The following is a 53,433-nucleotide window of genomic DNA, read 5'->3' on the forward strand; positions in this document are numbered from 1 at the left end:
CCACCCCCCTGCCGGTTGCCGGGAAAGACCCCCAAGCACCCGCACCGCCACGCCCCGCAGGGAAGGAGGACCCTCCGCTAGAAGGAGGCGAGCCAGGCGGAAAAGGCTCTGCCCTTCAGATTGCACCACCCCCTGCCCCTTTAGGTCCCGAGAGGAAGCGTTCCCCCTCCTCCATCTCCACCTCCCGCTTGCCCCGTAGCCCCAGGAGGAAACCCATGCTCGTTCCTCCTGCCTATCCGGGAGACCCGGTCAAAGCCCCGGTCCAGGTGAGGAAAAGGGGGACATACCCCAGGGCCTGGACCCCTAACTCGGTTCGGGCAGGGAGTGAGGAGGAGGGCTTTCTAAGGGGGCTTTACGGCAAAGCCTAGCAGTTTTCCAGAAAAACTACCCCCCTCTTTCGCGAGGGGGGAAGTTGTTGTTTTAGCGTTGGTGGGCGGCGTAGGACTTGAACCTACGACCTCTCGCGTGTGAGGCGAGCCCAGAACCCCCGCAATCTTCCGTTTTCTCCCTTCTGGGCGCGGTTTTTTCCGTTGGTTCTTCCTGGAACTTACTCCAATAGCCGGTCATTTCCGGGTGGATAGACCGGCTGATAAACCGGCTGGGCGTAGAAGTGTTCTAGGAAACATTGAGGAGGCCGGGCGGCCTCGAGGTGGCCCCTCTCCGGGGGCTCCACGGCCCCCCTATGCCCCTCTGTACCCGTAAAACCCCGCACAAGGGCGTATCATGGAGGCATGGACCATTCCGAGGCTTGGCGTAGGTGGAACGCCTGGAACTATGTTCTCCGCGCCGTGGAGCAAATAGCGCCGGAAGCCTTGGAGGACCTGGCCAGGCTGGTGCCCTTATACCGCGAAGCCGCCCCTCACATGGACCGCCCCGGCTGGTACATCCACGACTGGGAATCCCTGGAGGAGGCCATAGAAACTCTGGAGGGCATACCCGGCTATGAAGAAGACTTCTCAGCGAAACTCAGGGACTTACGGGAAGCGCTTCTCACTTGGGGCCATAAGTGGAGCTTGCTACACCCTGAGCCCCTGGGGTGGGCCACGGAAAACCTTCGGTTGTGGGCCAAGGTCCCCGACTTTGCGGGCAAACCAATGTGGTACGCCAGCCCAATGGTGGACATTCCACCGCTACCCCCCTTCCGCCCACCGGAGTTTTCGCCCCCGGTATACGGGGCTGAGAAATCCTCCTGGCCCGAGATAGAGAAGGGCCTTCGCCAAGCCTTTGAGTCCTGGCTGGGCGAGTGCCGGGCCCTCTATGAGGAATGGGCCCTTCCCCACCGCGAACTGCAAAAGCATGCCCGGTGGTGGGTAGCCCACCGGGTGAAGGGGTGGAGCCTTCGCACCCTGACCAAGAGGGCGCGGCTGGAAGGACTGGTGGACAGGGAGGGGCGCGTCCTTCTTGAGGAAGCCGCCCCGAGCGCGATTGCCAAGGCCATTGCAAACCTGGATAGGACGCTGGGACTGGTGCCGGACTGAGCTTGTGCCATCCGGCACTTATGTTCACCTGAGCCACCCCGTTTTTAGGTGAACAACCTTTCCGCCACCCTGGGGGCATGAACGCTCCTGGAAGGGCAAGACTGGTCACGGTGGCGGAACTTAGAGGCTGTCGTAAAAGGGTGGTATTCTTGAGGGATGAGCTCTAGACGATCTTACCCCAGCGACCTCAGNTAGCTCCTGGAGGAGAGTGGGCTCAAGGCCTGGGGTAGCAGGATACGGCCCCAAACCGGTAGCCTTGAGGCATGGTGCCCCGGTACCAGACCCCGGAGATGGCGGCGCTTTGGTCCGAGGAAAGCCGTTACCGCATGTGGGCCTTGGTGGAAGCCTACGCCCTCGAGGCCTGGGAGGCCCTGGGCCAGGTGCCTAGGGGCCTTGCGGCAAGGCTTCTCCGGACCCTGGAGGAAAAACCCCTCACCGAAGCCTTCGCCCGGCGGGTGGCGGAGATAGAGGAAACCACCCGCCACGACCTGGTGGCCTTCACCCGGGCCCTGGTGGAGTGGACCGGGGACGAGGAGGTGGGGCGCTACCTCCACCTGGGCCTCACCAGCTCGGACATCGTGGACACGGCGCAAAACGCCCTCCTGGTGCGGGCTTTGGACCTCATCCTGGAGGAGCTTAAAGGGGTAGAGGAGGCCCTCAAGGCCCTCGCCCTCCGCTACAAGCACACCCCCGCCATCGCCCGCACCCACGGGGTCCACGCCGAGCCCACGAGCTTCGGCCTCCGCTTCCTCTCCTTCTACGCCGCCTTCCTCCGGGACGAGGCAAGGGTAAAAAGGGCTAGGGAAACCATAGGCGTGGCCATGCTCTCGGGTTCCGTGGGCAACTACGCCCACGTCCCCCCCGAGGTGGAGGCCCACGTGGCGAGGCGGCTTGGCCTTCAAGCGGAGCCCATCTCCACCCAGGTGGTCCCCCGGGACCGGCATGCGGAGGTCCTCGCCGCTTTGGCTATCCTCGGGGGCAACCTGGAAAGGGTGGCGGTGGAGCTCAGGCACCTCCAGCGCACGGAGGTCCTCGAGGCCCAAGAACCCTTCCGCGAGGGCCAGACGGGAAGCTCCTCCATGCCCCACAAGAAAAACCCCGTGGGCCTGGAAAACCTCACGGGGATGGCCCGGCTCCTCCGGGGCTACCTCGGACCCGCCCTGGAGAACATCGCCCTCTGGCACGAGCGGGACATCTCCCACTCCTCCGTGGAAAGGGTCATCCTCCCCGACGCCACCACCGCCCTCCACTACGCCTTAAGGCGGCTTAAGGGCATCCTGGAAGGGCTTAGGGTCTTTGAGGAGAACCTCAAGCGGAACCTGGACCTCACCCGGGGCCTCGTCTACTCGCAGCAGGTCCTAAACGCCCTCATCGCCGAAGGCCTCCCCCGGGAAAAGGCCTACGCCCTGGTCCAGCGAAACGCCCTCAAGAGTTGGGAAGAAGGACAAAGCTTCCTAAAGCTTCTGGAAGCCGACCCGGAAAACCCCATCAAGGGGGAGAGGCTAAGGGCGCTTTTTGACCCTCAGGCCTTCCTCCGCCACGTGGACGCCATCTACGCCCGTTTTGGGCTTTAAAATGAGGAAAAGGGCCTTTCGGCCATAAGGAGGGGCATGGAGAAGCTTTACGAGGGCAAGGCCAAGGTCCTCTACCCGGAAGGGGAGGACACCCTAAGGGTCTACTTCAAGGACGAGGCCACCGCCTTTAATGCGCAGAAGCGGGGGGTCATCCCCGGCAAGGGGGTGGTGAACAACAAGGTTTCCGCCGCCCTCTTCCGCCTCTTGGAGGAAAAGGGCGTCAAGACCCACTTCGTGGAGGAGCTCTCGGAGCGGGAGATGCGGGTGAAGCGGGTGAGGATCCTCCCCTTGGAGGTGATCCTCCGCTACAAGGCGGCGGGGAGCTTCGCCAAGCGCTACGGGCTAAAGGAGGGCACGCCCCTTAAGGCCCCCTTGGTGGAGTTCTCCCTCAAGAACGATGCCCTGGGGGACCCCTTGATCTGCGAGGACGCCGTCCTCGCCCTAGACCTCGCCTCCCCCGAGGCCCTAAAGGAGGTGAAGGCCACCACCTTGCGGGTGGGGGAGATCCTGAAGGCGTTCTTCGCGGAAAGGGGCCTGGAACTGGTGGACTTCAAGCTGGAGTTTGGGGAAAGGGAGGGGGAAATCCTCCTCGCCGACGAGATTAGCCCCGACACCATGCGCCTTTGGGACATGGCCACGGGAAAGCCCATGGACAAGGACCGCTTCCGCAAGGACCTGGGGGGCGTGGAAGAGGCGTACCAGGAGGTCCTAAGGCGGGTTTTGGGAGGGTAGATGCCAAGGTACCAGGCCACGCTCCTCATAGAGCTCAAGGACGGCATCCTGGACCCGCAGGGCCGGGCGGTGGAAGGGGTCTTGCGGGACCTCGGCCACCCGGTGGAGTCCGTGCGGGTGGGGAAGGTTTTGGAGATCGTCTTCTCGGCGGAAAACTTCCTCCAGGCGGAGGAAAAGGCCAAGCTCCTGGGAAGCCTCCTCGCCAACCCGGTGATGGAGGTCTACACCCTCGAGGCCCTCAAGGAACTATGAGGTGGGCCATCGTCCGCTTTCCCGGTTCTAACTGCGACGAGGACGCCCGCTTCGCCCTGGAGAAGGCGGGCATGCGGGCGGAGTTCGTCTGGCACACGGAAAGGGACCTGAGGGGCTATGACGGGGTCTTCCTCCCCGGGGGCTTTAGCTACGGGGACTACCTGAGGGCGGGGGCCCTGGCCGCCAAAAGCCCGGTGATGGAGGCGGTGCGCCGCTTCGCCGAGGAGGGGCGGTATGTGATGGGCGTCTGCAACGGCTTCCAGATCCTCACCGAGGCGGGCATCCTCCCCGGGGCCCTCCTCGCCAACCTCAACCTCCACTTCACCTGCAAGGAGGTGGGGGTGCGGGTGGAAAGGACCGACCTCCCCTTCACCCGCCGCTACGCCCAAGGCCAAGTCCTCCGCCTGCCCATCGCCCACGCCGAGGGGCGCTACTACGCCGACCCCGAAACCCTAAGGCGGCTGGAGGGCGAGGGCCGGGTGGTCTTCCGCTACGCCCCCCTGGCCGGGGAGAGGGACTATAACCCCAACGGGAGCCTGAACGACATCGCCGGCATCGTGAACGAGCGGGGCAACGTCCTCGGCATGATGCCCCACCCCGAGCGGGCCGTGGACCCCATTCTGGGAGGGGAGGACGGGCTTCCCCTCTTCCTGGGGCTTTTGGAAAAGGAGGTTCAGCGATGAAACCCAAGGCCATCACCTTTGACTTCTGGGGCACCCTCTTCACCGAGGGGGAGGCGTTTTTGGAAAAGGTCATGCCCGCCCGGTACGAGATCCTCCTGGACGCCCTTTCCGAGGCAGGGCACCCGGCGGAGGAAAGCGAGGTGCGGGAGGCCTACCGGCAGGCGGCCCTGGCCTTTGAGGAGGCCTGGAAGGCGGGGGAACACATGTCCGTGTACGACCGGGTGGCCCGGATCTTCGCCCTCCTCGGGGCACCCCACGACCCCGGGCTCATCGCCCTCACCGCAAGGAGGCTGGAGGAAACCTCCTTGCTCGCCGACCTCAAGCCCCTGCCCGGGGTGGAGGTCCTCAAGGCCCTGGCGGGGAAGTACCCCCTGGCCATCGTTTCCGATACGGGCATGACCCCGGGCCGCCTCCTGAGGGAGCACCTCAAGCGGCAGGGCCTGGACGTCTTCCAGGCCTATAGCTTCTCCGACGAAACGGGGTTCGTGAAGCCCAAGCCCGAGGCGTTTCAGGTGGCCCTCGAGGCCCTGGGGGTGGCCCCCGAGGAGGCCCTCCACGTGGGGGACCTGCCCCACACGGACATCAAGGGGGCCTTCGGCGCCGGCTACCCCTGGGCGGTGCAGTACGTGGGCCTGAGGGAGGTGAACGGGGAGGTGAAGCCCACGGCCAAGGTGAAGGACCACCGCGAGCTCCTCCCCCTCCTAGAGTGATGGAAGCCTTGGCCAAGGAAATCGGCATCCCGGAAGGGGAATACCGGGAGATCCTGAGGCGGCTTGGGCGGGAGCCCAACCGGGTGGAGCTCCTCCTTTTCAAGGTGATGTGGAGCGAGCACTGCGCCTACAAGAACTCCCGCCCCCTCCTGAAGGAACTGCCTAAGGAAGGGGAAGCGGTCCTGCAGGGCCCCGGGGAAAACGCCGGCGTGGTGCGCCTGGGGGAAGGGTGGGCGGTGGCCTTCAAGATAGAAAGCCACAACCACCCCTCCGCCGTGGAACCCTTCCAAGGGGCGGCCACCGGGGTGGGGGGGATCCTCCGGGACATCATGAGCATGGGGGCCCGGCCCATCGCCCTCCTGGACTCCCTGCGCTTTGGCCCCCCCGAGGGCCGTAGCCGCTACCTCTTCAAGGGGGTGGTTTCCGGCATCGCCTTCTACGGGAACGCCATCGGGGTCCCCACCGTGGGCGGGGACCTCTACTTCCACGAGGGCTACCGGGAAAACCCCCTGGTGAACGCCATGTGCCTGGGGCTTCTCAGGGAGGAGAACCTCAAGCGAAGCCGGGCCTCCCTGGGCCGGCCCCTCTACTACGCCGGGGCCAAGACGGGGCGGGACGGCATCGGGGGGGCGGCCTTCGCCAGCCGGGAGCTAAAGGAGGAGAAGGAGGAGGACCGCCCGGCGGTGCAGGTGGGGGACCCCTTCTTGGGGAAACTCCTCATGGAGGCCACCCTCGAGGCCATAGAGAAGGACCTGGTGGAAGGCGTCCAGGACATGGGGGCAGCGGGGCTCACCTCTAGCCTCGCCGAGCTCGCCCACAAGTCCGGCCTCGGGGTGGAGCTAGACCTAGACCTCGTCCCCACCCGGGAGGCGGGCATGGCCCCCGAGGAGCTCCTCCTTTCCGAAAGCCAAGAGCGCATGGTCCTGGTGCCCAAGGAGGGAAAAGAAAAGGAACTGGAGGAGGTCTTCCGCAGGTGGGGCCTGGACTGCGTGGCCGTGGCCCGGACCATCCCGGAAAGGGTCTTCCGGGTCCTCCATAGGGGAAAGGTGGTGGCGGAGGTGCCCACGGAGGCCCTGGCGGAAGCCCCCACCTACGTGCGCCTAGCCCAGGAAGACCCCGAGGTGCGGCGCCTCAGGGAAACCCCCATCCCCCCCCTCGAGGCGGACCCCAAGGAGGTCCTGGAAAGGCTCCTCGCCTCCCCCAACCTGGCGAGCCGGGAAGCGGTCTACGAGCGCTACGACCACCAGGTGGGCACCCGCACCGCCTTGGTGCCGGGCAAGGGGGACGCCGCCCTCCTCTGGATCAAGGGCACGCACCTGGGCATCGCCGCCAAGGTGGACCAAAACCCCCGGTATAGCCGCCTCCACCCCCGCCTCGGGGCCATGCACGCCCTGGCGGAGGCCTGCCGCAACGTTTCCGTGGTGGGGGCGAAGCCCCTCGCCTACACGGACGGCCTCAACCTGGGAAGCCCGGAAACCCCCGAGGGCTACTACGAGCTCAAGGAAACCATTGAAGGCCTAAAGGAGGCGAGCGCCGCCCTGGGTGTGCCCGTGGTGAGCGGCAACGTTTCCCTTTACAACGAGGCGGGCGGCAAACGCATCCCTCCCACGGCCATGGTGGGGGTGGTGGGGGTCTTGGACCTACGTCGCCGGGCGGAGATGGGCTTTAGGCGGCCCGGAGAGGTGGTGGTCCTCTTAGGGGAGGAAAGGGGGACGCTTGGGGCGAGCGAGGTCCTCTACCTCCTCACGGGCCTCGAGGCGGGCCACCCCCCCCTCCTGGACCTCGGGCGGGAGAAGGCCGTGCAGGAAGCCATCCGGGAGCTCATCGCCCTGGGCCTCACGGACACCGCCCACGACCTGGCGGAAGGGGGGCTCTTGGTGGCCCTGGCGGAGATGGCCTTCCCCTACGGCTTAGGGGCCACGGTGGAGGTGCGGGAAGCGGGCCTGGAGGCCCTCTTCGGCGAGGCGCCAAGCCGCATCCTCTTCACCGTGGCCAAGGACCGCCTTAAGGAGGCCACGGCCCGCCTGGAGGCCCAGGGCCTTCCCTACCGCATCCTGGGGGAAACCGGGGGGAAGACCCTCACGGTCCTCACCCCCAAGGGAGTGCTAGAGTGGGAGGTGGCCGAGCTTAAGGCCATCTGGCAACGCCCCTTGCGGGAGGTCCTGGATGGATAAGCCACGGGAGGAGTGCGGCGTCCTGGGCCTTTGGAGCGAAACCCCCCTGGACGTGGCGGGGCTTTTGCACCTGGGGCTCCTCGCCCTGCAGCATCGGGGCCAGGAGGCCGCCGGCATCGCCGTCACGGACGGGAAGGAGTTCTTGGTGGAAAAGGACCTGGGCCTCGTGAACCAGGTCTTCACCGAGGAGCGCCTGGGAAAGCTCCGCCTGCCCGGGGCCCGGCTCGGCCTCGCCCACACCCGCTACTCCACCACGGGCTCCAACCTCCGCTTCAACGCCCAACCCCTCACCGCCCGCACCGCCCACGGGGTCTTGGCCATCGCCCACAACGGCAACTTTGTAAACGCCAAGCCCCTCCGCGACCGCCTCCTCCAGGAGGGGGCCACCTTCCAGAGCACCTCGGACACCGAGGTCATGCTCCTCCTCCTGGCTAGGCTTTCCCACCTCTCCCTCCCCGAGGCGGCCCTCGAGGCCATGCGGCGCCTGGAAGGGGGGTACTCCATCCTCCTCATGGACCGCAAGACCCTCCTCGCCCTCAGGGACCCCCACGGGGTGCGGCCCCTCGCCATCGGCAAGGCCCCCTGGGGCTACGCCTTCGCCTCCGAGCCCCCGGCCCTCGCCCTCCTCGGGGCGGAGTACCTGCGGGACGTGCGGCCCGGGGAGGTGGTCTGGGTGGAGGAGGGGGAGCTAAGAAGCCTCCAAGGCCTTCCCCCAAACCCCACCCCTTGCGCCTTTGAATGGATCTACTTCGCCCGGCCCGATAGCCTCCTGGACGGCACCGAGGCCTACGCCGCCCGGGTGCGGATGGGCGAGGAGCTCTTCCGGGAAGCCCCGGCGGAGGCGGACATGGTGGTGCCCGTCCCCGACTCGGGGATTGGCGCCGCCATCGGCTACGCCCGGGCAAGCGGCCTCCCCCTGGAGTACGGGCTCTACAAGAACCCCTACGCCGGGCGCACCTTCATCCAGCCCACCCAGGAGCTTCGGGACCTAAAAACCCGGCTCAAGCTCTCCCCCACCTCGGCGGTGAAGGGCAAGCGGGTGGTGCTCATTGACGACTCCATCGTGCGGGGCACCACCAGCCGCCACATCGTGGCCCTCCTCAAGGAGGCGGGGGCCAAGGAGGTCCACTTCCGCGTCTCCAGCCCCCCCATCCGCTTCCCCTGCTACTACGGCATAGACACGGCGGCCCGCAAGGAGCTCATCGCCGCCCAGAAGAGCGTGGAGGAGATACGGGCCTACATCGGGGCCGACTCCCTGGCCTTCCTATCCGAGGAGGGGGTCAAGCGGGCCATCGGGGGGCCCGTCTGCCTCGCCTGCTTCAACGGCCGCTACCCGGCGGGCGTCCCCGAGGAGGGGGAAAAGCTCGCCTTGGAACTCCTCTAGCGCCGCCTCAGAAAGAAGCCCAGGAGGAAGCCCGAAACCAAGCCCACCAGCAAAAAGGCGAAGGCGAAGGCCCCGGTGGAGGCCAGGTGCCAGCCAAAAAACCAGTAACTGCACACGGCGTACCGCTCCACCTGGACCCGCACCAGCTCGGGCAGGTCGCGGCTCGTGGTGAAGTTGATGAGGAGGATGGTGAGGAGCAAGACGGCAAGGGCCAGGAGGGCCCCCCACTTCACGATGGTGAAGGCGTTCCCTTTCATGGCCTTAGCTTAGCAGGGAGGGAGGGCCTATAATCGCCCTATGGTGGGCACCAGCGTCCGCGACGAGACCCTCTTCCAGCTCATCGCCCTGGAGGAAAAAAGGCAGCGGGAGGGCCTAGAGCTCATCGCCAGCGAGAACTTCGTCTCCAAGCAGGTGCGGGAGGCGGTGGGAAGCGTCCTCACCAACAAGTACGCCGAGGGCTACCCCGGGGCCCGGTACTACGGGGGGTGCGAGGTCATTGACCAGGTGGAGTCCCTGGCCATAGAGCGGGCCAAGGCCCTCTTCGGGGCCCAATGGGCCAACGTCCAGCCCCACTCCGGCTCCCAGGCCAACATGGCGGTCTACATGGCCCTAATGGAGCCCGGGGACACCCTCTTGGGCATGGACCTGGCGGCCGGGGGGCACCTGACCCACGGGGCCAAGGTCAACTTCTCCGGAAGGCTCTACAAGGTGGTTTCCTACGGGGTGCGGCCCGACACCGAGCGCATAGACCTGGACGAGGTGCGCCGCCTGGCCCGGGAACACCGCCCCAAGGTGATCGTGGCTGGGGCCAGCGCCTACCCCCGCCTCTGGGACTTCCAGGCCTTCCGGGAAATCGCCGAGGAGGTGGGGGCCTACTTGGTGGTGGACATGGCCCACTTCGCCGGGCTGGTGGCGGCGGGGCTCCACCCCAACCCCGTCCCCTACGCCCACGTGGTGACCAGCACCACCCACAAGACCCTCCGGGGCCCTCGAGGGGGCCTGATCCTCTCCCAAGACCCCGAGTTGGGCAAAAAGATTGACAAGCTCATCTTCCCTGGGATCCAAGGAGGCCCCCTGGAGCACGTCATCGCCGGGAAGGCGGTGGCCTTCTTTGAGGCCATGCAGCCCGAGTTCAAGGAGTATAGCCGCCTCGTGGTGGAAAACGCCCAGCGCCTGGCGGCGGAGCTTGCCAAGAGGGGCTACCGCATCGTCACCGGGGGCACGGACAACCACCTCTTCCTGGTGGACCTCCGCCCCAAGGGCCTCACGGGCAAGGAGGCGGAGGAGCGCCTGGACGCCGTGGGCATCACCGTGAACAAGAACGCCATCCCCTTTGACCCCAAACCTCCCCGCATCACCTCGGGGATCCGCGTGGGCACCCCCGCCATCACCACCCGGGGCTTCACCCCGGAGGAGATGCCCCTGGTGGCAGAGCTCATGGACCGGGCCCTCACGGAAGGCCCCTCCGAAGCCCTTAGGGAGGCGGTGCGGGCCCTGGCCCTCGCCCACCCCATGCCCTGATGCTGGACCTCCTGGTGGTGGTCCCCCACCCCGACGACGAGAGCTTCGGGGCCGGGGGGGCGCTCCTTTTGGCCAAGGCGGCGGGGCTTCGGACGGGCATCCTCACCCTCACCCGGGGGGAGGCGGGGAGGACCTTAGGCCTCTGCCCCCCAGAGGCCCTTCCCCAGGTGCGCACGGAGGAGCTCTCCCGGGCGGCAAAGCTCCTCCGGGTGGACTTCCTCGAGGTCCTCTCCTTCCCCAACGGCCTGCCCCGGGAGGTGGGGGCGGGGGAGCGGGGGAAGGCCCAAGGGGAAGGCCTTTTGGACCACCCCGAGGCGGAGGAGGCCATCCGGAGCCGCCTCCAAACCCTAAGGCCCCGCTTCGTGGTCACCTTCCCCCCCGACGGCATCAACGGCCACCCCGACCACGTGGCGGCGAGCCGCTACGCCCAAGGGGCGGCCCAGGGCCTCGCCCGGGTGGTCTACATGGTGCGCCCGGAAGGGCCCTACCCCCCAACCCACCGCCTGCGCCTCCCCGAGTGGGCCCTAAAGGAAAAGCTCAGGGCCATCGCCCAGCACAGGACCCAGGCCCTATCCGTCCTCGCCTTCCTGGAGCGGCACCCGGAGAGGCTCTGGACGGAAACCTTCCACGTGGTGGGGGAAAAGGGCCTGGTGGAGGGGCCATGGTGGTGAGGCTTTTGGACCACACCGCCGACATCGGCTTTGAGGTGGAGGCGGAAAGCCTCGAGGGCCTCTTCCAAGCCGCCCTAAAAGGGCTTTTGGCGGTGATGTTCCAAAACCCGCCGGAAGGGGGCAAAAGGAGGCGGCGCCTTTCCCTTTGGGCGGAGGACCTGGACACCCTCCTGGTGCGCTACCTGAACGAGCTCATCTACCTCATCCAGACCAAGGGCTTCGTGCCCGGAAGGGCCCGGGTGCGGGTTCTCCCGGAGGAAGGGGGGTTTCGCCTCCTGGCAAGCCTCCAGGGCGAGCCCTTCCAGGAAGCCTTCGGCTTCCAAGGGGAGGTGAAGAGCGCCACCTTCCACGGCCTCCACGTGGGCCAGGAAGGGGGAAGGTGGCGGGCCCGGGTGATCCTAGACGTGTAGGGCGGCCAAAGCCTCCCGCACCCGCGCAAGAAGCCCCGCCTCCACCAGGGCCTTGGCCCTCAGGAGGGCGTTTTTCACCGCCAGGGCGTCCGCCGAGCCGTGGCCGATGAAGACCGCCCCCTCCACCCCGAGAAGGGGCATGGCCCCGTACTGGGAGGGGTCCACCCGCTCCTTCACCCGGCGCAAAGCGCCCCGGGCCAGGAGGGCCCCCAGCCTCGCCCAGGGGCTCGAGGCGAAGGCCTCCTTAATCCAGGTGAAGAGGACCTTGGCCTCCCCTTCCGCCAGCTTCAGGGCCACGTTGCCCGTGAAGCCGTCCGTGACCACCACCTCCGCCGTGCCCAAGAAGATGTCCCGCCCTTCCACGTTGCCGAAAAAGCGGGGACCCAGGGCTTCCTTGAGGAGGGGATAGGCCTCCTGGACCAAGGCGTTTCCCTTTCCCTCCTCTTCCCCGATGGAAAGGAGGCCCACCCGGGGGCTTGGCACGCCGCTCGCCTCGGCGTAGGCCAGGCCCATGGCGGCGAACTGCACCAGGAAGGGGGGGCGGCAGTCGGCGTTGGCCCCCCCGTCCAGGAGGAAGGTGCGCCCCTTTAGGCTCGGGAACTCCACGAGAAGGGCGGGCCGCTCCACTCCCTTCACCCGCCCCAGGACGAAGAGGGCCGCCGCCATGGTAGCCCCGGTGTGGCCCATGGAGACCACGGCCTCCACCTCGCCCCGCTTGAGGAGCTCCAGGGCCACCCAGATGGAGCTTTGCCGGCGCTTCCGCACCTCGGTGGCGTGCTCCTCCATGGGGATCCAGTCCGGGGCGTGGTATACGGGGAGGCGGCCCCCCAAGCGGGCAAGCTCGGCGTTAAGGCGCCCTTCCTCCCCCACCAAAAGGACCTCCACCCCCTCCTGGGCCGCCAAGAGGGCCCCTTGGACCGTGACCTCCGGGGCCCGGTCCCCCCCCATGGCGTCCAGGGCGATCCTCATGCCTGGGGCAGGTGCTTCTCTATCTTGGCCTGGAAGTTGCGCTTGGGCTGGGCCCCCACCAGGACCTCCACGGGCTGGCCGTTCTTGAAGAGGATCACCGTGGGGATGCTCATCACCCGAAAGCGCATGGCCGTCTTGGGGTTCTCGTCCACGTCCAGCTTGGCCACCACCAGCTTGCCCTCGTACTCCTGGGCCAGCTCTTCCAGGATGGGGGCGATCATGCGGCAAGGGGCGCACCACTCCGCCCAGAAGTCCACGAGGACCAAGGGGTGACCGCCTAAGAGCTCGTCAAAGTTCTGGTCGGTGACCTCGAGGGGCTTCGCCATACCCCCCTACTCTACGGCAAAGCCCCGGAGGGATAAACCCCCCGGGGCCCCGTTTGGGCGCTAACGCTTCTTGCGGCCGCCCTTCTTGCCCTTCCCGCCGCCGAACCCCCCGGTACCCCGGAGGAAGCTCTTGAGCTTGTTCTCAAACTCCGGGGACTGCTTTGGGAGCCGCCTGGGCCGGGGCGGGGGCGCCCCCTCGGGGGCCGGGGTCAGGTCCTTGATGGAAAGGTCCAGCCGCCCCTTGGCGTCCCGGCCCTTCACCATCACCTGCACGATGTCCCCCTCGTTGAGGAAATCCCGGACGTTCTTCACGAACTCGTGGGCGATCTGGGAGATGTGCACGAGCCCCTGCTCCCCGCCCGGCAGCTCCACAAAGGCGCCAAAATCCGTCACCCGCACCACGCGGCCTTCCACGATGCTTCCCGCTTCTATCTCCACTTTCCTTCTCCTCGCGCGGTCCTGCCCGCGATGCCCCCACTATAGCACAAGGGGCGAAACCCCGGAGGCGTCAAGGGCCGCCAAGAGCTCGGCGAAGCGTACCCCCAGCACCGGGTGCCGCCCCTCGGGGAGGAGGTCCAGAAGGGGCACCAAGACGAAGGCCCGCTCGTGGAGCCTCGGGTGAGGCACCTGAAGCCCTTCCTCCTCCAGGACCAGATCCCCGTAGAGGAGGAGGTCCAGGTCAATGGTCCTCGGGCCCCAGCGCTCCTTGCGCTCCCGGCCCAGGGCCCTTTCCACCTCCAGGAGGGCCTGGAGGAGCTCCCTGGGGTCCAAACCCGTGTCCAACTCCGCCACCAGGTTCAAATAGGGGGGTTGCGGGGGGCCCACGGGCGCCGTCTCGTACACGGGAGAAAGGCGGAGAAGACGGGTCTTGGGCAGGCGGGAGAGGAGGGACACGGCGGCCAAGAGGTAGCCCGCCCGGTCCCCCAGGTTGGAACCCAGCCCCACGTAGGCCAGCACGCCCCCAAGTCTATCCCGTTGACACCGGGGGGCAAGCCCCCTACCCTGGAAGAGAGATGGCCGCCCGGGGCAAAACCTAACGGGGCCTGGGAAGCCTGGCTTCCCGGGCCCGCCCCGGGAGCTTTTCTTTGCGGGGGGCACGTATGGTGAAAGAGGACTGGCAGGCGCTTCTGGAAGCCGAGCTCACCCTGGACACCGGGGTCTACACCAAGCACCGCCTCCTCCTGGTCCGGGGCCAGGGAGCCAAGGTGTGGGACGCCGAGGGCAACGCCTACATAGACTGCGTGGGCGGCTACGGGGTGGCCAACCTAGGCCACAGCAACCCCGAGGTGGTGGAGGCGGTGAAGCGGCAGGCGGAAACCCTCATGAGCATGCCCCAGACCCTCCCCACCCCCATGCGGGGGGAGTTCTACCGCACCCTGGTCGCCCTCCTCCCCCCTGAGCTCAACCGGGTCTTCCCGGTGAACTCCGGCACCGAGGCCAACGAGGCGGCCCTCAAGTTTGCCCGGGCCCACACGGGGCGGAAGAAGTTCGTGGCCGCCATGCGGGGCTTCTCCGGAAGGACCATGGGAAGCCTCTCCGTCACCTGGGAGCCCAAGTACCGGGAGCCCTTCCTGCCCCTGGTGGAGCCCGTGGCCTTCGTCCCCTACAACGACGTGGAGGCGCTTAGGCAGGCGGTGGACGAGGAAACGGCGGCGGTCATCCTCGAGCCCGTGCAAGGGGAAGGGGGAGTGCGCCCGGCCACGAGGGAGTTCCTCCAAGCGGCGCGGGAGATTACCCAGGAAAAGGGCGCCCTCCTCATCCTGGACGAGATCCAGACCGGCATGGGCCGCACGGGCAAGCGCTTCGCCTTTGAGCACTACGGGATCGTGCCCGACATCCTCACCCTGGCCAAGGCCATCGGGGGCGGGGTGCCCTTGGGCGTGGCGGTGATGCGGGAGGAGGTGGCGAAGAGCATGCCCAAGGGCGGCCACGGCACCACCTTTGGCGGCAACCCCCTGGCCATGGCCGCCGGGGTAGCGGCCCTGCGCTACCTGGAGCGCACGCGGCTTTGGGAGCGGGCGGCGGAGCTTGGCCCCTGGTTCATGGAAAAGCTTAGGGAGATCCCCTCCCCCAAGATCCGGGAGGTGCGGGGCCTGGGCCTCATGGTGGGCCTGGAGCTTAAGGAGAAGGCGGCCCCCTACATTGAGCGCCTGGAGAAGGAGCACCGCATCCTCACCCTCCAGGCAGGGCCCACGGTGATCCGCTTCCTGCCGCCCCTCGTCATTGAGAAGGAGGACCTGGAAAGGGTGGTGGAGGCGGTGCGCGAAGTCCTGGCATGATGGCCTTAGACCCCGTGGAGTTCCTCAAGGGGGCCCTGGAGATCCCCTCCCCCTCCGGCCAGGAGCGGTTGGTGGCGGAATACCTGGCGGAGGGGATGGAAAGGCTCGGGCTCAAGGGGTTCGTGGACGAGGCGGACAACGCCCGGGGCCAGATAGGGGAAGGCCCCGTCCAGGTGGTCCTCCTGGGGCACATTGACACCGTGCCCGGGGTGGTGCCCGTGCGGCTAGAGGGGGACAAGCTCTTCGGCCGCGGGGCGGTGGACGCCAAGGGCCCCTTCGTGGCCATGATCTTCGCCGCTGCGGGGCTTTCCGAGGAGGCGAGAAGGCGCCTCACCGTCCACCTGGTGGGGGCCACGGAGGAGGAGGCACCGAGCTCCAAGGGTGCCCGCTTCGTGGCCCCGCGCCTCAAGCCGGACTACGTGGTTATCGGGGAGCCCTCGGGGTGGGAGGGCATCACCCTGGGGTACAAGGGAAGGCTCTTGGTGAAGGCGAGGCGGGAAAAGGACAACTTCCACTCCGCCCACCACGAGCCCAACGCCGCCGAGGAGCTCATCAGCTACTTCGTGGCCATCAAGGCCTGGGCCGAGGCCATGAACGTGGGCCAGCGCCCCTTTGACCAGGTGCAGTACACCCTCCGGGACTTCCGGATCCAGCCCGCCGAGCTCAAGCAGGTGGCGGAGATGTTCTTTGACCTACGCCTCCCCCCGAGGCTTCCCCCGGAGGAGGCCATCCGCCACCTCACGGCCTACGCCCCCCCCACCATTGAGCTAGAGTTCTTCGGGCGGGAGGTGCCCTACCTGGGCCCCAAGGACACCCCCCTGACCCGGGCCTTGCGCCAGGGCATCCGCAAGGCCGGGGGCAAGCCCGTCTTCAAGCTAAAGACGGGGACCAGCGACATGAACGTCCTGGCGCCCCACTGGAAGGTGCCCATGGTGGCCTACGGCCCCGGGGACTCCACCCTGGACCACACCCCTTACGAGCACGTGGAGGTCCCGGAGTTCTTGAAGGGCATTGAGGCCTTGCGTGAAGCGCTAGAGCATCTAGCGCTAACCCCGGGGGGTTAAACAACTGCCTCCTGCCGCCTCGAGGCGCAAAAGACCCCGGGCCAGGTTTAGCTGAGTCTTTCCCACGCCTCCAATACAAGCCTACGGGTGCGGTACTCCCCGTAGCGCTTTATCTCCTTTTCCCTGAGCACCCGGAAGGTTTCCCCGGGAAAACGGCTCCTTTCCCGCCGCTTGCGGTAAGCCGCTTCGTCCAGGGGGTCTTCCACTTCCTCGTAATCGGAAAGGATGTCCTTAAGCTCCCCTTCCGTGAGGTCCTGAGGGTCCAGGATGTAGCGGAGTTGCTTGCGGTTTAGGCCGTAAAGCCTGGCGTAGTAGGCGTCCAGTTCGGCCCGGAGCCTAGCCCGCCTCTCTTCGTCCCATTGGAAGGGCGGGAAGGGGTAGGGGCCCTCGAGCCACGCGGGGGGCTTGTCCAGGTGCGCCGGGGCTTCCTCTCGCCAGCGCCTGATGGCTTCCCGGAGGTCTTCGTCCGCCTCTTCCCAAACGTCCTGGGCTAAGGGGGCTAAGTCCCAGGCGGTGTAGACGAGCTCCAGGACCCGGGGGACGAGGAAGCGGAGGTCCTCTTCCGTGTAGCGGTCGGGGGGGAGGACGGGGAACTGCTTGAGGTAGTGGAAGCTCAAGTCCGTGGCGCCCACTTTTTGGCGGGCGGCATAGTCCAACACCAAACCATTCAGGTTTGCCAGGAGGGTGAGGATGCGGAAGCTTGGCTCGGAGGAAAGGAGCAAGGGGGCCTTTCCCCCCACCCCTAGGCGGGGAAGAACGGTGAAAATCACCGTGCGCTCATCGGTGGCGCGAGCCACGTTGCGAAAGGCGAGGAGCCACCGCCGCCTGGGAAAGCGAGCACCTTCCAGATGGGAAAGGCGCTCCTCCACAAAGCCTTCCGGGAGGTAGTAGGCCGGCGTGACCGAGTACGTAGGGTCAGAAAGGGCCGTAGGCGATAGGGGTTGGATCTCCCCCGAGGCGTAGTCCGCATAGCGATGGTTGTACTGGTGAAACATCTTCGCTTCCCAAAAGGGCACATAGGGTTCCCCTTCCAGGTCCAAGCGGTGACCAAACCGCTTTGCCCCCTTCAGGCTTTGCGGGGAGCGCAGGAAGGGAGAATTGTGTTCTAGAGGCATAAGCAACCCCAAACGAATCTTCCAGGGGTCTTCTTTAGGCGCCTCCTTATAGAAAACGCCAGCCACCCGGTAAAGGTGGCGGGCGAGTTCCGCATCCTGGGGGGTGCGGAAGAGGGGAAGCGTGCATGTGTTCGGGTTGAAAAGGGCAATATCCTCTGCGGATAGCGTCAAAGAACGCTTTTCATCCCGAGCTTCTTCGGGCTCCTTCAGGAAAAAGGCCATCCTGGCCCCTTTGCTTCTGGCGTTAGAGCTTTGCCCTCCCCCCTCAAAGGCCACCAGGGCAAACCGAAAACGGCTATCCACCTCCGGGAAAAACCCTTTTCGGTTTTCAAAGTCATAAACGGTTCGGAGCGTTCCCTTTAGCACCAGATCCCGAAAGAGGCTCAGGCTACCCGAGTCCGTGGCCAAACCGGTGGGCACCAAAAGCCCACAGAAGCCACCAGGACGGCATAAGGAACGAGCGAGCTCGGTAAAAAATTGGTAGGTGTTCGCCCCTTTACCCGTTAAGGGAAAACGGCCCGAAGCCCTGAGAAAGCGGGTCATGCCCTCCTCTTCTCGCAAGCGAGTCCAAGGCGGGTTCCCCAACACCACGTCAAACCCCCCTTGGGCGAAGACCTCGGGGAACTCCAGCCACCAGTGGAAGAAGCGGTGGCGCCTTGCAAGTTCCTCGGCGAGCTCGCTTAGGGCGGGGTCCACCCCATCCTCCAGGGCCCGCCACACCGCTTCCGTGGTGATGAAGGGGCCCTTGCCCTCAAGCCGTTGGAAGAAGGCCGCCGTCCAGAGGTCCGAGGCGAGCTTGAGCCTTCGCCAGGCATCCTTCTCCCTGAGCGCCTCGTAAAAACGAGCCTTGGCCACCACCTCCTGCGGGCAGTTCTCGGGGAGCTGGGCGAACTCTTGAAGGAGTTTGACAAGGTTTTCTCGCTCCTCTTTTAGAACGCTTTCCCTAGGGGGAGTAAAGAGGGTCTGCTCCCCCTCCCGCTGGCAGCGGTTCTCCTTCTTGAGGGAGGCCGCTACCTCCTTGGCGTCCCCTTTCTTGGGGGTAAAGGCTTCCTCGGGTATCCCCTCCGCCAGCACCTCGGGATCCAGAACGCCCACCAGGGAGTTGCCGCACTTCACGCGGTGGTCCAGGAAGGTGAGGGGCTTACCTGGCACGTGGCTTTCCATCCAGAGGGCTACCCGGCAAAGCTCCACCGCCAGGGGGTTCAGGTCCACAGCGTAGAGGCAGTTCGCCACCACGTCCCGCACCGCCTGGCGGTACGCCTCGGGAGAGGGCTCCTCCTCCCCGGTGCGCACCTGGGCCAGGCGGCGGGCGAGCCTCCGGGCTACCCCCAGGAGGAAGTGCCCGCTCCCCGAAGCGGGGTCCAGGATCTTGAGGGAGAGGAGGGCTTCCTCACGGGCTTTGGGATCGTCCCCCGCCGCCTTCAGGCGCTCCTCCACCACGGGGTCCAAAGTCTCCCGGAGGACCAGGTCCACCAAGGCTTCCGGGGTGTAGTAGCTCCCCGTGCGCTTTCTCAGCGTACCCGACTGGAAGGCGAAGCGGCGCTCTTCCCCTCGTCCTTCCACCACCGGGGTGTGGTCCAGAAGGCTTTCGTACACCGAGCCCAGTTCCTCCACGTCCAAAGCGGCGTAGTTGATGCGCTTGAGCCCTTCCTTCCCATCCCGGAAGAAGACCAGATGGTGGAACGCCTGGAGGAGGTGGCGGTTGTCCACGGCATACGGGCCCTCCTCGAGGGGGATGGGCTCAAAAAGGTGGCCGTTCAGGACGTCCAAGCCCAGGATCTTGGCGGCGGGCTCGGTCCCCACGAGGAGTCCCGGCTCCCTCAGGAGCCGGAACAGGGTCTTGAGACCAAGCCAGAGGTCGTAATCCTCCGTGTAGGCCTCCTTGTCGGTGGAAAGGTCCAGGAGGCGGTGGGGGGAGAAGGATCGGCGGTAGAGTTCATTCCCTCCCAGGACCCCTCGTGCCTCCGCCACTAGGAGGAAAAGAATGCGGTAGGCGATGCGCAGGAGGTCGCGGTAAAGCGCCTCCGGGTCTTGGGCCAAAACCCTTCCGTCAGGACCCCGGAGGAAGCCCGTGCCGAGGTCTCCAACAAAGCCCTTTACAGCCGCAATCAGGTTTTCCTCACCCTGTTCAACGCAAAGGTCTCCCCCCACGGGTTTAGGCGGGGCCTTCGGGAACCCCAAGGGTACGAGCGCTTCGTGAGGAAGAACCTTCTGAACGGCTTCCACCAGGCCAAGATGAACCCATACCCCAGCATCCCTGCGGGACATCAGAGGACGCAAGTCAAGAATGTCCCCTTGACGGGCTACCAAAACCCAGTCCCGCCCCCTATAGCGGACGAAGGAACCCAGAGAAAGAACACTCACCTCGCCTCTCCGCCTACCCCTTTCCTCGCTTTCCCCTGCGCAAACAGACCAAACATTCTTCAAGCAAACGCGCGACGCCTTCCTAAAAGATACACCACCTTACCCGAAGGGCAGGATAAACTCGCCGGCGTAAAAAGGCAGCCACATACTGGCACTCGGGATGGAAGCCCCCGACAAGTACTTTGCCCCCACACCCCGGAAGCGGTATAGACCCCCGAAGAAGGAGATTGCGGGAACACCTTGTGCTTCTGCGCACAAGAGGCCCTCGAGAGGATGGAAGAAAGACTAAAAAGAGAGGCAACGGCTTTGGAAAGCGGGGTCGCGGACCCTGAGGGAAGCCCCGCCAACACCCCACCCAATAATGGATCCTACTATCGTCCGGGTATGCCTGGCGATGTGTTAGGGAAAGCCCGCAAGACAATGCTCTCTTAAGCGTGAGCAACGACATCTCTTCCAAGAGATGCAGAATGGATCTATAAAAGAAACTCCCCGTCCTACTATCAAGGCGGGGAGTTTTGGCTTTTTATGGTGGTGGGCGGCAGAGGATTTGAACCTCTGACCTCTCGCTTGTAAGGCGAGCGCTCTGACCAACTGAGCTAGCCGCCCGTGGTGACCCCAGGGGGAATCGAACCCCCGTTTCGGCCTTGAGAGGGCCGCGTCCTGACCGCTAGACGATGGGGCCCCAAAACGAGGGGCATCAGCCCCAGAGGTTCAGTCTACCCGCTCCCTCCAAAGCCTGCAACCACCCACGAGGAGGTCCAGCCCTTGCCAATTGCCAAGGGCGGATAACCGCTCCCAAGGGAACACCCGGGTTTAAACTGGGCTTGTGGCTTACTTGGGGTTGAGCCTTCTGCTTCTCGTTATCCTCGGTCTTTCGCCTCGCACTTCATTCTGGAGCGAACACACCCTCCTTCCCTGGGTAGGGTTAGCTGCTGGAGGATACCTTCTCACCCGTAGAAAGCCCTTTTGGGGTCTTAGCCTCCTCTTTTTTGGTTTCAGCGATGCGGTGGGAAGCCTGGAACTTTTCTTAGATAGTACGCAACGAGTTCTCTTAGAAACCCTTTTCGCTCTTCTGGGTTACGTTAGCCTAGCCCTAGGCATCCTACAAGTACCAGGCCACCCACCTCGCATAACCCTTTTTCTGCTTCCTCTAGGGCTTTTGGGAATAGAGGTTCTAGCGCAAGCGGGGCTTGGCTTGAATGCGCTTTACATTGCTTGGAACCTCGCGCTTCTCTTCCTGGTCCTTCCCAAATTAGAAACGCTTTTTCATACAGGACCCGATGACAGGTCTCTATGGGGCGTAGGGTTACTTTTCCTCCTCACCGAAGGTATGGCCTCCCCTTATACGCAAGGCCAAACCGGAGACCCCCTCCACCTTTTAAGAACCCTAGGTTACGTGTTCTTAGCGATTGGGATAGCTAGAACTCCCCAGGGAGAGCCTTCCTTCACCTACCAAGCTTTGGCCTTAAGCGGTTTGTTTGTGTATCCCATCCTCTTTTTCGTAGACAATTTTCCAATAGCCATGCGCATACTGGCCCTCTACGGGGGGATAGTGGGGTCTTTGGGTCTCCTTTATGCGCACCACCTGGAATGGAAGCGCACGGAAGAAAAGAACTTGCGCTGGATACGATTTCTGAGGGAGCTTGCTCGCCTTACTCCCCGGATCACCCAAACCCTTAGCCCCGAAGCAGTCCTAATAGGCGCATTGGAAGCCACCCGCACCTTGATCCCCGAAGCGGTGGGCCTCGAGGTCCTCAGCAGGCGAGGGCTTGTGGGGCTCCGCACCCCCTATAGCCTAAAGGTACCTATGAACGGGGAATCCGCCCACCTATACCTCCGAAAACCTCCTAAAGAACCTCTTCCCGAAGGCTTGCTCTCTCTCCTAGGCGAGCGGCTTCGCCAAGTGCTCAAGCAGGTGGAGTGGGGTACCTTGGCGCTGACCGATCCCCTCACCGGGCTTCTCAACCGCCGGGGCCTCGAGGTAGAGCTCCCCAAGCTCCTTTCCCTAACCAGGCGTTACCATAATCCCCTAAGCGTTGCCCTACTGGATATTGACCACTTCAAGCGCATCAACGACGCCTTCGGCCACGCTGTGGGAGACCAAGTGCTCAAGGCCCTAGGCCGCATCCTCCAAGGAAGCCTTCGCCGAGAAGACGTGGCGGTGCGCTATGGTGGCGAGGAATTTCTCCTGCTTCTCTACGGCGCAGACCAGCGGGCAGCCATGGAAGTGGTGGAGCGGATCCGATCCCGCTTCCGCGCCCAGAAGGTGGAACCTATCCCCTACCCTTTAACCCTTTCCGCAGGGATAGCAGGCGGCAAGACACCCAATGGGCTAGAGGAGGTGGAGGAGTGGGTGCTCAAAGCCGATTACGCCCTCCTCCGGGCCAAGGAAACGGGGCGCGACCGCATCACCCTAGCCTAGCACCCCCACGCCTTTACAATGGGAGAAGATGCTCGTCCGCCTCGAGGTGAAAAACCTCGCCGCCATCCGCGAGGCCACCCTGGAGCTCGCCCCCGGTCTCAACGTCCTCACCGGGGAAACGGGGGCCGGGAAAAGCCTCCTGGTGGACGCCTTGGCCCTCCTTTTGGGGGAGCGGGCCGAGGGGCTTATCGGGCCCTATGGGGATAGCCTCCTGGTCACCGCCTTCTTCCAGGGGGAAGGGGAGCGGGTGCTTTCCCGAAGGGTGGGGGTCCGCTCCACGCCCCGCATAGACGGGGAGGTGGTGAGCCTGAGGGAACTCCAGGAGGAGGCGGAACGCTGGCTCTCCCTCCATGCGCAACACGCCGCCTTGGCCCTGCTTTCCCCCAGGCGCCAGCGGGAGCTCCTGGACGCCCTCCTCCCCCCCGGCCACCTCCAGGCCTACCGGGAAGCCCACGCCCGCTACCAGGCTCTCCTTCAGGAAAAAGAGGCCCTGGAGGAGGCCCTGCGGGCCAAAAGCGAGCGGGAAGACCTCCTGCGCTTCCAACTCCGGGAAATCCAAGAGGCCAAGCCCCGTCCCGGGGAAGACCTAGAGCTGGAGGAGGAGGCCCGGCGCCTACGGCACCTGGAAACCTTGCGGGAACGGGCGGGGAAGGCCTATGCGCTCCTCACCGAAGAGGGGCTTTCCCCTTGGGAAAACGCCGTGCGGGAGCTTCGCCAGGGGGGGCGGTACGACCCCGCCCTGGAGGCCCTGGCCAAGGACCTGGAGGCCGCCCTGGAGGGGGCGGAGGCGGTGGCGCGGGAGCTAGAGGCGTACTTGGAGGGCCTCGAGGCCGACCCTGGCCGCCTGGCCCAACTGGAGGAACGCCTCGCCCTCCTGGAGCGCCTCAAGCGCAAGTACGGCCCCACCCTGGAGGAGGTCCTGGCCCACGGGGAGCGGGCCAAGGCGGAGCTTGCCGCCTTGGAAGGGGGTGAGGAACGCCTTTTTGAGGTGCGAAAGGACCTCCTGAAGGCAGAAGAAACGCTCCTCCGGCTAGGGGCGGAGCTAAGCCAGGCCCGGCAAGGGGCGGCCAAGAAGCTCGCCCGGGCCATGGAGGAGGAGCTCGCCGCCTTAGGCCTCCCCCAGGCCCGCTTCCAGGTGGCCCTCACCCCCTTGCCCGAGCCCGGGGCCTTTGGCCTGGAGGAGGTGGCCTTTCGCTTCGCCGCCCATCCCCGCCTACCCCTCTCCCCCCTCTCCGCCGCCAGCGGGGGGGAGCTTTCCCGCATCGCCCTCTCCCTCGCCCTCCTCACCGGGGCCGAGGCCCCCACGGTGGTCTTTGACGAGATGGACACCGGGGTGGGCGGGGAAACCGCCTGGAAGCTCGCCGAGCGCCTCGCCCGCCTGGGGGAAAAGCGCCAGGTCCTGGTGGTGACCCACCTGCCCCAGGTGGCCGCCCGGGCCCACCGCCACCTTAAGGTGGTGAAGGAAGAGGGGGAGGTGCGGGTGGAGGTGCTGGAGGGGGAGGAAAGGGTGCGGGAGCTCGCCCGCCTCCTCTCGGGCCAGTACACCGAGGCCGCCCTCTCCCACGCCAGGCTCCTCCTGGAGGCGCGATGAACCCCATGGAAGCCCCCTACCCGGTCTTCCACCTGCAGGAGGGGAGGGTGGAGCGGAACGCCCTGGCCCAAGACCTACCCCTACCCGAAGGGGACACCCTGGTCCATGGGGAGAGGAGCTACCGGGTAGCCCGCCTCCCGTCCCCCACGGGGACCTACCTCCTTCTCCTGGAAACCACGGACCTCTCGGTGCAGGCCCGGGCTTACAAGGGGCTTCTTAAGGTGTTGCGGGGGCTTTTGCAGCACGAGGAGCCCGAGGGGCTTTTGCAGGACCTGATCCGGGAAGCGGTGGCTGCGGTGCCCGGGGCGGAAGCGGGGAGCATTTTGCTTCGGGAAGGAGGGTACTTTTACCTGGTGGCCCAGGAGGGTTTCTCCGAAGCCCTCCTGGGGGCCCGCACCTCCTTGGAGGAGGAGCTCGCCTGGTACGGGCTTGGGGTGGACAACTGGCTCAGGGGCCGCCCCCGGGTGCTCAAAGGACCTGAGATCCGCCACCTCTCCAGCCTGAGCACCGTGGAGGCCCGGCCCGCCTTTTTTGAGCACGGCCGCCTCTTGGAAATCCAGGCCACCTTGGGCCTGCCCATCGTCCTCGAGGGCGAGGTGCTGGCGGCCATGAACCTGGACAACTTCCGCGACCCCGAGGCCTTTACCCCCCTTTCTCTAGAATTGGCCCAGGCCTTCGCCCTGGAAGCCGCCCTCCTCCTCAAGGCCTTGAAGGAGCGCCAGGCCCTGGAAAGGGCGGCCCGCACCGACCCCCTCACGGGCTTGGGAAACCGCCGGGCGCTAGAAGAAACCTTCCCCAAGCTCCGCGCCGAGGCCCAGGCCCTGGGAGAGCCCTTGGCCCTCATCTACTGGGACCTGAACGGCCTTAAGACCCTAAACGACCGGGAAGGGCACGCCGCCGGGGACCAGGCCTTGAAAGCCCTGGCCCAGGCCCTGAAAAACCTCTCCCGCCGCCGGGACCTGGCCTTCCGGGTGGGGGGGGACGAGTTCGTGAGCCTCCACCTGGGCCTTTCCCAGGAGGAAATCCCCGCCCTCATCGCCCGGCTGCGGCAAAGCCTCCCCTACGGGGTGGCGGCGGGCGGGGTGGAGGTGGAAGGCGAGGACCTGGAGGCCCTTTTGCGGGAGGCGGACCGCCGCATGTACCGGGCTAAAGGAGGCCCTTAACCCCGTCGGCCACGTACTGCACCGCAAGGGCAGCAAGCAGAAGGCCCAGCACCCGGGTCACCACGTTCACCCCCGTGCGCCCCAGGGCCCGGCGTATCCCGGAAGCGGCCCGTAAAAAGAGGTAGGCCAGAAGGAGCACCAGAAAGGCGCTAAAGAGGACCACCGCCCACCCCCCCACCACCATCCGGGCCTCCCCGCCCAGGATGAGAACGCTGGCCAAGGCCCCGGGCCCGGCGATAAGGGGGATGGCCAAGGGGAAGACGGAGATGTCCGCCCGGACCAGGGCCTCGTCCTTTTCCTCTTCGGTTTCCCGTTCGTGGTGGGCGAAGACCATTTCGGTGGCGATGCGGAAGAGGAGGATGCCCCCGGCGATGCGGAGGGCCTCGAGGCTAATCCCGAGATGCGCCAAAAGCCCCCTTCCGAAGAAGAAAAAGGCCACGAGAAGCCCCCCCGCCACCAGCACCGCCCTGGCGGCGATCTGGGCCTGCTTCTTCGGGGGGCGGTCCCCCGCCAAGGCCAAGAAGACGGGAACCAGCCCCACCGGGTCCATGACCACGAAGAGGGTGAGGAAAGACTTGAGAAAGAGTTCAACCACTTGGGACCTTGGGCCCTATGCCCCTCCCTTGAGGGCCCTGCCCGCCAAGAGCAACTCCCCGAGCTCCTCCTCCAAGGCCTTGGCCTCCGGCTCCGTACGGGCCACCACCAGGATGGTGTCCTCCCCCGCCAAGGTGCCCACGATCTCGTCCCGCTTCAGGCGGTCTAGGAGGAGGGCGATCCCCGAGGCGTGCCCCTCGGCGGTCTTCACCACCAGGATGTTCCCACCCCGGTCCACGTCCTTGACGAAAAGGCCGAACTGCCGTTTGAGCTCCTCGTAAACGTCCTCGGGAAGCTCCACGGAAGGTAGGGCGTACTTGTGCCGCCCCTTGCCCAAGGCGATGCGGGCCAGGCGGAGCTCGGCGATATCCCGGCTCACCGTGGCCTGGGTCACCTCAAAGCCTAGCTGCCGCAGGCGCTCCACCAACTCCTTCTGGGTGCCGATCTCCTCCCGGCTCACGATCTCCTGTATCGCGCGGTGCCGCTCGGCCTTGCTGCGCATACTCACCCCGTTAGGCTTTCCAAAACTCTTTGACGAAATCCAGTATACGGTGGGCCACCTGGCGCTTGGGCATCCGGGGAAGCTCTATGACCCGCCCGTCCCTCAGGAGGAGGACCACCTCGTTTTCCAGGCTCCCAAACCCCACCCCCTCCCGGTTTACCCAGTTCAGGACGATGAGGTCCAGGTTCTTGCGGACAAGCTTCCCCCGGGCCCTTTCCAACCCCTCCCGGGTTTCCATGGCGAAGCCCACCAAGACCCTGTCCCCTTTCCTTTCCCCGAGCTCCTTGAGGATGTCGGGGTTGGGCACCAGGCGAAGGACCCGTTCCGCCTCCACCTTGGGCTCCTTGTCGGCCAGGGTGGTCTCGGGGCGGTAGTCGGCCACCGCCGCCGCCATGACCACTGCCTCGGCCCAAGGGTAGTGGGCCAGGATGGCCTCCCGCATCTCCAAGGCGCTTTCCACCCGCACCACCTTGACCCCCCAAGGGTCGGGGAGAGCGGTGGGCCCCGCCACCAGGACCACCTCCGCCCCCCTATCCCGGGCCGCCTCGGCCACGGCGTATCCCATGCGCCCCGAGGAAGGGTTGGAGAGGAAACGCACGGGGTCCAAATACTCCCGGGTGGGCCCGGCGGAAACCACGAGCCTAAGGCCCTGGAGGTCCTTGGGGGTGAGCAGGGCCTCCAAGCGCTCCAAAAGCGCTTCCGGCTCCAGCATCCGCCCCCACCCCTCCCCTTCCCCCACCGCGGCCAGGGGGCCGTGGGCGGGGCCGAAGAAGGCGTGGCCCAAGGCCTTGAGCCGCTCTACGTGGCCTTGGGTCTGGGGAGCGAGCCACATGGCCTCGTTCATGGCCGGGGCCCAGGCCACCCGCTTGGCCCCGGCGAGGAGGGTGGCGGAAAGAAGGTCATCCGCCAGGCCCAGGGCCGCCTTGGCCAGGGCGTCGGCGGTGGCGGGGGCCACCAGGACCACCTCGGCCCAGCGGGCGAGCTCTATGTGGAGGGCCCGGCCGTGGGGTTGGAACCAAGCCTCCTCCGTGGCCACCTCCCCCCCGGCGGCCACCGCCAGGGAAAGGGGGGTGACAAAGGCCAAGGCCCGGGGGGTGGCGAGGACCCGCACCTCGTGCCCCGCCTGGCGGAGGAGGCGGAGGAGGTGGGGCACCTTGATGGCCGCCACCCCTCCGCTCGCCGCCACCAGGACCCGGGCCACCTAGCCCTCCTCTTCCACGGGGTAAAGCTTTTCCATCTCCTTCTGCAGCCGGTCCTCGGGGACCAGGTTCTCCCCGAAGACCAGCCGGCCGGTGTGGAGCTCCTTCATGGCCCAGGTCACGGGGTTAGGGTCGTCAAAGAGACCCTCGAGGGTCCGCATCTTGGGCCTCTCCTCCGGTTCCAACACCGTGTTCTTGAAGCGGTGGCGCAAAAGCTGTTGCGCCCGCTTGGCCACCACCACGGTGAGGCGGTACTTGGAATCCACCATACCGAAAAGCTTGTCAATGCCCGGTTCCGCCATGGTTCCTCCTTAGAATCTCGTCCAGTTCGCTTTCCAGGTCCGGGTCCCGCTCCAAAGCCTTCTGGAGGGCCCAGGCCATCCGAGGGGTGCGCCGCCTTTCGGCGGTGAGGATGGCCAAGAAGTCCGCCACCGCCTCCTCCAGGACATCGTTCACCACCACGTAGTCAAAGAGGTGGGCGTTTTGGATCTCCCACTCCGCCTGCGCCAAGCGCTTGGCGATCTTCTCCGGGCTATCCTTTCCCCGGTAGACCAGGCGGCGCTTGAGCTCGGAGAGGGACGGGGGAAGCAGGAAGATGAGGACCGCCTCCGGCACCTTCTTGCGCACCTGCAAGGCCCCTTGCACCTCAATCTCCAAGAGGACGTCCTCCCCCCGGGCCAGGGCCCGCTCCACCGGGGCCCTGGGGGTGCCGTAGAGGTGGCCCACGTACTCGGCGTACTCCAGAAAGCCGTCCTGGGCAAGGAGGGCCTCAAAGGTGGGGCGGTCCACGAAGTAGTAGTCCACCCCGTCCCGCTCCCCGGGCCTTGGGGAACGGGTGGTCATGGAGATGGAGTAGAAGAGGCGGGTGCGCTCCAACACCTTGGCCCGCACCGTACCCTTCCCCACCCCGCTGGCCCCGGTCATGACGAAAAGGCGGCCCCGCATGGCCTTCACCCCGGGAGGATACCAGAACCCTTGGCCCAGGGCAAGGATCTTTGTGATCTAGGAACCTTTCTTCCGTGGTACACTTGGGCCCGTGGCCTGGTACGAGGGTGCCTTCTTCTATCAAATCTTTCCCGACCGCTTCTTCCGGGCAGGTCCGCCCGGCAAGCCTGCCCCCACAGGGCCCCTAGAGCCCTGGGAAGCCCCGCCCACCCTGAGGGGCTTCAAGGGGGGGACGCTATGGGGGGTGGCGGAAAAGATCCCCTACTTGGCGGAGCTAGGGGTAGAGGCCCTCTACCTAAACCCCATCTTCGCCTCCACCGCCAACCACCGCTACCACACGGTGGACTACTTCCAGGTAGACCCCCTCCTGGGCGGGAACGCCGCCCTGCGCCACCTCCTCGAGGTGGCCCACGCCCACGGGATGAGGGTGATCCTGGACGGGGTCTTCAACCACACGGGCCGGGGCTTCTTCGCCTTCCAGCACCTTTTGGAAAACGGGGAGCATAGCCCCTACCGGGACTGGTACTACGTAAAGGGGTTTCCCCTAAACGCCTATAGCCAAAACCCCAACTACGAGGCCTGGTGGGGAAACCCCGAGCTTCCCAAGCTCAAGGTGGAAACCCCAGCGGTGCGGGAGTATCTCCTCGCCGTGGCCGAGTACTGGATCCGCTTCGGGGCCGATGGCTGGCGGCTGGACGTGCCCAACGAGATCCCAGACCCCGAGTTCTGGCGGGCCTTCCGCAGGCGGGTCAAGGGGGCCAACCCCGAGGCCTACATCGTGGGGGAGATCTGGGAGGAGGCGGACTTCTGGCTCCAGGGGGACATGTTTGACGCCACCATGAACTACCCCTTGGCCCGGGCCATCCTAGGCTTCGTGGGGGGGGAGGCGCTGGACCAGGAGCTTGCGGGAAGGTGCGGCCTAGGCCGGATAGAACCCCTCTTGGCCCTGGCCTTTAGCCACCGCCTGGAAAACCTCTTCGCCCGCTACCGCCCGGAGGTGGTGCGGGCCCAGATGAACCTCCTCACCTCCCACGACACCCCCCGCCTCCTCACCCTCCTCAAGGGAAGCCTGGAGCGGGCCAGGCTCGCCCTCTCCCTCCTCTTCCTCCTCCCGGGAAGCCCCACGGTCTACTACGGGGAGGAGGTGGGCATGGAAGGGGGGCTGGACCCGGATAACCGGGGCGGCATGGTGTGGGCCGAGGAAAGGTGGCGAAGGGAGCTTTGGGAAGCGGTGCGGCGGCTTGCCCGCCTGCGCAAGGAGCACCCCGAACTCCGCACCGCCCCCTACAGCAGGGTCTACGCCGTGGACGGGCACCTGGCCTTCACCCGGGGGCCCTACCTGGTGGTGGTGAACGCCACCCCCGAGCCCTTCCCCCAGGACATCCCCCTGCACGGGGCCCTGCCCCGGGGAGCCCAGGCGGTGGACCTCCTCTCGGGTGCCCTCTGCACCCCCAAAGGGGGGAGGCTTTGCGGCCCCGAGCTTCCCCCCTTCTCCGTGGCGGTCTGGACCGAAGTCTAAAGGGCCCCCTCAAAGCGAAGGAGCCAGAGCTTCAGCCCCTCCTGGCCGGCGAAGCCCCCAAGCCGCCCGTCCTGGTGGATGACCCGGTGGGCGGGGACCAGGAGGAAGTAGGGGGAAGCCCTGAGGGCCGCCCCCACCGCCCGGGGGGAAAGCCCCAGCTCCCGGGCGAGCGCCCCGTAGCTCGTGGTCTTCCCGTAGGGGATGCGGCGAACCCGCTCGTAAAGGCCTACGCGGGCCGGGGAAAGGCCGGTGTAGTCCAGGGGGATGTCCAGAAAATCCGGGCGCTCCCCGGCGAAATAGGCCTCAAGGCTTTCCCGCACCCGCTCCGCCAAGGGGCCCGTTGCCTCCGGCCCCCGGGGGAAGAGGGCGGGCTCGAGGCGGACCACCCCCAAGGGGGAAACGGCAAGCCAAAGGGGGCCTAGGGGGGTGGCGAGGAGCACCTAGGGCACCCCGGCCAAGAGGAGCTCGGAGAGGAAGGTGCCGGGGAAGTAGTGGCCCAGGATCTCCCGGTGGCCAAAGCCCGCCTCCGCCATCCCCTTGGCCCCCCACTGGGAAAGCCCCACCCCGTGCCCCGCCCCCCGGCCCACCGCCTCAAAGCCCTGGAACTCGGCCAAGGCCGAAGGGAGGCCCATGAGGCGGAGAAGCCGCCCCGCCTCGGGGCCCTGGACCTCCACCCCCAGAAGGCGCACCCGCCAGGCCCGGCCCGAGGGGCTACGCTCCAGGACCTGGGGGGCCTCCTCCCCCCTAGGGGCGTAGCCCAGGGAGCGAAGGGCCTTCTCCGCCCTCTCCTTGGAAACCGTCATCCGCCAGGCGCTCTTGGGACCCTTGGCGTAGGGGTCGGGCCGGGGGCGGAGGTAGGGGAGGGCCTTTTGGAACACCTCCTCGCTCCCCGCGGTCATGCCCCCGGAGTCGGCGTGGTAAAGGGCGGAGATGGCCTTACCCCCGTAGCTCAAAACCTGGCCCCGGGTGGCGGCCACCGCCTGGGCGTACTTGGGCTTCTCGGCGGCGAAGCCCAGATAGACCTGGCAAAGCTCGCTGGCGCAGAGGTCGTAGGGGGCCTTGGGGTTCAGGCGGTTCACGGCGAAGGTGCGGGCCAGGACCGCCTGGGCCTTCAGGGCCTCCAAGGGGAAGCCCTCCGGCATCTCCCCGGGCAGGACCCCGAGGAGGTAGTCCTCCAGGAGGACCAGGTTGACCACGAGGAGCCTCCCCCCCTGGGCGAGGAGCCGCACCCCACCCCGGTAAGGGCGGCCCTCGAGGGCGAAGTAGGGCACGTCCAGGTCAAAGAAGGGCTGGAGGCGCCCGTCCAACACCACCCCCTCCCCCGTGGCCGAGGCGCGCACCTCCCCGGAGGGGAGGCTTAGGCGCACCGCCTGGCCCTGGGGTACCTCTTGGAGGAGCACCCGGAGGAGGAGGTCCTTCCCTTGCCCCCGGGCGGGGAAGAAGGCGAGAAGGGGTAGAAGGAGGAAGAGGATAAAGGGACCCAACCGCGCCATAGCCTTTCCCCCTATCCTACCCCAAGACCAGGGTGGCCTTGCCCTGGGGCGGGGCCTCCTTCAGCCGGTCCAGGGCCTCCGGGTGCCGCAGGGCGTACATGGCGAAGGGATAGACCCGCTCCTGGGGCAACCCGAGGGGCAGAAGGTGGCGCTTGAGCCTTTCAAGGTGGCCCATGAGCACCGCATCCCTCCCCATGCGGGCCCTAAGGAGCTTGCGCAAGAGCCTATCCCCCTCCCCCGCAAGCCGCACCCGGAAGCGGCGGAAGGGGCGCTCCAGGGTGGGCTCCAAGGCCCTGGCCTGGGCCTCCAACGCCTCCAAGCGGGCGAGAAGCCCCCGAAGCTCCTCCTCCAAGGAGCGGTAGCCCTCCAAACCGCCCCGCACCGCCTCCAAGAAGGCCTCCTCCCCCTTCTCCAAAAAGGCCCAAGGAGAAAGGTGGTGTTTTTCCAGAATACGCCGGATGGGGGGTTCTAGGACCACCGCCTGAAGCCTCAGGAAAAGGGCGGGCATGGGGAGGCCATAGAGGGCGTAGACCCGGGAAAGCTCCGCCACGTAGCGGAACTCGTTGGGCCCCACCACGAACCCCGCCGTGGGCAGGACCAGGTCCTGGAAGACGGGCCTTAGGCCTGCGGCCGGGGTCAGGCGGGAGGGGTCCTGCCGGGCGATCTCCCCAAGCTCCTTGGCCGTGTAGCGCCGCACCCCATCGGTAAAGGCCCCGCCTTCGTAGAAGAGGAGGCGGCGGGCGTCGGTTTCCAGGAAGAGGTTGGTGGCCCCAGGCTTCCGCCGCAAGGGGGGCTTCCCCCCCAGGGCCCGGATCCTCTCCGCCTCCTCGTTGATGGCCTGGGCGCTGGCCAAGGGTTCGGCCAGCTCCCGCTCTAGGGCCTCGAGGAAAAGGGGAGCGAGCTCCTCCGCCATGGGGTCAAAGGGGACGAGGCCCCTCGCGCCCAGGAAGGCGAGGAGGGTGCGGGCGAAGAACTCGGAAAGCGTCCGCCCTTCCAGGGCGTAAGCCACCCGTTCGTCCCTGGCCCAAGGCCCGAGAAAGGCCTTTAGGGCCTCCAGGTAAGGGGCCAAGGGGATGCGCCCGGCGGGAAGAGGGGGCAAAGGGAGGGAAAGGGTACGCACCTCCTCGTCCCAAAGAAGGTGCAGGTGGCGCACCTCCTCCACGTCGTGGTCCTGGGAGGCCACCCAGAAGACCGCCACCCCCCCTACCCCCTCGGCCAGACGCAAAGCGGTGTGGGCCTTGTAGAAGGTGAGGGCGGGGCCTCCCAGAAGCCCCGCCTGCTGCCCCGTAACCACCGCCCCCCGGGCAAGCCCTTCCACGGCGGCCAAGGCTTCCTGGGGCGCTCCGAGGCGCTTCAGGTAAGCCCTGAGGGCCCCGGCGAGCCCCGGGTGGCCCGCCCGGCCGAGGCGCGCCTTAAGGGCCTCCTCCCCTTGGGGCAGGCCCAGGAGGCGGGCCAAAAGGGCGGTTTCCATAGCTTTAAAGCCTATAGCGCCTCGGCCAAACGGGCAAGGGCCTCCGGGTCCCGGAGCTCCACCCGCCGGTAGCCCAGGTCCACCAGGCCCTTCAAGGCCCACTCCCCCAGGAGCTTGGTCACGGTTTCCCGGGTGGCCCCCACCATGTGGGCCAGGTCCTGGTGGGAGAGGGCCACCTCCCCTTCCCGGGCCAGGGTGAGGAGGAGGCGGGCCAGGCGCTGGGCCACGGAGAGGTGGCGGGCCGCCCAAAGGGCCTCCTCCGCGGCCTTAAGCCTCCCGTAGAGGGCCTTGAGGAAAAAGGTTTCCACTTCCGGGGCACGCCTTAGGGCGGCGAGCTCCTCCGTCTTGGCGAAGAGGAGCTCGGCGTAGGTGAGGGCCGTGGCCCCGGCGGTGCGCCGCCTCTCCCCCACCAGGGCCTCCTCCCCCAAAAGCCCCCCCGGCCCCACCACCCCCAGGCTCACCGCCTCTCCCGTGGCCGAACGGGGGCCCTCCAGCCAGAAAAGCCCTTCCCGCACCAAATAGACCCCATCCACCCCGTCCCCTAGGGCGTACAGGCTCGCCCCCCGCCGCACCCTTAGGGGCAGGAAGATGCGGGCCAGCTCCCGCCGGGCCTCGAGGGGAAGTTCCTGGAACATGCCCCGAGTCTACCGGAAAAGGGGGGAGGTGGAGGGCGGCAAAAGCCCCTTGGCCTCCGCCAGGGCGAAGAGCGTTTCCACCGCCTTCTCCCCCTCCTCCCCCACGTCCAGGCTAAAGGGGTTCACGTAGGTGCGCACGTGGGCCCAGATGACCTCCTCGGAAAGCTCCTGGGCGTGGGCCTTGAGGTAGGGCAGGGTCTTCTCGGGGTGGGCGAAGGCGTATTCCAGGCTCCTCCGCACCGCCTCGTCCAGGGCCCGGATGAGGTCCTCCCCCAGGTCCCGCCGGGCCAGGATGGCCCCCAGGGGCAGGGGCAGGCCCGTCTCCCCTTCCCACCACTCCCCCAGGTCCAAAAGCTTCACCAGGCCGTTCTGGGGGTAGGTGAAGCGGCTTTCGTGGATGATGAGCCCTGCGTCCACCTCGCCTTGGGCCACCAGGGGCATGATCCGGTCGTAGCGCACCTCCACCGGGTGGAAGCCCTCGGCGTAAAGGGAAAGGAGCAAAAAGGCCGTGGTGTTCCGCCCGGGGATGGCCACCCGCGCTCCCTCCAACCGCTTGAGGGGCCTCTTGGCCACCAAAAGGGGCCCCACCCCCCGGCCCAAGGCCCCCCCGCTCCTCAGGGCCACGTACCGGTCCCGCACCCGGCCGTAGGCGGCGTAGGAGAGCTTGGTGAGGGGAAGCCGCCCCTCTAGGGCAAAGCGGTTTAGGGTTTCCACGTCCTCCAAGACCGCCTCCACGGGCACGGGGCTTGGCACCTCGCCGTGCACCAGGGCGTAGAAGATGAAGGTGTCGTTGGGGCAAGGGGAGTAGCCGAGCTTTAAGGCCTCCATGCCCCTACTGTACCCCCTTGAGGGCCCGCTTGAAGAGCTCGGGGGCAAAGCCCTTCAGGGCCCGGAGGAAGCCCGTGGCCCCCCGGGCCCGCCCGGGGATGATGTGGACCGGGATGCCCAGGCGTTCGGCCTCGAGGCGCACCGGCTCGGAAAGGTCGTGGCCCACGTAGCTGGAGACGATCATGAGGCCGTGGGCCCGCTCCAGGCGGTTCAGGATGCGCTTCAAAGCCTCCTTCCCCACCCCGGCGCTATCGGCGTCAAACCAGTCCACCTTAAGCCCCCGCTCCTCCAGGAAGGGCACGAGGCGGCTTCGGAGTTGCGTGTGCCCCCCCACCACCAGGAGGTGCTCCCCGTGGAAGCGGGGCAGGGCCTCCTCCAGAAGCTCCTCCGGGGTTTCCGATAGGGGCTTGGCCTCCTCCCCCAGGGCCTTAAGCCCCCGGGCCACGGCCTTGAGCTCCTCCAGGTAGAGGAGGAGGCTCTCGTCGTGGGGCCTTAGGAAGAGGAGGTTACGGAGAAGCTCCCGGGCAAGCTCCAAGTCCTTCTCCCGGTAGAGGGCCACCTCCAGGGCCTTTTGCCAGTACTCCGCCGCCTTCCGCCAGTTCCCCTTGGCCTCCTCGTGCTCCGCCAGGTCAAAGAGGACCTCGAGGGCCTGGGGGTCTTGCGCAAGCTCCGCCTTCAGAAGGGCCTCCGCCTCCGCCACCTGCCCCGAGGCGTAGAGGGCCGCCAGATACTGCCCCCGCACCGCCTCCGCCTCCGGGCTTTCCCGGAAGGAGCGGGAAAGGCGGTAGGCCAGGGCGAGGAGCTCCAAAGGCGGCTCAGGGGTGCGGCCTAGGGCCTGGTAGAGGACGTGGAAGGCCGCCCAAGGACCTTCCAGCCGCTCCAAGAGGGAAAGAAGCCCCTTGAGGTCCTCCTCCGCCACCTCGCCGAGGCCCGCATCCCGGGCCCGGGAAAGGAGCTCCCGGGCCACGACCTCCTCCCCCCCCCTTAGGGCCTCCTGGGCCAGGCGGAAGAGGTAGGGGGCAGGATAGGCCTTTAGGGCGTGGGCCCTCTTGTGGTCGCCCAAAACCTCCTTCAAGGGGCGCCCCAGGGCCCGCTTTACCTCCGCCAGGTGGTGGTAGGCAAGCCCCGCCACCTCCCCTTCCCCGTGCTGGGCCGCCCGCTCCAGGAGGTACAGGGCTTCGCGGTGGCGCCCTTCCCGCTTGCGCAGAATCCCAAGGAGGAGCAGGGCCTCGGGGATCTCCGCCCGGGCCAAGGCCTCGGTGAGGTAGGGCTCCACCCCCTTAAGGTCCTCCCCCCGGTAGTCCAGGGGCGTGCGCAGGCGCAAGGCGGCCAAGGCCAGGCCCAAAAAACCCTCCGCCTCGTCCAGGTCAGCAAGCCGGCGGGCGTACCGCTCCGCCCGGGCGAAAAGCCCCTGGAGAAGGGCCGCCTTTAGGCCCAGCCGGAGCATCTCCCGGGTGAGGAGGCTTGGGGAGAGGTCCTCCACGAACTCCGCCCTACGGCTCACCTCCGCCCACTCCCCCTCCCGGGCGAAGCGGCGCATGCGCTCGGCGATGCGCTCCAAAGCTTCCCGCACGTAAAGCTCCGCCTCGGGCAGCCCCGACTCCACGAACTGCCTTAAGGCGTCGGCGTACCGCCCCTGGGCCAGGTAGACCCGCCCCAAGGCCAGGCGGTACCGCCCACCCCGCACCGCCAGGGCCTCGAGGCGCCCCTGGGCCCGGGCGTACTCCCCGAGCTCCACCAGCACCAGGGCCCTAAGGTCCTCCGCCTCCTCGGAAAGGGCCCGCCTCAAGGCCTCCTCCGCCTCGGCGAAGCGGGAAAGGGCGAAAAGCGCCTTCCCCCGGAGGTAGGCTGCCTCCCCTTCCCCCCCTTCGGGCAGAAGGGCGAGCACCTCGGCGTACTGCCCCGCCTCCAAGAGGGCCCGCACCCGGCTCAGGTCCGGCCCCTCCGCCAAGACCGCCACGGGCTCTAAGGCGGGCTCTTCCCAAAGGGCCTCCTCCGCCCGCACCTCCGCCAAGGCCTCGGGCCTGCGGGCGAGGACCAGAAAGTACTCCCCTTCCCCCACCCGCTCCACCTCCCGGAAGCCAAGCCGCCTAAAGCCCTCCTCCACCCCCTCGGGGCTTTTCCCGAGGAAGGGCCCGTGGCCATAGATGAGGAGCCCCCCCGGCTTTAGGAGCCGGGCGAAAAGGGGCAGGCGCTCAAAGAAGGCGAAGCGCTTCCAAAAGGCCTCGGGCTCCAGGCGGCTTTCCAGGTCCTGGTCCACGAGCCCCTCGGGGAAGACGGAGAGGAGAAGCAGGGTATCAAAGGGGGGAAGGTCCACCTCCTCGGCCCAGCCCTGGTGCCAAGCCACCTCCGGCACCCGCTTCCTCCCCAAGGCCACCGCCTCCTCCACCCCGTCCAAGGCGTGCCAGGAAAGCTCGGGCCGCCTCCTCTGCAGGTACCCCACCAGGGCCCCCGTGAAGGCCCCCACCTCCAGGACCTGCCCCTCCACCCGGGGAGGCACCTCCTTGGCGTAGAACTCCAAAAAGGGAAGGTGCATGCCGTAGACCAAGGCCTCCCCCTTGGGCACCTTGAGCACCTCCCGGTAGAAACTTCGCACCGCCTCCCTTCCCCCGCCCGCCAGGTAGGCCCGCCAGGCCTTGAGGAGGGGCTCCCGCCGGGCCGGGCTTCCCACGCGCTTGGCCAGTTCCGCCTCAAAGCGCCCCGGGGAAACGGGCCCCTGAACGGCAAAACGCTCCTTTAGGTAGAGCCTTAGCTCGTCGGGCATTTGCCGGGAGTGTACCAAAAAGGCGGGGGGGTGGTAAAGCCACCCCCTTTAAGGTGCCCAAGGGCCTAAGCGGGCACCTCCCTACGGAAAAGGTCGGCGTAGCGGCGCTTGGCCCGCATGGGGGCCCGGTGGTAGACGTAGGAGGCGAGGAGGGGGAAGGCCAAGGTGGCCTCGGCAAAGACCATCTGGGAGAGGGCGGCGTCCACCTTGCCCCAGCTTTGCGCCTCGGAAAGGGTGGAGCCGGAAAGCCCCCCATCCCGCTCATCGGCCACGGTGATCTGGATGGCGTACTTGTGCATCTCCACCGGGTGGCCCAAGACCTCCGCCGCCACCACGATGTCCTGGGCGAAGTTCTTGGGCACCCCGCCCCCGAGCATCACGAGCCCCGTGGTCCCCGCCTTGAGCTTGATCTCCGTGAGCTCGCGGAAATCCGCCACGGAGTCAATGGTCACGTGGGCCTTGGGGTTTTTCACCTGGTGGTAGACGAGGCCAAACCCGGCGGAGGAGTCGGAGAAGGCGGGAACGAAGATGGGCACCCCTTCCTCGTAGGCCGCCCGCACGATGCTCTTCTCCCCTAGGCCCCTCTCCACCAAGTACCGGCCCATATGCCAGATGAACTCCCGGCTGGAGTAGGGGCGGGGCTCGAGGCCATCGGCGATCTCGGCGATGGTGTAGTCCGTGTGCCGGAGCTCCTCCTCGTCAATGTAGGTGTCGTAGATGCGGTCAATCCAGAGCCGGCGGAGGGTTTCGTCGTCCGCCTTAGGGTCCCCCTGGTAGTGGCGGTGGCCCAAGGCTTCAAAGAAGTCCTGGTCCACGATGTTGGCCCCCGTGGCCACGATGGCGTCCACCAAGCCCTTGCGGATGAGGTCGTGGATGATGAGGCCTTGGCCAGCGGAAACCAGGCTCCCCGCCAGGGTGAGGATGACGGCGGCGTCGTCCTCCAGCATCCTGAGGTAGATCTCCGCCGCCCTGTGGAGGTTCCTCGCCTGAAAGGCGGTCTTGCCCATGGCCTCGAGGATGGGCCCGGCGTCAAAGGCCTTGATGTCAATGGGGACCACGGGCGTAGAGAGGAGGTCCTTCTTCTCCATGCTTCTCCTTTCTACGCGGGGTGGGCGTTGGGCGGCTCCCCCCTTCCTGCGCCCCCTGCCTCCTTGGGGCAGGACCCTAAGTATACCACCCCCCGGCGATGGGGGGGTAGACCTCCAAGGGGCCCTCCACCTCCTCCTCGAGGCCCACCACCCTATCCCCCACCGCCAAAAGCCACACCTCGTCCAGGGGGATGCCCAGCTTCTCCAGGGCCTCCTTCGGGGTTTTGGCCTCCACCTCCAGCCGCTCCCCTAAGCGGCGCAGGTCCCCGTGGAGGATGACCACCATCAGTACCCCTCCCGCACCACGTTTAGAAGGGGTTCCCCCCGGAGGTACCGCCCCACCTGCTCCGCCAGGAAGCGGGCCGCCCGCCGGTGAAACCCCTCGGAAAGCCCCGCCACGTGGGGGGTGAGGACCACGCCTTTTGCCCGCCAAAGGGGGTGGTCTTCCGGCAGGGGCTCGGGCTCGGTCACGTCCAAGAAGGCCCGCACCCTCCCCGCCTCCAGGGCCTCAAGAAGCGCCTCCGTGTGCACCAAAGCCCCCCGGCCGGCGTTCACCAAAAGGGCCCCCGGCTTCATCCGGGCGAGGAAGTCCCGGTCCACCATCCCCCGGGTTTCCGGGGTTAGGGGCAGGAGGAGGACCACGGCGTCCGCCTGGGGCAGAAGGTGGGGAAGGTCCTGGGGCGTGTACACCCCAGGGCGGGCGTGGCGGGCCACGGGGAGAAGCTCCACCCCAAAGGGCCTAAGCCTTTCCGCCACCGCCCGGCCGATGGCCCCGTAGCCCAGGAGGAGGACGGCCTTGCCCTCCAGGTCCAGAAGCCGCTTGGGGGCCCAGCGCCTTTCCTTCTGCGCCTCGAGGAAGCCCGGCAGGTCCTTGAGGAGGGCGAGGAGGGCCATCACCACCCACTCCGCCACGGGGACGTCGTGGATGCCCGAGCCGTCGCAGAGCACCACGCCTTCGGGGACCATGGGGAGAACCCAGTCCACCCCGGCGGAGAGGGTCTGGACCACCTTGACCTCCACCTCCGCCAACACCTTGCGCACCACCTCCTCCTGGCCAAAGGGGGGATGAAGATGTCCGCCGCCTTCGGCCAAGGCTCGTCCAGAAAGCGCACCTCCACCCCCTCGGGCAGGAGGGCGAAGACCTCTTCCCTAAGCCTCGGGGCCAAAATCCTCACGGCGCACCTCCATGTACACGTCCTCCTTGCCCTTGGGCCCGGGGCCCAGGCCCACCTCGCGGAAGCCCGCCTTCTGGAAGGCCCGCCGGGCCCGGAGGTTGTGGGCATAGGTGCGGAGCTTCACCCGCTTTAGGCCCAAGACGTCAAAGGCGTAGGCCAAGGCCGCCCGCACCGCCTCCGTGCCGTAGCCCTGGCCCCAGCGTTCCTTTTTGCCGATGAGAATGCCCAAGGTGGCCTCCTCCGGGGTGAGGTCGTAAAGCTCCAGGGTGCCCAGATACTCCCCCGCTTCGTCCAGGATGGCGAAGGCCAGGCGGTCCTTCCGCCGCATCTCCGCCTGGACAAAGCGCTTGAAGAGCCAGAAAGGGGTACGCAAGGGGCTAGAGCCGTTCCACTCCGCCACCTCGGGGTCGCGGAAGGTCTCGTAGAGGCCCTTCCACTCCGCCTCGCTCAGCCCCGCACCGAAGGGCTTCAGGGTCACGCGGCCAAAGCGGGGCCAGTCCACAAGGGATAGCCTAGCGTAACGCCCTAGGGGTAGAGCCCCCTCAGGGCCCGGGCCTCGAGGACCCTCGTGGCGGCCACCACGTAGGCGGCGGTGCGCAAGGGGATCCGCTTCTCCTGGCTCACCTGCCAGACCGCCTCAAAGGCACCCCGCAAAACCCTCTCCAACCTCCGGTTGATCTCCTCCTCCGTCCAGAAGTAGGAGTTAAAGTCCTGCACCCATTCAAAGTAGCTCACCGTGACGCCCCCGGCGTTGGCGATCACGTCCGGCACCACCAGTACGCCCTTCTCCTGCAGGATGTCGTCCGCGGCGGGGGTGGTGGGGCCGTTGGCCCCCTCGGCGATGATCTTGGCCTGGATGCGCCAGGCATTCTGCTCGGTGATCTGCTTCTCCAAGGCGGCGGGGATGAGAAAGTCCGTGGGCACCGCCCAGAACTCCGGGTTGGGCAGGGGCTCCGCCTTGGGGTAGCCCCGCACCCCCCCGTACTCCGCCACGTGGCGGAGGAGGTCGTAAGGGTCAATCCCCGCCTCGTTGTAGATGGTCCCCGTGTGGTCCTGCACGGCGATGATCCGGGCCCCGTGGTCGTGGAAGATGCGGGCGGCGGCGTTCCCCACGTTGCCAAAGCCCTGGAGCGTGACCCGGCTCCCTTCAATGGGAAGCCCAATCTTCTCCGCCGCCGCCGCCGCGGTGACGAAGACCCCCCGACCCGTGGCGTCCCGCCGCCCCAAGGAGCCCCCTAGGGCGATGGGCTTCCCCGTCACCACCCCGGGCACGGTGCGGCCCACGTTCATGGAGTAGGTGTCCATCATCCAGGCCATCTCCCGCTCCCCGGTGTTCACGTCGGGGGCCGGGATGTCCCGGTCCGGGCCCAAGAGGATGCCGATCTCCGAGGTATAGCGGCGGGTAAGGCGCTCTAGCTCGTGGGGGGAAAGCTTCTTGGGGTCTACCCTAATGCCCCCTTTGCCCCCGCCGTAGGGCAGGCCCACGGCGGCGTTCTTGATGGTCATCCAGGCCGCCAGGGCCATAACCTCCGAGAGGGTGACCTCGGGGTGGTAGCGCACCCCGCCCTTGGCGGGGCCGCGGGCGGTGTTATGGTGGACGCGGTAGCCCTCAAAGTGGGCCACGGTGCCGTCGTCCAGGTGGATGGGCACGTCCACGATCAGGACCCGCTTGGGCCGCTTGAGGCTTTCCGCCAAGGGGGCGTAGCGCCCCAGGTAGGGGACCACCCGGTCCACCTGCTCGGTAAAAATCTCCCAAGGACCGCCGTCTTTGCCTAGGTAGGAAAGGGGTTCGCTCTTCATACGCCGCCTCTTTAGGGATACACGCCGCGAAGCCGCGTGGCCTCGTTCACCCGCTCCAGGGCGAGGGCCATGGCCCCCGTGCGCAAATCCGCGCCCAAGGCCTCGGCCTTGGCGCACACCTCGCCCACGGCCTTGGCCACGCTCTTGGCAAAGCTCGCCTGCACTTCCTCCGCCGTCCAGAAGAACATGTTCAGGTCCTGCACCCACTCCAGGTAACTCGCCAAAAGCCCCCCGCCCCCGGTGAGGAGGTCGGGCACCACCAAAACCCCCTTGCCCAGGAGGTAGGCCTCAGCCTCCGGAGTAAGGCCAAAGTTGGCCGCTTCCAGGACCACCTGGGCCCTTACCCCCTTGGCCCCTTCCCCGTCCAAGGCCCCTTCCAAAGCGGCCAGGACCAGGTAGTCCACGGGAAGGGCCAGGAGCTCCTTGGGGTCAAGGTTGTACTCGGGGAGCTCCCCCGTGGCCTCGTGGTGAGCCAGGAGCTCGGCCACGGGAAGCCCCTCCTCCCGGTAAAGGGCCCCCCGGCTCGTGGAAACCGCCACCACCCTCAGGCCCAAACGCTCGGCGTGGAGGGCGAAGCTCCCCCCCACCTGGCCGAAGCCCTGGACCGCCACCTTGGCCCCCTTTAGGGGTAAGCCCCGCCTCTTGGCGAGCTCCGCCAAGACCAGGGCCACCCCAAGCCCGGCGGCGTCGTCCCGCCCCTCGGTGCCCCCCAAGGCGTGGGGTTTCCCCGTCACCACCCCGGGCACGGTGGAGCCCACGGTCATGGAGTAGGTGTCCATGATCCAGGCCATCACCTGTTGGTCGGTGCCCACGTCGGGCCCCAGGATGTCCATGTCCGGGCCGATGAGGGTGACGAGCTCGGCGGTGTAGCGGCGCACCAGGCGCTCAAGCTCCCTCGGGGAGAGGAGCTTGGGGTCCACCGCCACCCCTCCCGCCGCCCCGCCAAAGGGCAGGTCGTAGACCGCCGCCTTCAGGGTCATCCAGGCGGCCAGGCCGGCGGTCTGGCCCAGGGTCACCTTGGGGTGGAGGCGCACCCCTCCTTTGGCGGGCCCCCGGGCGATGTCGTGCACCACCCGGTAGCCCTGGAACACCCGCACCTTGCCGTCATCCATTACCACAGGCAGGGAAACCGTGACGAGCCGCTTGGGGTGGGCCAGGTACTCCACCGTGGTGGGGTGGATGGCCGCCACCTTTAAGGTCTTTTCTAGCCGCTCCAAAAAAGCCTCCCAGAGGCCGGGGTCCTCGGGAGGGCGGTATGCGGGCAGGCTCATAGCATCACCTGGGGGGATTATACCCCGCCCCTTTAGGACTAAATGCCCCTTAGGAAAGCCGCTTGGCCTCCTTGAGGGCCAGGGCTTTCAGGGCCTCCTTGTAGGGGCTATCCGGCAAGGGAAGGAGGGCCCTGGCCGCCGCCTCGGCCCGCTGGCGAATCCTTTCTTCCACTTCCTTGGCCACCCCGCTCTCTTGGGCCAAGGCCCTGAGCCGCTCCAGGTCCCCCGCTTCGCGCCCCTTGCGCCTTAAGATCTCCCGCACCTCAGGGAAGCGCTCCATGAGGAGAAGGGTGATGAGGGTGGCCTTCCCCTCCCGCACGTCCCCCCCCACGGGCTTACCCAATGTCTCCGGGGTACCCATGAGGTCCAGGTAGTCGTCCCGCATCTGGAAAGCCTGGCCATAGAGGAGGCCGAAGCGGCGGAGGGCCTCCCGCACCTCCTCCGCCTCGCCCTTCAAAAGGGCCGGCCCCTCGGTGCAAAGGGCCATGAGGACGGCGGTCTTGGCGGTGATGATCCGCTCGTAGTTCTCCAGGGAGTAGTCCTCCAGGGCCGCCACCTGGAACTGGAGCACCTCCCCTTCGGACAACGTCTTGGCCACCTCGGCGAAGCGCTCCACCAAGTCCATGCGCCCGGTCTTGGCGATGACGAAGAGGAGCCGGGAAAGGAGGAAGTCCCCGGAAAGCACGGAGACGGCGTTGCCGTACTTGCGGAAGGCGGCCTCCTTGCCCCGGCGGGTCTCGGCGTCGTCAATGAGGTCGTCGTGGAGGAGGGTGGCGGAGTGGAGGAGCTCCACGGCCAGGGCGAGCTCCAGGTCATAAGGCGCCCCGCCCAAGGCCCCCGAGGCCAAAAAGACGAGCCGGGGGCGGATCCGCTTGCCCCCGGCGGTCACCAGGTCCTGGTGGATGAGGCGGATGAAGAGGACCTCGGACTGCACCAGCTCGGAAAGGGCTTCCTCAAAGCGAAGGAGGGGGGCCTCGAGGGCCTCGTGGACCGTCACGCCCCCCAGTATAGGGCTAGTAGAGCGCTATGGGTGCGGGCAGGGGCACCACCTTGGACTGGCCGTTGGCGGAGGTGGTGCGGTACTTCACCGCCTGCACCGGCGAAAGGGGGGTAGCAGCTTTTTTCTCGTAAGTGCGGGTGTAGGGGCCACAAGGGTCCGCACTGGAAGGCGGGCAAGCCTGGGGGATCAGGAAGGGAGCGTCCAAGGGATTGTCCTGGGCGTCCAGGAGAACCACGCTTCCCGCCCCAGAGCCGGGCAAAGCGTAAAGAACGATATCGTAGCGATATGTGTAGGTGGTGTTGTCGTTCTGGTCCGTTTCCGTGGAGAAGGAGAAGTTTTCCCGCGACACCAAGACCGTGGGACCGCCAAAGATGACCCCTCCTGCAAAAAAGTTGCTACAACCCGAGACGAGCAAAGCCAACACACCCGATAACCCAACCAACAACCACTTCCCCTTCATCCCATCATCTCCTCTCTCCACTTAGGGTTCAGTATAGAGAAGGTCAGCCGCGAAAGGCCAGCGAGAAAATCCACGTTCTCCACCGCCACCTCCTTGGGCACCTCGAGGACAGCGGGGGCAAAGTTGAGGATGCCCTTGATGCCGGCCGCCACCAGGCGGTCGGCCGCCTCCTGGGCCGCCTCCCGGGGCACGGTGAGGAGGGCGATCTCTATGCGCCCAGGCACCCGCTCGGGGAGCCGGTCTATGTGCTCCACCACCCCCTTGCCCACAGGCCGCCCCACCTTCTCGGGGTCCACGTCAAAAAAGCCCCTAAGCTCAAAGCTCTCCCCGAAGCCCGGATAGTCGGCGAGAGCGCTTCCCAAGCGGCCCATGCCCACGATGCAAAGCCCCCAGCGGCGGTTCAAGCCCAGGATGTGCCGCAGTTCCCGCTTGAGCACCGGAACCGTATACCCCACGCCCCGGGTGCCGTAGGAGCCGAAATAGGAGAGGTCCTTGCGCACCTGGAAGGCCGTCACCTGGGCGAGTTCGGCCAGTTGCTCCGAGCTCGTGCGGTGAACCCCCTTGGCCTCCAGCTCCTCCAGGATGCGCAGGTACGTGACCAAGCGGATTATGGCGGCGCTCGGAACCTTCATCGCACCTCCAAGGCCATCAGGCCCAAGGCCTCCACCTTCGCCTTCAAGGCCTCCTTCTCCCCTTCCGCCACCGGGCCCACCCGCACCCGGTACATCCCGTCCTTCACCAGGACCACCGGTAGCCCCATCTCCTTAAGCTTGCCCGCCAGGGCCAAGGCGTTTTCCTCCTTTTGGAAGGCCCCCACCTGGAGGTAAACCTGGCCTTCAGCGGGGGGAAGCGCCCCCTGGCCCCGGTAGACCCGCGCCCCGTAGGCGGCCAAGGCCTGGGCCACCCGGGAAGCCTCTCCCTCCGTGGCGTAGGGCCCCACCACCACCCGGGTAAGGCTCCCCGCGGCCTCGAGGCGGGCCGGGTACCCCCTGGCCTCCAGCTCCCGCTTGAGCCTTAGGGCGTTCTCCGGGTTGGCAAAGGCCCCCACCACCACCCGGTAAACCCCCGTGGGGCTAGGCGCCGGCGAAGCCGCCCTAGCCCTTTCTTCCCCGCTCAGTCTCTCTTCGGTAGCTCTTTCCTCTGCCGGAGCCTCGGGCGCCTTGGGGAGGGGGATCACGGTGACCACGGGCTCAGGAGAGGCAGAGGAAGGCGGGGGGGAAGAAGGCGGGGCGGGGGTAGGCGCCACCGCAGGCGCCGGGGCGGGAGGTGCGGCCACCCCTGGGGAAGCGGGGCGGGCAAAGGGGTTAATGCCCGTAAGGTAAAGGACAATCCCCGCCGCCACCAGGGCGATGAGGAGAAAGATGAAAAGGTCTAGCCAGTTTTCCCTAAGCCAGCGCATCCTACCTCCGCAGAAGGGCCTGGGCCTCCTTCGACCCAAGGCTTGCCGCCTGGCGCAAGGCCCTCTCCGCCTCGCCCTCCCGCCCCAGGCCCTTCAGGGCAAGGCCCAGGTTGTACCAGGCGGCAGCCTGCCTGGGGGCGCGTTGGAGCACCTCCCTAAGGAGGAGCTCCGCCTCCCCCAGGCGGCCCAAGGCGATGAGCCCCGCCGCCAGGTTCACCCCCACCTCCGGGTTGCGCGAGGCCTCGTAAAGGGGCCGGAGGAGGGCCACCGCCTCCTCGGCCCGGCCCGCCTCCAAAAGGAGCGCCCCCCTAAGGGTCTGGGCCTCTGGGGAGGCCAGCCCCTCCAAAAGCCCTAAGGCCTCCGCCTTCCGCCCCAAGGCCACCGCCGCCTGGGCCTTGAGGAAAGCCCCGGGAGGGCCCGCTTCCTCGGCGTAGCGGTAGGCGTTCTGCGCATTCCCCAAACGCAGGTGGGCCGCAGCCAGGGCCAGGGCCACCTCGGGCTCGGGGCTTACCCGGTAGGCCGCCTGGAGAAAGCCCAAAGCCCCCCGGGCATCCCCCGCCTCCAGGCGCCTTTGCCCAAGAAGGTACGCCGCCTGCCAGAGGCCAGGGTCCAACGCGTAGGCTTCCCGCAAAAGGGGCTCGGGGTTTGGGGAAAGAAGGGCTTGGCGCAGGAGGAGTTTGGCCCGATCCTTGCCCGAAACCGCCTTAAGGGCCCGGTCCAGCTCCCTTAGGGCCCTTTCCTTAAGCCCTTCCTCCGCCAGGATGCGGGCGAGGAGGTCCCAGGCTTCAGCCAGGCCAGGCTCCCGGTTCACGAGCCCATAGAGCACGGGCACCGCCTCCGCCCTGGCCCCGGCGGCGTAGAGGGCCTGGGCCAGGGCCAGGCGGTAAGCGGACGAGCGCTCGGGGGTGAGGCCCCGCCTGAGGGCCTCCGCCGCCTCCCTGGCCTGTCCCGCCTGGCTCAGGGCTCCGGCGAGGCCCAGATACGCCTCCTCCGTGGGGTTGAGCTCCACCGCCTTGGAAAAGGCCTCCGCCGCCTCCTTGGGCTTGCCCAGGCGCAGGTAGACCTGGCCCAGGTTGAAGTGCCCTTCGTAGCGGTCGGGGAAAACCTGGGTCATCTGGGAAAAGGCGAAGCGGGCCTCCTCCAGCCGCCCCGCCTTGGCGAGGGCCACGCCTAAGCCCAGGTGGGCCTCGAGGCGGCCATAGTCCTGGGCCAGGATCTCCTCGTAGGCCAAAACCGCCCGGGCGTAATCCCCCGCTTTCAAAAGGCTCTCCGCCTCCTCCAAGGAAGGCCCTGCCCACGCCAGGCCCAACCCCAGGAGGAGGGACAGGACTTTGGGAATGTGTCTCTTCATAGGGGCCTCCAAACCCGTCTTTGCCCTTAGCATAGCACACGCCCAAGCAAAGGGGCGCAAGGCTTTGCTATCCTTAGGGCGTGGACGCCCCCACCTCGAGGCCCTTGGACCTGGATGCCCCCAAGGTCCTGGTGCTCAACGCCGCCTACGAGGTCTTGGGCCTGGCCAGCATCAAGCGGAGCGTGCTCCTCGTCCTCTCCGGGGGAGCGGAGATGGTTTCGGAAAGCGGGCGCTACCTCCACACCCCCTCCACCCGCATCCCCGTACCCAGCGTGATCCGCCTGAAGCGCATGGTGCGCCGGGGCCATGGCCGCACCCCGCTAAACCGCCGCAACATCCTCAGGCGGGACCGCTACACCTGCCAGTACTGCGGCCGCCAGGGGAGCGACCTCACCGTGGACCACGTGGTGCCCAAAAGCCGGGGGGGGCAACGCACCTGGGAAAACCTGGTGGCCGCCTGCCGGAGCTGCAACCTCAAGAAAGGGGACCGCACCCCGGAGGAGGCGGGCATGCGCCTCCTGAAACCCCCCCGGGCGCCCAAGGCGCCCCTTTTTTTGGCCGAGATGCGCGAGATCCCCGAGGACTGGCAGCCCTACCTGGAGGCCTTCTTGAGGTAGCGGGCCCCTAACCCCGGCACCTCCGCCTGTCCCTGGAAGGTTTCCCCCGTGAGGAGGTCGCGCCAGGTCCCCTGGGGCAAGGGCAAGGAGGCGGAAGCGGCCTGGTTGTTGAAGGCGAGAAGCACCCTTTCCTCCCCCTCCCCCCGGAAGAAGGAAAGGAGGCCTCCTTCCGCCAGATAGGTGGCGAACAAGCTTCCCCTTAGGGCGGGCTCTTGCGCCTTTAAGCGGTAAAGCCCTTGGAGGAAAAGGCGAAACTCCCCATCGCAAGAGCCCCAGGGGATGGGACGGCGCCCTAGGTCCAAAGGCTCCTTCTCCCCCAAAAGCCCGCACTCCTCCCCCTGCCACACCACCGGCACCCCGGGCAAGGCGAAGAGGAGGGCCCAGGCTAGGCGGGCCTTGGCGGCATTCCCTCCCAGGTCGGAAAGGAGGCGGGAGGTGTCGTGGGAGCTGATGAGGTTAAAGCCCATGGCGGCGGTCGCCTCCGGGTAAAGGGCGTAGGTTTCCGCCAGGAGGCTAAGCGCCCTAGGCCCGCCGAAAAGGGCCGGGTGAAGGCCTTGCGCATAGCGCAGGACGATGTCCCGGCCGATGGCGTAGTTCATCAGGCTGTCAAAGGCCTCCGCCCCTACCCAGTCCGGCGCTCGGCGCCAGATCTCCCCCACCAGGTAGGCCTCAGGGTTGATGGCCCGCAGGCGGCCTTTCAGGTCCCGGAAAAAGCCCTTGGCCTCGAGGAGGTCCTCGGGTACGTCCACCCGCACCCCGTCAAAGCCAAAGCGCACCCAGTGCTCCGCCACCCCAAGGAGGTAGGCCCGGACCTGGGGATTGCCGGTGTTCAGCTTGGGGAGGCTCCCCACACCCCACCAGGCCTCGTAGGCGGAGGCGTCCCCCGGGGCAAAGGGGTAGCGGCGCACGAAGTACCAGTTCCAGTAAGGGGAGGCGGGGCACCGCTTCACCACGTCCTGAAAGGCGAAGAACCCTAACCCCGTGTGGTTGGGCACGAAGTCAAAGAGGACCCGGATCCCCAGGGCGTGGGCCCGGTCCAAAACCTGGCGCAGCCAGGCCTCGTCCCCCAGGCGGGGGGCCACCTGGAAGTAGTCGTGGGTGTCGTACCCGTGGGCGCTCCCCGAGCGGAAAAGGGGGTTGAGGTAAAGAAGCCCCACCCCCAGGTCCGCCAGGTAGGGGAGCCGCTCCCAAAGGCCCTTTAGGTCCCCCCCGTAGTACTGGTGGCAGCAGTGCAGGGGGCTTGGTGGGTCCTGCCAGGCGGAAAGGTGGGGCAAGGGCCCACCCCTTTGGGACCAGACCTGGTTGTAGCGGTACTCGTCGTCCTCTAGGGCCAGGGCATCGTTGTTGGGGTCGCCATTTTGGAAGCGGTCGGGAAACACCTGGTAGCCTCCCCGCTCCCCCACCCAGGCCAGGGCGGCGAAGGGGCGCTGGGGCGGGCGGAAGGGGCCCAAGACCTTCTCCCCCGCCTTCCCCCGCACCCGGAGGGCATAGGGTGTGGCCTCCGGGACGAGCCCCCGCCAGACCTCCTTACCCCCATACACCAGTTGGCGCGCCATGGGGAAGGTCCGCTCCCCCTGGAGCACCCATGCCTCCCGCACCTCCTCCGCCGGGGCTTGGAAGCGGACGGAATACCCCTCGGGCAGGCGGGAAAACTGGGCGGGGTCTTGGGGATCGTGGGCCTGGGCCAGGGCCAGGCCCAGGAGGAGCGCCAAGGCTTGGAAACGCTTCATGGCGAAGAGTTTACCGCCGCACCGTGAGGAGGACCGCCCCAAGGACCAAAAGCGCCCCCAGGTAGCCCAACGGGGAAAGGACCTCACCAAAAAGGAGAAAGGCGAAAAGGTTCGCCACCACGGGCTCGAGGGTGGCCACCACGCTGGCCCGGGTGGCGGGGAGGCGCTTGAGCCCAGCGTAGTAGGCCAGGTAAGCCCCATAGGTGGAAAAGCTTCCCAAAAAGAGGAGGGCGAGAAGGGCCTTGGGGCTTAGGGAGACGAAGTCCACGAAGGGCAGAAGCCCCAAGGCCCCCACGGGCAGGGCGTACAGGAAAAGGGTGGGGGTGGCGTAGCGGGGTAGGTAGAGCTTGCCGAAGATGTAGTAAAGGGCGTAGGTGAAGCCGGAAAGGAGGCCGAAGAAAAGGGCTAAAGGCCCTGCCCGCACCTCGCTCCCCCCACCCAGGCCCATGAGCCCCACCCCGAGGAGGGTGAGGGCCACGGCGAAGCCCCCGGTCCGGTCCAGGGGCTCCCTGAGCACCCAGACGGAGAGCAGGGCTACCCAGGCGGGGGCGGTGTAGAGGAGGACGGAGGCCAGGGCCGCCCCCCCATACCCCACCGCAAGCTGGTAGGACCCATAGAAGAGGGAAACGCCCACCAGGCCAAAAAGGAGCAGAATAGGAAGGTCCCGCCTCGCCACCCCTACCTGCCCCAGAAGCCTGGCGTGGAGGGCGAAGAAGGCCCAGGCGATGACGGCGCGGTAGAAGGCCACCAGCAAAGGGGGAAGCCCCTCCTGGAAGGCCAGGCGGCTCACCGGGCCGATGAGGCCCCACAAGAAAGCGGCGAGGAGCAAAAAGAGGTAGCCCATGGCAAGGGAGTATAATCCCCCCAGGTGCTTTATGGAGGTCTTATGAGCGCACGTACCCTCTTCGCCCTCCTTTTCCTCCTCCTCCTCGCCCTCTTCGCCTGGCTCAACTGGGGGGAGATCACCCGGACCGTCCCCTTGTCCTTAGGCCTCACCCGGGTGGAAGCCCCCTTGGGCCTCGTCTTGGTGGTGGCGTTGGGGGTAGTCTCCCTTCTCTACCTCCTCTTCACCATCGGCCTGGAAACCGCTGCGCTTTTGGAGGTGCGCCGCTATGCCCGGGAGCTCCTCCACTACAAGAAGCTCGCCGAAGACGCCGAGCAGAGCCGCTACACCGAGCTTCGGCGCTACCTCGAGGCGGAGTTCGCCCGCCTGGCGGAGGCGGAAAGGGAGGAAATACGGGCCCTCGAGGCCCGCATCGCCGAAACCCTGGAGAAGCACGGGAACACCCTGGCTGCTTACATAGGGGAGCTAGAGGATCAGCTTTTGCGGCTTCTCTCCGCCAAGGGGGAAGAGAAAGCTTAGGGGGCGCGGCCGCCCCCCATGGGCTCCTTCCCCTTACTCCACCAGCTCCACCAGGGCCAAGGGCGCCCCGTCCCCCCGGCGGCGCTCCGCCAGCTTCAGAACCCGGGTATACCCCCCGGGGCGGTTTTGGTACTTGGGGGCGATCTCGTCAAAGAGCTTACGCACCAGCTTCACGTCCTGCAGATCCCGAAGCACGAGCCTACGGGCGTGCAGGTCCCCCCGCTTGGCCAGGTGGATCAGGTGGTCCACGAAGCCGGTAATCTCCTTGGCCTTGGGCAGGGTGGTGGTGATGCGGCCATGGGTCAGGAGGCTTTTCGCCTGGTTGCGGTAAAGGGCCAGGCGGTGGGAAGAGTGGCGGTTTAGCTTCCTTCCAGACTTCAGGTGGCGCATGGTCTCACTCCTTCAAGGCGAAGCCCCGCTTGGCCAGGGCCTCGCGGATCTCCTCCAGGCTCCTCTCCCCAATGCCGGGGATATTGCGAAGGTCCTTGAGGTTGAGGGCCAAAAGGGCCCGCACGGACTCAATCCCCTCCTCCTTGAGGCTGTGCAAAACCCGGGTGGAAAGCCCAAGCTCCTCTAGGGGCAGGTCCAGGTCCTCCTCCCTCTCCACCCGCTCCGGGGCAGGCTCGGGGGTGGGCAAGGCGGTGGCCTGGGGGTTGGTGAAGTAGGAGAGGTGCTCTTTGAGGATCTCCACCGCCTGGTTCAAGGCCTCCAAGGGGGTCACGGAGCCGTCGGTCCAGATGCGCAGGGTGAGCTTGTCCAGGTCCGTGCGCTGGCCCAAGCGGGTGTCCTCCACCTGGAAGGCCACGCGGCGCACGGGGGAAAAGATAGCGTCCACGGGAATGGCGTTGATGCGGTCCTTGATGCCGTGGCGCTCGGCGGGAACATACCCCACCCCGCGGTCCACCCGGACCTCCATGTAGAGCTTCCCGCCCGCCTCGAGGGTGGCGATGGGAAGGTCGGGGTTCAGGATCTCCACGTCGCTGGAGGGGGTGAAGTCCCGGGCGGTGACCACCTTGGGGCCCTCGGCCCTAAGGACGAGGGTGGTGGTCTGCATCTTGGGGTCCAGGAAGCGGACCACCAGCTCCTTCAGATTCAGGACAATCTCCACCACGTCCTCCTTAACCCCGGGGATGGTGGAGAACTCGTGCAGGACGTCCTCAATGTAGACGCTGGTGACCGCGGTCCCGGGAATGGAGGAAAGGAGGATGCGCCGCAAGGGGTTGCCCAAGGTGACGCCAAACCCCCGCTCCAGGGGCTCCAGGACGAACTCCCCGTACTCCCGCCCCTGGGTGCGCACCGTGAAGACCGGGGCTTTCAGCTTGCTCTCTAACATAGGCCTCCTCTAAAGGGGCAATGGGGGCCTGTACAGGACAGGCCCCGGTTTCTCACCTGGAGTAGAACTCAATCACCAGCTGCTCGTTCACGGGCAGGGCCAGGTCCTCCCGGTCGGGGAGCCTGAGGAACTTGCCCTTCATGTTCTCCACGTCCAGGGAGAGCCAGGGCCCCACCTTGCGGCCCTTCATGGCCTCGAGGTTCTCCCGGATGAAGGCCAGGTTCTTGCTCCCCTCGGCGATGGCGATCTCGTCCCCCGGCTTCACCCGGTAGGCAGGGAGGTCCACCCGGCGCCCGTTCACGGTGATGTGGCCGTGGCGCACCATCTGCCGCGCCTGGCGGCGGCTTACGGCGAAGCCCAGGCGGTAGACCACGTTGTCCAGCCGGGACTCCAAAAGCCCCAGGAAGACCGTACCCGTCACCCCCTTCTTGCGGCTCGCCTCCTCAAAGAGGTTGCGGAACTGGGTCTCGGAGATCCCGTAGATGCGGCGGAGCTTCTGCTTCTCCCTCAGGCGCACCGCATAGTCGGAAGGGCGGCGGGCCCGCTTCTGCCCGTGCTGGCCCGGGGGGTAGGGCCGGCGCTCCATGGCGCACTTGGGGCTGTAGCACCGCTCCCCCTTCAGGTACAGCTTGACTCCTTCCCGGCGGCAAAGACGGCAAACTGGTCCAATGTAACGACCCATCTTCTCTCACTCCCTACGAGGCTTTGCGGAACTTCTTCTTGGGCCGGCAGCCGTTGTGGGGCACGGGGGTGTCGTCCACGATGGACTTCACCTGGAGGCCAGAGGCCTGCAGGGCGCGGATGGCCTGTTCCCGGCCCGCCCCGGTACCCCGCACGATCACGTCCACGCTTTGCATGCCGTAAGCCATAGCCTTCTTGGCGGCGTCCATGGCCGCAAGCTGGGCCGCGTACGGGGTGCCCTTGCGGCTCCCCTTGTAGCCGATGACCCCACCCGAGGACCAGGTGATGGGATTGCCGTCCGGGTCGGTGATGGTGACGATGGTGTTGTTGTAGGAGGCGTGGATGTACGCCTTCCCGCTGGCCACCTGCCGTTTGACCTTCTTCTTGGTGGTTTTCTTGGCCATACTCTCCCTCTAATGGAGTATCCTCTGGCCCTAGAAGCGCTTTGGGCTACTTCCTCGGGGCCTTCTTCTTGCCCGCCACGGTCTTGCGGGGGCCTTTACGGGTGCGGGCGTTGGTGCGGGTGCGCTGGCCCCGCACGGGAAGACCCCTCCGGTGCCGAAGCCCCCGGTAGCACCCGATGTCCATGAGCCGCTTGATGTTGGCGGCCACCTCCGCCCGGAGCTCGCCTTCCAGCTTCCAGGTGTTCTCCACGTACTCGCGGAGGCGCACCACCTCGGCCTCGGTGAGGTCCTTGACCCGGGTGGCCGGGTTGATGCCCGTCTTCTCCAACGCCTCCTTGGCCCGGGCCGGCCCGATGCCGTAGATGTAGGTGAGGGCCACGTCCACCCGCTTGTTCCTGGGAATCTCTACGCCTGCAATCCTCGCCACGTTGCCTCCTTACCTAACCCTGCCGCTGCTTGTGCTTGGGGTTTTCGCAGATCACGTAAACCCGCCCGTGCCGGCGGACCACCTTGCACTTTTCGCACATCCTCTTGACCGATGCCCGTACCTTCATGGCGCCTCCTACTTTCTGTAGACGATGCGGCCCCGCGTGGGGTCGTAGGGGGTTATCTCCACCACCACCCGGTCCCCCGGCAGGATGCGGATGTAGTGCATGCGCATCTTGCCGGAGATGTAGGCCAGGATCTCCGGTCCCGAGTCCAGCTTCACCCGAAAGGTGGCGTTGGGCAAAGCCTCGGTGATCACGCCTTCCGCCCGAATGGTGTCCTTCTCCTTCGCCATACCCCTCCTACCGCGCCCGCACCAGGGGTACCCCGGTGAGGAGCTCCGGGCCCTCCTCCGTCACCAAGACGGTGTTCTCGTAGTGGGCGGCGAGGTTGCCTTGACCGGCGCTCGCCGTCCAGCCATCTTCCAATATTACCACAGGAGC

Annotated in this window: 55 protein-coding genes, 3 tRNA genes and 2 pseudogenes (1 of these 60 cut by a window edge); 19 read left to right on the forward strand and 41 right to left on the reverse strand. The window is 66.8% G+C overall.

The window, feature by feature from the left end:
* Positions 1 to 427 precede the first annotated feature (427 nt).
* Positions 428 to 509: transfer RNA gene (locus LXN00_RS07800), tRNA-Leu, on the reverse strand.
* A gap of 222 nt (positions 510 to 731) precedes the next feature.
* Between LXN00_RS07800 and LXN00_RS07805 the strand changes: the two genes are divergently transcribed.
* The 8 genes from LXN00_RS07805 (at position 732) to purF (ending at position 8,987) form a co-directional block, all read left to right on the forward strand.
* Positions 732 to 1,478, forward strand: a complete 747-nt coding sequence (locus LXN00_RS07805) for a hypothetical protein (RefSeq protein WP_234507060.1) — start codon at positions 732 to 734, stop codon at positions 1,476 to 1,478.
* Between the two features lie 263 nt (positions 1,479 to 1,741).
* Positions 1,742 to 3,052 carry an adenylosuccinate lyase gene (gene purB / locus LXN00_RS07810; protein ID WP_234507061.1) on the forward strand — a complete coding sequence of 437 codons (1,311 nt, stop codon included), beginning with the start codon at positions 1,742 to 1,744 and terminating at the stop codon, positions 3,050 to 3,052.
* A gap of 36 nt (positions 3,053 to 3,088) precedes the next feature.
* Positions 3,089 to 3,784: a phosphoribosylaminoimidazolesuccinocarboxamide synthase gene (gene purC / locus LXN00_RS07815; RefSeq protein ID WP_234507064.1), complete on the forward strand. Its 696-nt coding sequence runs from the start codon at positions 3,089 to 3,091 to the stop codon at positions 3,782 to 3,784.
* Positions 3,785 to 4,036, forward strand: coding sequence for a phosphoribosylformylglycinamidine synthase subunit PurS (gene purS, locus LXN00_RS07820; RefSeq protein WP_234507066.1), 252 nt, complete (start codon positions 3,785 to 3,787; stop codon positions 4,034 to 4,036).
* Positions 4,033 to 4,719 (forward strand): phosphoribosylformylglycinamidine synthase subunit PurQ, encoded by a 687-nt coding sequence (gene purQ / locus LXN00_RS07825; RefSeq protein WP_234507068.1) that lies wholly within the window; start codon positions 4,033 to 4,035, stop codon positions 4,717 to 4,719. Before purS ends, purQ begins: the two co-directional genes overlap by 4 nt.
* Entirely contained in the window at positions 4,716 to 5,429 is a 714-nt protein-coding gene (locus LXN00_RS07830) for an HAD family hydrolase (protein WP_234507070.1), read from the forward strand. The genes purQ and LXN00_RS07830 overlap by 4 nt, the downstream gene beginning before the upstream one ends.
* Positions 5,429 to 7,603: a phosphoribosylformylglycinamidine synthase subunit PurL gene (purL, locus tag LXN00_RS07835; RefSeq protein ID WP_234507072.1), complete on the forward strand. Its 2,175-nt coding sequence runs from the start codon at positions 5,429 to 5,431 to the stop codon at positions 7,601 to 7,603. Before LXN00_RS07830 ends, purL begins: the two co-directional genes overlap by 1 nt.
* A complete protein-coding gene (purF, locus tag LXN00_RS07840; RefSeq protein ID WP_234507074.1) occupies positions 7,596 to 8,987 on the forward strand; it encodes an amidophosphoribosyltransferase in 1,392 nt (463 codons plus the stop codon). Before purL ends, purF begins: the two co-directional genes overlap by 8 nt.
* Here purF and LXN00_RS07845 read toward each other — a convergent pair.
* Positions 8,984 to 9,244, reverse strand: a complete 261-nt coding sequence (locus LXN00_RS07845; protein WP_234507077.1) for a hypothetical protein — start codon at positions 9,242 to 9,244, stop codon at positions 8,984 to 8,986. The genes purF and LXN00_RS07845 overlap by 4 nt on opposite strands.
* Positions 9,245 to 9,284: 40 nt before the next feature.
* Between LXN00_RS07845 and glyA the strand changes: the two genes are divergently transcribed.
* The 3 genes from glyA to LXN00_RS07860 are packed head-to-tail and all read left to right on the forward strand — an operon-like array spanning position 9,285 to position 11,589.
* The gene (gene glyA, locus LXN00_RS07850) at positions 9,285 to 10,508 is read left to right on the forward strand and encodes a serine hydroxymethyltransferase (RefSeq protein WP_234507078.1); all 1,224 of its coding nucleotides are present in this window, start codon (positions 9,285 to 9,287) and stop codon (positions 10,506 to 10,508) included.
* Positions 10,509 to 10,510: 2 nt separating this feature from the next.
* A complete protein-coding gene (locus LXN00_RS07855) occupies positions 10,511 to 11,179 on the forward strand; it encodes a PIG-L deacetylase family protein (RefSeq protein WP_234507185.1) in 669 nt (222 codons plus the stop codon).
* A complete protein-coding gene (locus LXN00_RS07860; RefSeq protein WP_234507080.1) occupies positions 11,170 to 11,589 on the forward strand; it encodes an archease in 420 nt (139 codons plus the stop codon). Before LXN00_RS07855 ends, LXN00_RS07860 begins: the two co-directional genes overlap by 10 nt.
* Here LXN00_RS07860 and plsX read toward each other — a convergent pair.
* The 4 genes from plsX to folK are packed head-to-tail and all read right to left on the reverse strand — an operon-like array spanning position 11,578 to position 13,841.
* Positions 11,578 to 12,558: a phosphate acyltransferase PlsX gene (plsX, locus tag LXN00_RS07865; RefSeq protein ID WP_234507082.1), complete on the reverse strand. Its 981-nt coding sequence runs from the start codon at positions 12,556 to 12,558 to the stop codon at positions 11,578 to 11,580. The two genes, LXN00_RS07860 and plsX, sit on opposite strands and share 12 nt — an antisense overlap.
* Positions 12,555 to 12,884 (reverse strand): thioredoxin, encoded by a 330-nt coding sequence (trxA, locus tag LXN00_RS07870; protein WP_039458248.1) that lies wholly within the window; start codon positions 12,882 to 12,884, stop codon positions 12,555 to 12,557. Before trxA ends, plsX begins: the two co-directional genes overlap by 4 nt.
* A 60-nt stretch (positions 12,885 to 12,944) precedes the next feature.
* On the reverse strand, positions 12,945 to 13,322 hold the full coding sequence (locus LXN00_RS07875; RefSeq protein WP_234507084.1) for a S1 RNA-binding domain-containing protein: 378 nt from the start codon (positions 13,320 to 13,322) through the stop codon (positions 12,945 to 12,947).
* Positions 13,323 to 13,361: 39 nt separating this feature from the next.
* On the reverse strand, positions 13,362 to 13,841 hold the full coding sequence (gene folK, locus LXN00_RS07880; RefSeq protein ID WP_234507086.1) for a 2-amino-4-hydroxy-6-hydroxymethyldihydropteridine diphosphokinase: 480 nt from the start codon (positions 13,839 to 13,841) through the stop codon (positions 13,362 to 13,364).
* 143 nt (positions 13,842 to 13,984) lie between these two features.
* Here folK and lysJ point away from each other — a divergent pair, with 143 nt between their 5' ends.
* Positions 13,985 to 15,163: a [LysW]-aminoadipate semialdehyde transaminase LysJ gene (lysJ, locus tag LXN00_RS07885; protein WP_234507088.1), complete on the forward strand. Its 1,179-nt coding sequence runs from the start codon at positions 13,985 to 13,987 to the stop codon at positions 15,161 to 15,163.
* Positions 15,160 to 16,227 (forward strand): [LysW]-lysine hydrolase, encoded by a 1,068-nt coding sequence (locus LXN00_RS07890; protein WP_234507090.1) that lies wholly within the window; start codon positions 15,160 to 15,162, stop codon positions 16,225 to 16,227. Before lysJ ends, LXN00_RS07890 begins: the two co-directional genes overlap by 4 nt.
* Positions 16,228 to 16,274: 47 nt before the next feature.
* On the opposite strand, the gene LXN00_RS07895 is transcribed toward LXN00_RS07890, so the two are convergent.
* From LXN00_RS07895 to LXN00_RS07905, 3 genes are all read right to left on the reverse strand, one after another.
* Entirely contained in the window at positions 16,275 to 19,382 is a 3,108-nt protein-coding gene (locus LXN00_RS07895) for an Eco57I restriction-modification methylase domain-containing protein (RefSeq protein ID WP_234507092.1), read from the reverse strand.
* An 853-nt stretch (positions 19,383 to 20,235) separates the two neighbouring features.
* Positions 20,236 to 20,312, reverse strand: a tRNA-Val gene (locus tag LXN00_RS07900).
* Between the two features lies 1 nt (position 20,313).
* A tRNA-Glu gene (locus tag LXN00_RS07905) sits at positions 20,314 to 20,388 on the reverse strand.
* A gap of 840 nt (positions 20,389 to 21,228) precedes the next feature.
* On the opposite strand from LXN00_RS07905, the gene LXN00_RS12730 reads away from it, so the two are divergent.
* Genes LXN00_RS12730 through LXN00_RS07920 form a run of 3 tightly spaced genes read left to right on the forward strand, consistent with a single transcriptional unit; the run spans position 21,229 to position 24,882 of the window.
* The gene (locus tag LXN00_RS12730; protein ID WP_326491133.1) at positions 21,229 to 22,128 is read left to right on the forward strand and encodes a GGDEF domain-containing protein; all 900 of its coding nucleotides are present in this window, start codon (positions 21,229 to 21,231) and stop codon (positions 22,126 to 22,128) included.
* 28 nt (positions 22,129 to 22,156) lie between these two features.
* On the forward strand, positions 22,157 to 23,719 hold the full coding sequence (locus tag LXN00_RS07915) for a DNA repair protein RecN (protein ID WP_234507096.1): 1,563 nt from the start codon (positions 22,157 to 22,159) through the stop codon (positions 23,717 to 23,719).
* Positions 23,716 to 24,882, forward strand: coding sequence for a sensor domain-containing diguanylate cyclase (locus LXN00_RS07920; RefSeq protein ID WP_234507098.1), 1,167 nt, complete (start codon positions 23,716 to 23,718; stop codon positions 24,880 to 24,882). The genes LXN00_RS07915 and LXN00_RS07920 overlap by 4 nt, the downstream gene beginning before the upstream one ends.
* Here LXN00_RS07920 and LXN00_RS07925 read toward each other — a convergent pair.
* Genes LXN00_RS07925 through gmk form a run of 5 tightly spaced genes read right to left on the reverse strand, consistent with a single transcriptional unit; the run spans position 24,866 to position 28,122 of the window.
* Complete coding sequence (locus tag LXN00_RS07925; RefSeq protein ID WP_234507099.1) at positions 24,866 to 25,477, reverse strand: MarC family protein; 612 nt, start codon at positions 25,475 to 25,477, stop codon at positions 24,866 to 24,868. The genes LXN00_RS07920 and LXN00_RS07925 overlap by 17 nt on opposite strands.
* A gap of 15 nt (positions 25,478 to 25,492) precedes the next feature.
* Positions 25,493 to 25,978 (reverse strand): arginine repressor, encoded by a 486-nt coding sequence (argR, locus tag LXN00_RS07930; protein WP_234507101.1) that lies wholly within the window; start codon positions 25,976 to 25,978, stop codon positions 25,493 to 25,495.
* Positions 25,979 to 25,988: 10 nt separating this feature from the next.
* Positions 25,989 to 27,179 (reverse strand): bifunctional phosphopantothenoylcysteine decarboxylase/phosphopantothenate--cysteine ligase CoaBC, encoded by a 1,191-nt coding sequence (coaBC, locus tag LXN00_RS07935; RefSeq protein WP_234507103.1) that lies wholly within the window; start codon positions 27,177 to 27,179, stop codon positions 25,989 to 25,991.
* A complete protein-coding gene (rpoZ, locus tag LXN00_RS07940) occupies positions 27,180 to 27,479 on the reverse strand; it encodes a DNA-directed RNA polymerase subunit omega (protein WP_234507105.1) in 300 nt (99 codons plus the stop codon).
* Positions 27,460 to 28,122: a guanylate kinase gene (gmk, locus tag LXN00_RS07945; RefSeq protein WP_234507187.1), complete on the reverse strand. Its 663-nt coding sequence runs from the start codon at positions 28,120 to 28,122 to the stop codon at positions 27,460 to 27,462. The genes rpoZ and gmk overlap by 20 nt, the downstream gene beginning before the upstream one ends.
* Positions 28,123 to 28,213: 91 nt before the next feature.
* Here gmk and LXN00_RS07950 point away from each other — a divergent pair, with 91 nt between their 5' ends.
* Positions 28,214 to 29,641 carry an alpha-amylase family glycosyl hydrolase gene (locus LXN00_RS07950; RefSeq protein WP_234507107.1) on the forward strand — a complete coding sequence of 476 codons (1,428 nt, stop codon included), beginning with the start codon at positions 28,214 to 28,216 and terminating at the stop codon, positions 29,639 to 29,641.
* Here LXN00_RS07950 and LXN00_RS07955 read toward each other — a convergent pair.
* The 17 genes and pseudogenes from LXN00_RS07955 to LXN00_RS08035 all read right to left on the reverse strand — a co-directional run bounded on the left by LXN00_RS07955 (position 29,638) and on the right by LXN00_RS08035 (position 46,376).
* Positions 29,638 to 30,081: a methylated-DNA--[protein]-cysteine S-methyltransferase gene (locus tag LXN00_RS07955; protein ID WP_234507109.1), complete on the reverse strand. Its 444-nt coding sequence runs from the start codon at positions 30,079 to 30,081 to the stop codon at positions 29,638 to 29,640. The two genes, LXN00_RS07950 and LXN00_RS07955, sit on opposite strands and share 4 nt — an antisense overlap.
* Positions 30,082 to 31,134, reverse strand: a complete 1,053-nt coding sequence (locus LXN00_RS07960) for a SpoIID/LytB domain-containing protein (protein WP_234507111.1) — start codon at positions 31,132 to 31,134, stop codon at positions 30,082 to 30,084.
* Positions 31,135 to 31,150: 16 nt separating this feature from the next.
* Complete coding sequence (gene bshC, locus LXN00_RS07965; protein WP_234507113.1) at positions 31,151 to 32,605, reverse strand: bacillithiol biosynthesis cysteine-adding enzyme BshC; 1,455 nt, start codon at positions 32,603 to 32,605, stop codon at positions 31,151 to 31,153.
* Between the two features lie 11 nt (positions 32,606 to 32,616).
* On the reverse strand, positions 32,617 to 33,240 hold the full coding sequence (locus LXN00_RS07970) for a Crp/Fnr family transcriptional regulator (RefSeq protein WP_234507116.1): 624 nt from the start codon (positions 33,238 to 33,240) through the stop codon (positions 32,617 to 32,619).
* A 9-nt stretch (positions 33,241 to 33,249) separates the two neighbouring features.
* Complete coding sequence (locus LXN00_RS07975; RefSeq protein ID WP_234507118.1) at positions 33,250 to 34,068, reverse strand: menaquinone biosynthesis family protein; 819 nt, start codon at positions 34,066 to 34,068, stop codon at positions 33,250 to 33,252.
* Between the two features lie 4 nt (positions 34,069 to 34,072).
* Positions 34,073 to 36,832: a tetratricopeptide repeat protein gene (locus LXN00_RS07980; protein ID WP_234507119.1), complete on the reverse strand. Its 2,760-nt coding sequence runs from the start codon at positions 36,830 to 36,832 to the stop codon at positions 34,073 to 34,075.
* A 65-nt stretch (positions 36,833 to 36,897) separates the two neighbouring features.
* Complete coding sequence (locus tag LXN00_RS07985; RefSeq protein ID WP_234507121.1) at positions 36,898 to 37,920, reverse strand: 1,9-bis(guanidino)-5-aza-nonane synthase; 1,023 nt, start codon at positions 37,918 to 37,920, stop codon at positions 36,898 to 36,900.
* Positions 37,921 to 37,986: 66 nt separating this feature from the next.
* Positions 37,987 to 38,206, reverse strand: a pseudogene (locus tag LXN00_RS07990) (hypothetical protein); the annotation flags it as partial.
* Positions 38,206 to 39,095 (reverse strand): annotated as a pseudogene (locus LXN00_RS07995) (2-hydroxyacid dehydrogenase). The pseudogenes LXN00_RS07995 and LXN00_RS07990, both read right to left, overlap by 1 nt.
* The gene (locus LXN00_RS08000; RefSeq protein ID WP_234507126.1) at positions 39,070 to 39,597 is read right to left on the reverse strand and encodes a GNAT family N-acetyltransferase; all 528 of its coding nucleotides are present in this window, start codon (positions 39,595 to 39,597) and stop codon (positions 39,070 to 39,072) included. The pseudogene LXN00_RS07995 and the gene LXN00_RS08000 overlap by 26 nt, the downstream one beginning before the upstream one ends.
* A 23-nt stretch (positions 39,598 to 39,620) precedes the next feature.
* Positions 39,621 to 40,895 (reverse strand): Glu/Leu/Phe/Val family dehydrogenase, encoded by a 1,275-nt coding sequence (locus tag LXN00_RS08005; protein ID WP_234507128.1) that lies wholly within the window; start codon positions 40,893 to 40,895, stop codon positions 39,621 to 39,623.
* 11 nt (positions 40,896 to 40,906) lie between these two features.
* Positions 40,907 to 42,166, reverse strand: coding sequence for a Glu/Leu/Phe/Val family dehydrogenase (locus LXN00_RS08010; protein ID WP_071677277.1), 1,260 nt, complete (start codon positions 42,164 to 42,166; stop codon positions 40,907 to 40,909).
* A gap of 49 nt (positions 42,167 to 42,215) precedes the next feature.
* The gene (locus LXN00_RS08015; protein WP_234507130.1) at positions 42,216 to 43,163 is read right to left on the reverse strand and encodes a polyprenyl synthetase family protein; all 948 of its coding nucleotides are present in this window, start codon (positions 43,161 to 43,163) and stop codon (positions 42,216 to 42,218) included.
* Positions 43,164 to 43,179: 16 nt separating this feature from the next.
* Complete coding sequence (locus LXN00_RS08020; protein ID WP_234507132.1) at positions 43,180 to 43,515, reverse strand: hypothetical protein; 336 nt, start codon at positions 43,513 to 43,515, stop codon at positions 43,180 to 43,182.
* A 107-nt stretch (positions 43,516 to 43,622) separates the two neighbouring features.
* The gene (locus tag LXN00_RS08025) at positions 43,623 to 44,258 is read right to left on the reverse strand and encodes a redox-sensing transcriptional repressor Rex (RefSeq protein ID WP_071677275.1); all 636 of its coding nucleotides are present in this window, start codon (positions 44,256 to 44,258) and stop codon (positions 43,623 to 43,625) included.
* Positions 44,255 to 45,025 carry an SPOR domain-containing protein gene (locus tag LXN00_RS08030; RefSeq protein WP_071677274.1) on the reverse strand — a complete coding sequence of 257 codons (771 nt, stop codon included), beginning with the start codon at positions 45,023 to 45,025 and terminating at the stop codon, positions 44,255 to 44,257. The genes LXN00_RS08025 and LXN00_RS08030 overlap by 4 nt, the downstream gene beginning before the upstream one ends.
* 1 nt (position 45,026) lies before the next feature.
* Positions 45,027 to 46,376 (reverse strand): tetratricopeptide repeat protein, encoded by a 1,350-nt coding sequence (locus LXN00_RS08035; RefSeq protein WP_071677273.1) that lies wholly within the window; start codon positions 46,374 to 46,376, stop codon positions 45,027 to 45,029.
* 104 nt (positions 46,377 to 46,480) lie between these two features.
* Here LXN00_RS08035 and LXN00_RS08040 point away from each other — a divergent pair, with 104 nt between their 5' ends.
* Positions 46,481 to 46,993 (forward strand): HNH endonuclease, encoded by a 513-nt coding sequence (locus LXN00_RS08040; protein ID WP_071677944.1) that lies wholly within the window; start codon positions 46,481 to 46,483, stop codon positions 46,991 to 46,993.
* Here LXN00_RS08040 and LXN00_RS08045 read toward each other — a convergent pair.
* Both LXN00_RS08045 and LXN00_RS08050 read right to left on the reverse strand, forming a co-directional pair.
* Positions 46,969 to 48,723 carry a glycoside hydrolase family 13 protein gene (locus LXN00_RS08045; protein WP_267962719.1) on the reverse strand — a complete coding sequence of 585 codons (1,755 nt, stop codon included), beginning with the start codon at positions 48,721 to 48,723 and terminating at the stop codon, positions 46,969 to 46,971. The genes LXN00_RS08040 and LXN00_RS08045 overlap by 25 nt on opposite strands.
* Positions 48,724 to 48,733: 10 nt before the next feature.
* Complete coding sequence (locus tag LXN00_RS08050) at positions 48,734 to 49,567, reverse strand: DMT family transporter (protein ID WP_071677271.1); 834 nt, start codon at positions 49,565 to 49,567, stop codon at positions 48,734 to 48,736.
* 42 nt (positions 49,568 to 49,609) lie between these two features.
* Here LXN00_RS08050 and LXN00_RS08055 point away from each other — a divergent pair, with 42 nt between their 5' ends.
* On the forward strand, positions 49,610 to 50,086 hold the full coding sequence (locus LXN00_RS08055) for a DNA cytosine methyltransferase (protein ID WP_071677270.1): 477 nt from the start codon (positions 49,610 to 49,612) through the stop codon (positions 50,084 to 50,086).
* Between the two features lie 33 nt (positions 50,087 to 50,119).
* Here LXN00_RS08055 and rplQ read toward each other — a convergent pair whose 3' ends face one another.
* The 8 genes in view from rplQ to map are tightly spaced (at most 52 nt apart) and all read right to left on the reverse strand, a layout consistent with a single transcriptional unit that may run on beyond the window.
* On the reverse strand, positions 50,120 to 50,476 hold the full coding sequence (gene rplQ, locus LXN00_RS08060) for a 50S ribosomal protein L17 (protein WP_071677269.1): 357 nt from the start codon (positions 50,474 to 50,476) through the stop codon (positions 50,120 to 50,122).
* Between the two features lie 4 nt (positions 50,477 to 50,480).
* The gene (locus LXN00_RS08065) at positions 50,481 to 51,419 is read right to left on the reverse strand and encodes a DNA-directed RNA polymerase subunit alpha (protein WP_071677268.1); all 939 of its coding nucleotides are present in this window, start codon (positions 51,417 to 51,419) and stop codon (positions 50,481 to 50,483) included.
* 52 nt (positions 51,420 to 51,471) lie between these two features.
* A complete protein-coding gene (gene rpsD / locus LXN00_RS08070; RefSeq protein WP_234507134.1) occupies positions 51,472 to 52,101 on the reverse strand; it encodes a 30S ribosomal protein S4 in 630 nt (209 codons plus the stop codon).
* A 13-nt stretch (positions 52,102 to 52,114) separates the two neighbouring features.
* Positions 52,115 to 52,504 carry a 30S ribosomal protein S11 gene (gene rpsK, locus LXN00_RS08075; protein ID WP_039458156.1) on the reverse strand — a complete coding sequence of 130 codons (390 nt, stop codon included), beginning with the start codon at positions 52,502 to 52,504 and terminating at the stop codon, positions 52,115 to 52,117.
* A 46-nt stretch (positions 52,505 to 52,550) separates the two neighbouring features.
* A complete protein-coding gene (rpsM, locus tag LXN00_RS08080) occupies positions 52,551 to 52,931 on the reverse strand; it encodes a 30S ribosomal protein S13 (RefSeq protein ID WP_039458154.1) in 381 nt (126 codons plus the stop codon).
* 13 nt (positions 52,932 to 52,944) lie between these two features.
* On the reverse strand, positions 52,945 to 53,058 hold the full coding sequence (rpmJ, locus tag LXN00_RS08085) for a 50S ribosomal protein L36 (protein WP_003043944.1): 114 nt from the start codon (positions 53,056 to 53,058) through the stop codon (positions 52,945 to 52,947).
* An 8-nt stretch (positions 53,059 to 53,066) separates the two neighbouring features.
* On the reverse strand, positions 53,067 to 53,285 hold the full coding sequence (gene infA, locus LXN00_RS08090) for a translation initiation factor IF-1 (protein ID WP_016328575.1): 219 nt from the start codon (positions 53,283 to 53,285) through the stop codon (positions 53,067 to 53,069).
* A gap of 7 nt (positions 53,286 to 53,292) precedes the next feature.
* Positions 53,293 to 53,433, reverse strand: the end of a protein-coding gene (gene map / locus LXN00_RS08095) for a type I methionyl aminopeptidase (protein ID WP_234507136.1). Its footprint extends 627 nt past the window's final position; 141 of the gene's 768 nt are visible here — the last part of the coding sequence; its start codon lies beyond the right edge, outside the window — the gene reads right to left on this strand; the stop codon is at positions 53,293 to 53,295.

The sequence above is a fragment of the Thermus brockianus genome, assembly GCF_021462505.1.
Classification (GTDB): domain Bacteria; phylum Deinococcota; class Deinococci; order Deinococcales; family Thermaceae; genus Thermus; species Thermus hydrothermalis.

What these genes read in the sequence shown, in the direction of transcription:
- LXN00_RS07845 (WP_234507077.1), bottom strand. Translation starts at nt 9,244, where the DNA reads ATGAAAGGGAACGCCTTCACCATCGTGAAGTGGGGGGCCCTCCTGGCC.
- LXN00_RS08045 (WP_267962719.1), bottom strand. Translation starts at nt 48,723, where the DNA reads ATGAAGCGTTTCCAAGCCTTGGCGCTCCTCCTGGGCCTGGCCCTGGCC.
- LXN00_RS07890 (WP_234507090.1), top strand. Translation starts at nt 15,160, where the DNA reads ATGATGGCCTTAGACCCCGTGGAGTTCCTCAAGGGGGCCCTGGAGATC.
- purS (WP_234507066.1), top strand. Translation starts at nt 3,785, where the DNA reads ATGCCAAGGTACCAGGCCACGCTCCTCATAGAGCTCAAGGACGGCATC.
- lysJ (WP_234507088.1), top strand. Translation starts at nt 13,985, where the DNA reads ATGGTGAAAGAGGACTGGCAGGCGCTTCTGGAAGCCGAGCTCACCCTG.
- rplQ (WP_071677269.1), bottom strand. Translation starts at nt 50,476, where the DNA reads ATGCGCCACCTGAAGTCTGGAAGGAAGCTAAACCGCCACTCTTCCCAC.
- LXN00_RS07975 (WP_234507118.1), bottom strand. Translation starts at nt 34,068, where the DNA reads ATGGAGGCCTTAAAGCTCGGCTACTCCCCTTGCCCCAACGACACCTTC.
- purF (WP_234507074.1), top strand. Translation starts at nt 7,596, where the DNA reads ATGGATAAGCCACGGGAGGAGTGCGGCGTCCTGGGCCTTTGGAGCGAA.
- purQ (WP_234507068.1), top strand. Translation starts at nt 4,033, where the DNA reads ATGAGGTGGGCCATCGTCCGCTTTCCCGGTTCTAACTGCGACGAGGAC.
- LXN00_RS07805 (WP_234507060.1), top strand. Translation starts at nt 732, where the DNA reads ATGGACCATTCCGAGGCTTGGCGTAGGTGGAACGCCTGGAACTATGTT.
- purB (WP_234507061.1), top strand. Translation starts at nt 1,742, where the DNA reads ATGGTGCCCCGGTACCAGACCCCGGAGATGGCGGCGCTTTGGTCCGAG.
- LXN00_RS07960 (WP_234507111.1), bottom strand. Translation starts at nt 31,134, where the DNA reads ATGGCGCGGTTGGGTCCCTTTATCCTCTTCCTCCTTCTACCCCTTCTC.
- LXN00_RS07830 (WP_234507070.1), top strand. Translation starts at nt 4,716, where the DNA reads ATGAAACCCAAGGCCATCACCTTTGACTTCTGGGGCACCCTCTTCACC.
- infA (WP_016328575.1), bottom strand. Translation starts at nt 53,285, where the DNA reads ATGGCGAAGGAGAAGGACACCATTCGGGCGGAAGGCGTGATCACCGAG.
- LXN00_RS08050 (WP_071677271.1), bottom strand. Translation starts at nt 49,567, where the DNA reads ATGGGCTACCTCTTTTTGCTCCTCGCCGCTTTCTTGTGGGGCCTCATC.
- rpsD (WP_234507134.1), bottom strand. Translation starts at nt 52,101, where the DNA reads ATGGGTCGTTACATTGGACCAGTTTGCCGTCTTTGCCGCCGGGAAGGA.
- LXN00_RS08025 (WP_071677275.1), bottom strand. Translation starts at nt 44,258, where the DNA reads ATGAAGGTTCCGAGCGCCGCCATAATCCGCTTGGTCACGTACCTGCGC.
- LXN00_RS07920 (WP_234507098.1), top strand. Translation starts at nt 23,716, where the DNA reads ATGAACCCCATGGAAGCCCCCTACCCGGTCTTCCACCTGCAGGAGGGG.
- rpsK (WP_039458156.1), bottom strand. Translation starts at nt 52,504, where the DNA reads ATGGCCAAGAAAACCACCAAGAAGAAGGTCAAACGGCAGGTGGCCAGC.
- LXN00_RS07915 (WP_234507096.1), top strand. Translation starts at nt 22,157, where the DNA reads ATGCTCGTCCGCCTCGAGGTGAAAAACCTCGCCGCCATCCGCGAGGCC.
- plsX (WP_234507082.1), bottom strand. Translation starts at nt 12,558, where the DNA reads ATGAGGATCGCCCTGGACGCCATGGGGGGGGACCGGGCCCCGGAGGTC.
- purC (WP_234507064.1), top strand. Translation starts at nt 3,089, where the DNA reads ATGGAGAAGCTTTACGAGGGCAAGGCCAAGGTCCTCTACCCGGAAGGG.
- LXN00_RS08005 (WP_234507128.1), bottom strand. Translation starts at nt 40,895, where the DNA reads ATGAAGAGCGAACCCCTTTCCTACCTAGGCAAAGACGGCGGTCCTTGG.
- LXN00_RS08010 (WP_071677277.1), bottom strand. Translation starts at nt 42,166, where the DNA reads ATGAGCCTGCCCGCATACCGCCCTCCCGAGGACCCCGGCCTCTGGGAG.
- rpoZ (WP_234507105.1), bottom strand. Translation starts at nt 27,479, where the DNA reads ATGGCGGAACCGGGCATTGACAAGCTTTTCGGTATGGTGGATTCCAAG.
- LXN00_RS08065 (WP_071677268.1), bottom strand. Translation starts at nt 51,419, where the DNA reads ATGTTAGAGAGCAAGCTGAAAGCCCCGGTCTTCACGGTGCGCACCCAG.
- argR (WP_234507101.1), bottom strand. Translation starts at nt 25,978, where the DNA reads ATGCGCAGCAAGGCCGAGCGGCACCGCGCGATACAGGAGATCGTGAGC.
- rpmJ (WP_003043944.1), bottom strand. Translation starts at nt 53,058, where the DNA reads ATGAAGGTACGGGCATCGGTCAAGAGGATGTGCGAAAAGTGCAAGGTG.
- LXN00_RS08030 (WP_071677274.1), bottom strand. Translation starts at nt 45,025, where the DNA reads ATGCGCTGGCTTAGGGAAAACTGGCTAGACCTTTTCATCTTTCTCCTC.
- LXN00_RS07985 (WP_234507121.1), bottom strand. Translation starts at nt 37,920, where the DNA reads ATGGAGAAGAAGGACCTCCTCTCTACGCCCGTGGTCCCCATTGACATC.
- LXN00_RS12730 (WP_326491133.1), top strand. Translation starts at nt 21,229, where the DNA reads ATGCGCATACTGGCCCTCTACGGGGGGATAGTGGGGTCTTTGGGTCTC.
- LXN00_RS08035 (WP_071677273.1), bottom strand. Translation starts at nt 46,376, where the DNA reads ATGAAGAGACACATTCCCAAAGTCCTGTCCCTCCTCCTGGGGTTGGGC.
- LXN00_RS07860 (WP_234507080.1), top strand. Translation starts at nt 11,170, where the DNA reads ATGGTGGTGAGGCTTTTGGACCACACCGCCGACATCGGCTTTGAGGTG.
- bshC (WP_234507113.1), bottom strand. Translation starts at nt 32,605, where the DNA reads ATGGAAACCGCCCTTTTGGCCCGCCTCCTGGGCCTGCCCCAAGGGGAG.
- glyA (WP_234507078.1), top strand. Translation starts at nt 9,285, where the DNA reads ATGGTGGGCACCAGCGTCCGCGACGAGACCCTCTTCCAGCTCATCGCC.
- LXN00_RS07970 (WP_234507116.1), bottom strand. Translation starts at nt 33,240, where the DNA reads ATGTTCCAGGAACTTCCCCTCGAGGCCCGGCGGGAGCTGGCCCGCATC.
- LXN00_RS07980 (WP_234507119.1), bottom strand. Translation starts at nt 36,832, where the DNA reads ATGCCCGACGAGCTAAGGCTCTACCTAAAGGAGCGTTTTGCCGTTCAG.
- trxA (WP_039458248.1), bottom strand. Translation starts at nt 12,884, where the DNA reads ATGGCGAAGCCCCTCGAGGTCACCGACCAGAACTTTGACGAGCTCTTA.
- LXN00_RS08055 (WP_071677270.1), top strand. Translation starts at nt 49,610, where the DNA reads ATGAGCGCACGTACCCTCTTCGCCCTCCTTTTCCTCCTCCTCCTCGCC.
- gmk (WP_234507187.1), bottom strand. Translation starts at nt 28,122, where the DNA reads ATGCGGGGCCGCCTTTTCGTCATGACCGGGGCCAGCGGGGTGGGGAAG.
- purL (WP_234507072.1), top strand. Translation starts at nt 5,429, where the DNA reads ATGGAAGCCTTGGCCAAGGAAATCGGCATCCCGGAAGGGGAATACCGG.